Raw genomic sequence first — 56,942 nt, forward strand, 5'->3', positions numbered from 1 at the left:
CACCATCGCCACTCTTGCCAATTGCTTTGCCCGCATCTGCTCGTGAACCTCCATAGCCCATTTTGACCAGCAGTTCCACAACAACCTTTTCGAAGAAGGCAGGCGATACTTTCTTTAGCTTGGCAAGCAGTTCATCAGCCAGTTTGTCACGGAGACTTTCATATGCAGCTTCTAACTGCTCTAATGGTGTCGCTGCCGAAGTCTCTGATAAAGCTTTTTGTTTGCTTGCCTTGTTGCTGCTTCTTGTGTCTTTGGGCCCCTCAAATTCTCGGAATTCAGGATATTGCCTGAGTAACTCTACATTGATGGTTTTGGGCTGTTTTTCAAGAAGATCTCTTCCGCGGTCAGTAATTTGGTAGAATCCTCTGCGCGTTGTTTCCAGCAGCCCTGCCTTTTTCATATAAGTTGCAGCCCAGCCGACGCGATTGACAAAGGTTGGCTGTACACCGCTCGGCAGCATCTCCCTGAGATCGTCCTCTGTGAGGCCCAGTTCCTTTGCCAGAACTTCAACAGCTTCGCTGGTTGATATTTCGGTTTCTTTACGTGCTGCAAACTGGAGAAGTGGCAACATCAAGCTCTGATAATCGGGAACGGCCATCTGTAGAACCGATGTGTAAACAGGGATCCCAACATGTTTCGCTCATAACTCTACGACAAGCCTCTGCTACAAGCCAGCTAGGGTATCTGTCAGGCTCGGAAACCTCTGACAAGAGTTTGGCATGGATGGCTCAGGCGTGATTTGAACACGCGACCAAGGGCTTATGAGTCCCCTGCTCTACCGCTGAGCTACTGAGCCAGGATAGTGCTTAACTAGAATAGCACTCTTGGGCCGGAACTGCGCCTCAGAAAATCCCCTCAGCCCCCTCTCGGGAAGAAGCCCCAGACAAGGCAATGCCTATCGGCAGGCCAGGGCAGCTTCGTAAACCCGTCGGTTGGCCGCGAGAGACTTCTCCAAATCCACCAGTGGGCGAGGGTAGTCCACCCCCAATCGGACTCCAAATTGCTTCTGCTCGGCAGCAGTGAGGCGATAGGGCTCGTGGATTTTATCCCCCGGGATCCCGGCCAATTCCGGCAACCAGTGGCGCAGATAGCCTCCTTTGGGATCATACTCGCGAGATTGCTTGGGGATGTGGAAGTAGCGGAAGCCACGGGCATCATTCCCTACGCCGGCGGTGTAGTTCCAATTGCCGTAGTTGCTGGCCACGTCGTAGTCGATGAGCAACGACTCAAACCACTCAGCGCCCATGCGCCAGTCGATGCCCAGGTTCTTGGTCAAAAAGCTGGCCACATTCTGCCGTCCCCGGTTGGACATAAATCCGGTAGCCGCCAGCTCCCGCATGTTGGCATCCACCAAGGGGTAGCCCGTCTCACCCCGACACCAAGCCTGAAAGCGCGGCCAATCCTGCTGCCAAGGGATGGGGATCCCTTGGATCCCAGAAGGACGGAACAGTTTGGCGCCGTGCTTGGCCAAGATAAACCGAAAATAATCCCGCCACAGCAGCTCAAACACCAGCCAGTAGGTGGACTCATTGCGCACCCGCTCCTGCTCGTAACGCTTGACCTCGGCATAGACGGTGCGAGGGGAGATGCAGCCCAGGGCCAACCAAGCAGAAAGCCGGGAGCTATCGTCGGGATCCAACATGCCGTTGCGGGTTTCTTTATAGAGGCGCAGCCGATCCAGATCCCAAAAGTAGGTTTGCAGGCGGGCATGGGCAGCGGTGCTGCCGCCAAGGTAGGTGAAGCGAGCCCGTGGATCCCTAGCAGGTGAAGATAGCCCCAGCGAGGCCAGGGTGGGCAGAGGGCCGGGATCCAAACCCGACGGCAGGGGGGGGATCGCGGGAATGGGCAAGGGATCCCGGATGGGAGTGCTTTCCTCGACTTGCTTTCGAAAGCGGGTGAACAGCTCCGGCAGTTGGGAGAGGCAAAAGGGGAGATCTTCAGGGTGGTAGAGGGTGTGGCCCCAATCGACCTGCAACGGGATCCCCAGAGGCTGCAAAGCCCGCTCAACCGCTGCCGCCACCTCCTTCTCCTCGGTGCCCACCTCTTCATGGGCGTAGACCGCCTTGACTCCCCACTCCTGTGCCAAGGTGGGGATCACGTGTTCCGGCTGTCCCTGGCGGATCACCAAATCCGAGCCGCGCGACCGCAACTGCTGCCGCAAATCCGCCAAACTCTCCAGCAAAAACTGACCGCGGAAAGGGCCGGTTCTGGGGCGGAGCCCAAGGGAAGTCTCGCCGAACTGGCGGGGATCCAAGCAATACAAGGGGATCAAAGGGGATCCCTGTTGGCATGCCCGCGTCAGCGGCTGGTGATCCAGCAGGCGCAAGTCGGTGCGAAACCACAGCAGTACAGTCATTCTGCAGCTACCCTACACGGATCCCGCGGACTCAGACGTGGACACCCGAACTCCAGTTGGACGCCCCAGCTCAGGGCTGGGAACAAAATGAGGCACATCGGCAGCCGGGATGTGGATGGGGGCCTTGGTGCGCGGATGATAGGTTTGCCGGGCGGGACGATGGCGCAGGGAGAACGTGCCAAAGCGAGCCAGCCGCACGGATCCCCCCTGGGCCAGGCATTGGCTAATGCTGTCCAGCATAGCCTCCAGAGCAGCAGCAGCCATTTCCACGGTCAGGCCATCCACCTGCGCGGCCATCTGGCGGGCCAGCAAACGGCGAGTCAAATGAGGAGGAGAAGCCACCAACCGACCCTCTAGACAACAGAACACAGATAGGGGCTTAGAGCACCTCCAGTTCACTCTCGAAAAACCAATGTCGAGAGCGATCGGGAAACTCCAGAATGTAGCCGACACCGCTGCCATCGACCACACGCCGTGCCAGCACCACAGCCTCTTTGCCCACCAGAGCGCTGAGGTTTTCTTGTCCGCGATCCTGGACAGAGCGAACTTTGACCTTATTTCCAACCTTGATCGCCATAAAACCGCGAAGAGACTTACCACTCAAGATGGTACGGCAAAAGTCCCCTTGCCGAGCTCCTGCCGCACCTCTGCTGGGGTTGACCCCGATGGGATTGCTAGAATGGGGTCAGAGTGCCGTGCCCCAGGGAAGACTGCCTCCGTGATTGCCCTTTCCCTCAAACCCGCCCACTGCTCCTGGAGCGTTATCAGCTTTCCCTCCACCCTCTACACTCAGCCTGTCCTCGATCTCTTGATCTCAAAAGTCCCTCCCGCCTGGAGAGCAGAAGTACGTTTGGGCTTACAGGAAGCGATCATCAATGCCGTCCGCCACGGCAACGGCCTCGACCCCAACAAGAAGGTGATCATCGAGTACGCCAGCTCCGAACCCTTTTACCAATGGCTGGTGCGGGATCAAGGGCCTGGCTTTCGTCCCCAATGCAAGCTCCACCTCTGCCAACACGGCATCTCGGAAACTGAAGAAGAGGACTCCGTCCCGCTGTCGCGATCGGGCCGGGGGATGCTTCTGCTCACCCAAATCTTCGACTTTGTGGAGTGGAATGAAATGGGCAACCAGGTCTATCTGGCCAAGTACATCCACCCCAACTGCCGGGATCCCTGGATAGTCTGACCCTCAATGCCACTCCCAAAACAGCTTGCCCATTTGGGTAATCTGGCAGCCCCGATCGGGGTAGGGAGCTTCAGAAACCGCTAGGGCTGTGGTGGCGAAGGCAAAGCGCGTGGATGCCCAGCGGGATCCCTTAGCGCTCCGCGCCGCTGACGCGACCGGGTCGGGCAGCTCGCTTTCCAAGAGCAACCCCAGGGATCCATATCCATAGCCCAGATTGCGGTGGGGCAGGGGGGCCACCAACTTGCGCCAGGCGCGGTCGGCACCCAAGGGGGGATCCGCAAGGGCCGCCTCCAGAGCCGCCAGAGAAGAAGCCAGGTAGGAATAGCCTTTGCGGTCGGCGTGATACACCTGCGCCGGCAACGGGATCCCCGACGGCGACTGGGGAAGAGCTTCTGCCGCCGGCAACGGCAGGGATCCTCCCTTCCCGCTGACTTCCAGCCGCTCCCCTGCCAACACGGGGATCTCCGGTCGATGGGTGGAGCGGTGAGGACTCCGTCCCGCTGTCGCGACCGGCTGGGGTTCTGACTGCCCCCCTGCGGGAATGGTTGGTTTGGCCCAGGCGGTGGCGGTGCCACGCTTCGTTGCCAGAGAGATTACCTGCCAGCCTTGGGCGCGCGCCCGCTCATCCAGATCAAAATAAGGACTCCGTCCCGCTGTCGCGACCGACTCATCCGGCATCTTGCCGACCCACAGCCAGGCCGGATCCCCGTCGCCGGGCAATAGGGCAAAGGCAAACTCTCCCCGTTCCGGCAACAGACGCTGCCAGTCCAGCGCCACCTGAGATTGCAAGCGCTGCCGCCACTGGCCGGGATCCACCCGCAATCCCAGGGGATTTAGGGGCTGGATCTGCCCCAGGCTCTGCCAAACTGAGGCCAGATTCTCTCCGGAAACCAGCGCCAAGGTCTCATCCGGCAGATGTTGAAGGATCTGCGGGCGAAAGGCTTCTGCTGTCGGCAAGGAGAACCCGGCAGGCGCATGCCAGAGGGCAGCACTTTCGGCCACCAAGCCGCGGAAGTTTACCCCCAACCCCAGCCCTACCGCCTGCAACGTCAGCCCATCTGAAGAAACCGCCTCTGGATTTTGCCAGAAGGCCCAACCCACATGCGCCTCCCGCAAGGGCTGGATGACCTGCTGAAACAGAGGCTGAGCCACCAGAGACAACTGCGGCAACTGCCAAGCATCGATTGCAGCCCGAATGGCAGCAGGCTGCTCCGCCAGCAACACGTATTGCTCGCCGAAAACGGCTGCCGAGAAACCCTGCAGGCCCGGAATCGGGCTAGACACCACCTGAATGCCCTTGTAAGTGTCCACCTGCACCGGCCTCCCGGCCAAGCTCTGCCGTTCCCACAACAGGTTCAGCTCAAATTGAGAGACTGCCGCATCCCGCGTTTCTAGGGCAACCAAGGTGCCCCACTCCGGCAAACTGGCCAAGAGGGTGCTCCTCCCCAGCCAGGGCCGCACCTCCCGCTCGAAATCAAGGGATCCCCCGGCCAGCATGGATCCCAGCCAGCCTGGGCCTTCGGGGGAGAAAAACTTTCGCCATTGCTGACGGGTAGCGCGTCGCTGAGGGGCAGGGGTTGCCGCTTGCCAAAACGCTTGCACCTCGTCCAGGGGAACGGCCAACACCAGCAGCGCTTGCGCAGAGCTGGGGGCAAAGCCCACAATGGGTGGCAGCTCCGGGTGGGCCAGCAACAAAGCTACCGGACTGCGGGTGAGCAGCCACACGACAACCCACACCATCAGGGCGGCCAGAAGACCCAACCCGATTAGGATCCCGCGCAAGAGTTGCCGTCGTCCCATATCTCATCTCTTCACCGAGGGAGACGTAGCGCGTGTACCCAGGCCCTAATGCTTCACATCACTGGCATGAACAGGCCCAGGAAGAAGAGCTGCCCTCAGTCATGCATGATAAAACCTTACCATGGAACAGAGGCTCATCCTGGTGCGCAAGCTGGAGCCCACTGCTGAGCAGGCGGTCAAGCTTAGAGGCACCCTACAAGCCTTTGTGATCCGCACCACCATTCCAAACCAACGTGCAGATCAGCCCTGCCTTGACCAGCCCGGCAGCTATCTAGGCCCATCCGAAAGTCAAACCCATGTCAGAGTTTCAACTGGTTTCTCCCTATCAACCCACCGGAGATCAACCTAAGGCAATTGCCGGTTTGGTGAAGTCAATTTCAGAAGGCCATCGTTTCCAAACCTTGCTGGGGGCAACCGGAACCGGCAAAACATTTACCATCGCCCACACCATCCAGCAAATCGGCAGGCCCACCTTGGTGATGGCCCACAATAAGACGCTGGCGGCACAACTGTGCAATGAGCTACGAGAGCTGTTTCCCAATAATGCCGTCGAATACTTCATCAGCTATTACGACTATTACCAACCGGAAGCCTATGTTCCCAGCACCGATACTTACATCGCCAAATCTTCCTCTATCAACGATGAAATCGATATGCTGCGGCACTCGGCTACCCGCTCCTTGTTTGAACGGCGGGATGTGATTGTGGTGGCCTCGGTGAGCTGCATCTATGGTCTGGGCATGCCAGAAGAATACCTGAAGGCTTCCATCCCCTTCAAAGTCGGCCAGGAGATCAACCAACGGGATGTCTTGCGGGATCTGGCCAGCATCCAGTACGAGCGCAATGACCTGGAGCTGGTGCGAGGGCGATTTCGCCTCAAAGGAGATGTGCTGGAAATTGTGCCGGCGTATGAGGATCGGGTAATTCGCATCGAATTTTTTGGGGATGAGATCGAGGCCATTCGCTTAATCGACCCGGTTACAGGCGAGATTTTGAACAGCCTCAGCGCCCTCAGAGTTTATCCTGCTCGGCACTTTGTGACGCCAGAAGCACAACTGGAGCGGGCAATCCTCAACATCGAGCAAGAACTGGAAGAGCAACTGGCCCTCTTTCGCAAAGAAGGCAAGCTCCTGGAAGCCCAACGCCTAGAGCAGCGCACCCGCTACGACCTAGAAATGCTGCGGGAGGTGGGCTATTGCAATGGGATCGAAAACTACTCCAGACATTTAACGGGACGCAAAGCAGGAGAGCCCCCCGCCTGCTTGGTGGATTATTTCAAGGCCAACGATTGGCTGCTGGTGGTGGATGAATCCCACGTGACCGTGCCCCAAATTCGCGGCATGTACAATGGCGACCGTGCCCGCAAGCAGGTGCTGGTAGATCATGGTTTTCGCCTGCCCAGCGCCCTCGACAATCGCCCCCTCAAAGCCGAAGAGTTTTGGGCCAAAGTTCATCAGTGCATCTTTGTTTCGGCTACTCCCGGCAACTGGGAACTAGAGCAGAGCGAGGCCCAATTTGAAACCCTGGTGGAAGATGGCAAGACCCTGAAGTTCTATGTGCCCGGCAGCGGTCGGGTTGTCGAACAGGTAATTCGGCCCACCGGCGTGGTGGATCCTGAGGTGCATGTGCGCCCCACGGCTGGGCAAGTGGACGATTTGCTGGGAGAAATTTACTTGCGATTGGAACGCTCTCGGCAGGGATCTGCCGAACGGGTGATCGTGACCACCCTCACCAAACGGATGGCAGAAGATCTCACAGAATATCTCCAGGAGCGAGGGATCCGAGTTCGCTATTTGCATTCCGAGATCACCTCGATTGAGCGAATTGAAATCTTACAAGATTTTCGAGAAGGGGCCTTTGACGTGTTGGTAGGAGTTAACTTGCTGCGGGAAGGGTTAGACCTGCCGGAAGTCTCCTTGGTGGCCATTTTGGATGCTGACAAAGAAGGGTTTTTGCGAGCAGAGCGCTCCCTGATTCAGATGATCGGGCGGGCAGCGCGGAATGTCCGTGGAACGGTGGTGATGTACGCCGACACCATGACCGGCAGCATGGCCCGGGCCATTGCCGAAACCCAGCGTCGCCGCGAGATTCAATTGCAATACAACCGCCAACACAACATCGCGCCCAAGCCCATTGTCAAGAAAAACAGCAATGCCATCTTGTCTTTTTTGGCCATCTCCCGCAAACTCAGCAACCCAGATCTGGAAAAAGCCTTTCAAGCTGCGCAGGAGATTCCTCTCTCCGAGATTCCAGAGCTGATCGGCCAACTGGAACTGAAGATGAAAGAGGCCGCCAAAAACCTAGAATTTGAGGAAGCCGCCGAGCTGCGAGATAGAATCAAAAAGCTGCGTCAACGCCTTCTGGGCCATTCTCAGGGCACCTAAAATCCTTGCTCAGATCGGCCAAAATTGAGGTCGGCTTGTGCCACCATGAGCTTGCGGGGCAGCACCAGGGATCCCCAATTGATCGATAGGCGTTCGTATCAAACCGGCCATGCAGGACTCTGTCCCATTTCGGCGAGCAGTTCTCTTGATTGGGCTGGCGGTGGGGATAGGTCTCTGGCTTACCCCTGCCGTCGCCTCTGCCTCCTCAGGGATCCCCTTGGCTCAAGCCCTTGAATTTCGGGATCCCAACTTTTTCCTGACGGATCCCCGCCCCACACCGGAGGGATCCCCTGCCCCAGCCCCCAGCCCAATCGGGATCCCTTTGACCGGCCAAGAGGGCACAGAAGTGCTGGTCGGGAACATACCGGTGTTCCGCCTGCAGACGGCAGAGTACCCCAGCGATGTGCGGGCCGACAACGTTCGGGCGATCATCGAGCGCTTTCTGGAAGAAGGCCAGTTGCCGGAGCCAGAGGTACGGGTGGCCCAGGATGCCAATGGGCAATACATCTTACGCCTGGGGGAAAGAGGCCGCTTTGAGCGCACACAACGGTATTTGTTCACCGTCACCTATGCCGATGCAGCCGCAGAGCGCAGGGTGGCACCGGGTCAGGTGAGCCTGAATGACGTGCGTCTGGTGGCCAACAGTTGGGCGCGGCGGTTGGAGCAAGCGATTGCCGATTACCGCGAAGACCTGCTGGCTCTGCAACGGGCCCAGGATCCGCGCGTGCTGGTTCTGACCCTCCTGGCAGGGATCGCCACCCTGGTGGTGGGGTTCTTTCTCTGGCGGCTGTTCGACCGCAGCCTAACCCGCTTGCAACGCTGGTTGGAGCTTAAGGCCGGAGAGACCTGGGGCACCTGGATCGATGTGGGTGGGATGCTGCTGCGGGGCGTGGGGGTGATCCTCATCGCCGGCATCTCGCTGGATCGCGGTATCAGCTTCATCCCTGCCCTACGACCGTTTCAGCGCTCCTTTTACCTGGGCCTGGGTCGTGTGGTCGCCACGGCTCTGGGCGTTCTCACCCAGCCTCTGCCCAACTCCAGCGTTTCGATTGCCAGCTTGCTGGTCTTCCTCGTCCTCTCCATCTTGGTTTTCACCGGCGCCCACTACGTCAGTGTTGGCTTCAAGCAGCGCTTTTTGGCACGCCTGGGGCTGGATCTGGGCACCCAAGAGTCTTCGGCGGCCATCTTCAAGTACATCCTGACCCTGTTCGGCATCCTTCTGGTCTTGCCCTTCAGCGGCCTTAATCTGGGCTCCTTGGCGGTTATTGCCGGGGCGGTGGGTTTGGGGATCGGCTTTGGTTTGCAAAACCTCTCCAACAACTACATCAGCTACATTGCCATTTTGCTGGAGCGCCCCATCCAAATCGGGGATCTGGTGGAAGTGGACAACCTGCTCGGCACAGTGGAGCGCATTGGCCCACGGGCCACCGTCTTGCGCACCCTGGATCGCATTTTTGTGATTGTGCCCAACTCCCGCTTTACCGAATCGAAGGTGGTGAACTGGAGCTACCGGGATCCCCGCTGTCGCATTCACATTCCGGTGGGCGTGGCCTACGGCTCCGATACCGCCTTGGTTACCGAAGCCCTGCTCAGCGCCGCCAGAGAAAATGCTCGGGTGTTGAGCAGCCCTGCCCCCCAAGTCTGGCTCAAGTCCTTTGGCCCTTCTGCACTTAACTTTGAGCTGCTGGTGTGGATCAACCGTCCTCAAGATCAGTTTGTCTTGATCAGCGAGCTAAACTTCCTGATCGAGGCTGAGTTTCGGCGACGTGGGATCCGCATCCCCTTCCCGCAACAAGATATTCATATCCGCAGCCTAGAGGGATTTGCCCCCCTCAGTCAAAATGGCGGATCCCCTTCTTTGCCCGATACCGACTCCATTCACTCTGCCCTCAAAGAAGCGGCTCAATCGCCGGAAGACCAAAATGGTGTTTCCTAAGCTATTGCCTGCCATTGACACCCTATCGACACCATGTTGCAGCGGTTAGATGAGGTACTGGGAAGCTTTGGCAGCCATCCCCGTTGGGCTGAACTGAAGCAAATGCAAACCCTGCGGCAGCTCTGGCCCGAACTCGTCGGAGAGGCCGTAGCCGCCCAAACCTATCCTCTCAGCCTGCGCCGACAGGTGCTGCAGGTGGCCACCTCTACCCCGGCCTGGGCACAAAACTTAACCTTGCAACGCCAGATCATTCTCAGGAAACTCAACAGCCGGCTACAATCTCCCCTCAGCGATATCCGCTTCAGCTCTGGTGCCTGGCACAAGGGATCCAGCCCGGCTGCCCCCCATCCTGATGCGGAGCTGACCAGCAAGTTTTATGGCGCTCCCCGCCTAGCAGACCAAGATGGACAACGCCCTGGATCCTGTCGCAGCCCCAATCCAAAACAGCCCACCTCCGACCCGAAAGTGGCTTTCGAGCGCTGGGCCAGAGTGGTGAAGCAACAACAAACCCAGGAGAACCTGTTCCCTTGCCCCGCCTGCCGCTGTCCTACCCCTGCCGCCGAATTGGAGCGTTGGTTTGTCTGCGGGTTCTGCCATCGACAATCCTTGCGCCCGCCCAGCTAACTCAGGAAACTCGAATTACGGTTGCTTCAAATGGCAATCAAACGATTCGTCAGGTCGATCCCCAACTTCTTTCTTCCTCTGAGAGAGGTTGTGGATGGTTACGGCAGCGGCAAGGAGCGCTTGGGAAGCGTCTCAACCCAGTTTGAAATGCAACTGCGAACCCTTAATCGTTCATAGCCCGATAGGTGGCTACTGAAGACGGCGATACACGGTTTAAATAGCGGAAGATCCAATACTTAAAAAGTGTATCCAGAAAAACCGGAAAAGTAGCAATAAAGCCGTAGATAAAATCGCGATTCTCCGGTACCCCCAAATGAGCAGCCAAATTACCCAGCAGCACCTCCCAACCGTGGGGAGAGTGATAACCGACAAACACATCGGTAAAGAGAATAATAATGAAAGCCTTGGCACTATCGCTGAGACCGTAGATCAGACGATCCAAAAAAGACTTGAGGACTTCGATTTCCTCACGCCCAACAAAGATAAGCCAGCCAAACACCAGCAGCGAAAGCAAATCAGCAAGGATATTCTTCAAGCCTTCCGAGTTCCTACGGCTATATTTTTTCAGCAGTTCCTCTGCCTTCATGGACAGTTGATCTGCTGATTCCAGATCCCACTCTGGAGATTGATGGTGCAAAGCTCGCTCAAATTCTATTCTTTCCTTGAAAAACTCGAACTCTGTCAGGGCTTTTTCTTGAAATTCGTGGCTCAGAGCCACAATGGCAGGCTCCCGTTGTTGCAAGTGATCTACCAATGGCCCAAACAGAAAGTTTTTCGAGAGGATCTGGGTGAGCAGAGGCAAAATGGCCAACAACAACAGAAAACGAATCGATACCAGTGTGCGAGTGCGAGCCTCGCGATACTCCTGGATCAGTTCCTCTTCGGCCTGGGAACTCAGCTCACGGCGGATTTGGCTGGCTGTGCGCAGAATAGAACGGGGCAGAATCGCAGCTTTGGAAGCGACCGGGGCAGCGCCATTGCCGGAGCCTGCCTTGACAGAGACATCAGGAGAACTGGGTTGGGTTGAGGTAGGTTGTTCTGGCCGTTCGAGAGGCTCAGGTGAAGTGGAAATTGAAGCAGAGATGGGCTGGGATTTTCTGGTCGGGCGTTTGTATCGAGAAGTCACCTGATCGATAAACTGCAGTTTCTCCAAAATGGAAAGATCTCGTCTTTGGCAACCATTCTCGGAGTTTTCGCTGCTGCTTTCAGAAACATTGGCCTCAGCGGCATGGAGTTGTTGAGCTTTATCTTGGGCAGAAGTAGGGCCGCTGCCATTTTGCTCGGGATCCGGCAGGCGAGAAAGGGCGCTGCTGGCTCTGAACTCTGCCAAACGCAGATCGATCTGGCGCAGTTGCCGGCGCAGTTGAATTTGAAAGTAGCGGCTGACATTCTGGCCATGTTGCCCGTTGCTGCCGATGGATCCTCCCTGGAAGTATTGATCCTCGATGGCTTTAATGCGCAGGGCAGCCTCATAAGCTTGGTCAAGGGAGCGCAGGGGGGTATTTGAGATCCATTGGCCCAGCCTGCTCAATACGGATTCTCCCATTGCTCGTTCCCGTGGCACTCCCCATGGGGGCCGATCCACACATTACAGTGATCCGATTGACTAATTATTGTAACGAGTCCTGGGTGCCTAGGCGGGAATCCCAACGGTGGAGAAGTACTTGCAGAGACTGGCCCTGCCTCGACAGAAGTACAGACCGGCACCTTTGGGTCAGAGCAAACTTCAGTATCCCTTAAAGCGCTTGAGGGCAAAGCCACAGATCTGCAGCAGCCGCAGCCCCTCTCGCACATGGTGAATGTTGGAGCGACCATAGGTTCTGGGGAAATAGCGCACGGGGATATCCAGGATCTTCAGGGTGCGCTTGGCGGATCCCAGCAACAGGTCAAAATCTCCAAACGGGTCGAAATCCCCCCACTCTTGGCACAGCTTGGCAATCTGCTGGTAATCCTCCCGCCACAGGGCCTTGGTGCCACAGAGGGAATCTTTGATGCGGATGCCGAGAATGTAGGAGAGGAGAGCGGCAAAAAAACGATTGGCCCATTGGTTTAGCCGAGGCATTGCCTCTGGTTTCAGGGGATAGATAAGGCGACAACCATTGGCAAAATCACATCGCCCGGAAGCCACAGCCCGGAAAAACTTGGGCAGGTCCTCTGCCTGTACGGTCAAATCGGCATCGAGGATGATCAACACATCCCCTGTAGCGGCGGCTAGCCCCTTGCGCACCGCATCCCCCTTGCCCTTGCCCTCCTGCCGTAGAGCCCGGATATTGCGGATCCCTTGGTATTCCGCCTGTACCCGCTGGATCTCGGCCCAAGTCCCGTCGCTGGAATGCCCCTCCACAAAAATGATCTCGGTGCGGGATCCCATCTCGGGCAAATGTTCCACGCAGCGGCGGATGTTGCCCGCTTCATTCCGAGCCGGAATCACCACGGTGCAGGAAGGCTGCTGCTCAGGGGGGGGATCCCAAGCCGGGTCGGGCTGCAGGCGAGCGATCGTGTACTCTGTCAGGCAGAGGGCGTTGATCCCGGGCAATGGGGCAATCACCCGGTTGATCACAGTCGAAAGGAACGGGATCCGCCGCGGCAACAACAGCCGCTTGCCCTGCTGAATGACCTCGTATCCTGCCAAGTGCAGCAGGTTGGCCACATCGGCTGCCGATAACCAGTTGGCTGCCGGCAGAGGCATCCGTTGCTTGAGAGCGGTTGCCAGGCTCAGAATCGGCTCCCAGAGTGGGTTGTGGTGGGAGAGGATCAGGCGGGTGCGTGGGGTACAGAAGCGGCGCAACTGCTGGAGAACCTGCTGGATGTCGGCCAGGTAGCCCAGGGTATTGACGAGCAAGATCACATCAAAAGGCTCCGCCAAGACGGGATCCCCTTTGTCCAGCGTGTGGGCATCTTGCACCCGGAAATGGAGATGGGGAAACTCTGCCTGAGCTTGGGCAACAATGTCCGCATCCCGGTCGATCCCCACCCCGAAGCTGGGCTGCAAGGCATTGAGCAGGGATCCCGTGCCGGAACCAATCTCCAAGATGCGCAAACCGGCAGGGACAAAAAAGCGATGCAGCCGCTCCAGATCCTCGTGGTAGTAGCGGTTTTTTTGCCGCCAATAATACAAGGGGTGGGTCAACGCTGGCAAGGGATCCCTGGGGTATCGCTGGATAGTCTTCGATCATAAGGTGTGATCGTTTGCAACAACGGCTTCAAGCACCTTAGATCTCAATCTGTTGGTCACCCAACCCAGCTGGATCCCCGACAACAGGGGCGAAGCCCTCCAGCGACTGCGTACCGCAGCCACATCTTGCCACCCCAGTCTCTCCCCACCCAGCGATAGCAGTACAGGGAAAAGGGAAGCATTGGCGGGCAAGTGCCAACGAGCGGGGATCTCAGCGACGACGCACTTTATCCCTTTGGCTGACAAAGATGATGGCGCCAAAGAGAGCCCCCAGCACAACTGCACCAGCCACCAAGCTCCAGAGGAAGTTAGCAAGTGAGGGAGTCATAAAAGCGTTTCCTCCTCGTGCAAATAACCATTGCCCAACGGCTTTTCGATTATACCGAGCCCTGTCACCCTTCCAAAGCCTGCCTTTGTCCCTGCCGGGCGCTGTCATTTGGTAGTTTGGTATTCCAGGGGCACCTCCTCTAGGGTTTGGCTCTTGCCGGCAAAGGGGTTATCCGGCGTTAAGAACAGCATACAGTGACATTCCTTGCGCTCCCGCATGGGTACACAGGGGCAATTCCAATAGCCTGCTTTTGCTTCTGCCTCTTTGTCTTCATAAAAACGACAGGGACACAGCGGGGCGCCCAATTGCTCTTTGTGCAGAGCCAAGCCTTCGATCACCGCCGTCGTAATTGATGGATCCGAGCAGAAAAAGGTCTCGGAGCGTTTGGCGTAGGTTTCTGCGAAATGCCGCATCAACTCAAAGCTCTTCTGTGAGGACTTTTTGTAACCACGACTTTCCATGACGATTCCCAAAGGTGGAACTAACCGGCTGTTGCTAGCAATAGGGCTCACAGCTTTTTCCGGCGACACTTCCTGAAGTCGGTACAAACGTATGCGGGGCCGGGATGCTCCTGACTGACTCTACAGACCTCCCACAACGTCGGAAAAAGCTGTATCTTGCTCTTCGTTGTACTGCAGACCTCCAGGCAAGACAAAAAATCACGGCCTTGCTGTTACACATGGCAACATCCAGGCGCCGTAGCAAGAGCCAGCCTTGGCGTACCCTATAGAATACCGTTAATGGGATCCCTCTCCTCAGGGCACGACCAACACCGGGCAGGGGGAGAGATCGATCACGCGGTGGCTCACGGAGTTGTTCTGCCCCTCTCCAGATAGGGTGAGGCCGCGGGATCCCATTACAATTAGGCTAATCTCCAGCTCGTCTGCCACATCACAGATGACAAAAGGCACCTTTCCCTCTCGATACTCACTCTTGACGCTGTTGAGGCCGATTTGATGCAGGCCAGACTCCGTTTGCTTGAGCAGGTTGTGGATGTTTTGCCGAGCTTGTTCCGCCCTCTCCGCGTCCAGCTCCGCGGCATCCAGTACAGAGAGCAAGTACACCTGACTTTTGTAGCGCTGCGCTATGTCTGCCACCAAGGGCAAGGCGTGGCTGGTCTCACGCGAGTTGTCGATGGGAAAGAGCAGCTTGTCGAACATAGTCGCGGATTCCGCGGTCAAGCCCATTCCCTATCCAAGTTGGGGGCTTGCCCTATTCTATCAATTTTACCGGGAGCTCAATGGCCTCATTCCACCCCTGCCCGTTTTCCTGTTGTCAGGGGCTCCACCTGGGCTGCTTCGCCCTAGCTGCAAACGGAGCTCCTCTGCTGTTTGGATGAGTAGCCATTCTATCATCCCGCGAAAGTCCAGCCGCCCTAAGCCATGCTGGGCTGAAGTTTACGCAATTCCTGCCAAAAATCCATTATTTTCAGATTGACCAAACTTGGAAAAGAATAATGAAAAAAGTGTCGCCCCCCAGGGCAAAACCACATTTGATCCCCTGGCTTTAGGTGGTTTCTCCACTTCTCGAGCGAAGCAGGATCCACAATGGGGTCATCCTTGCTGGCGCAAACCAACATCGGCACCGACACTTTCTGGGCTGGAATCGCTATCACCTGAAATAGGGAGTGAGGTATGGGAGAAGTATCCAAATCTTTAGCCAGAGCATAGGAGAGTGAGCGTGCTCGCCACTGTTCTGAAGTAGGTAGAAGGCTCTGGGCTATACGCACCAAGAGTTGTTCCCGACTCCAGCAAAAGATTTTTCGCTGCACATAGAAATGGGCATGCCAAGTGGTAGCAGGCCAACCTCCCACGGCCAGCAAGGTCAGAGACTGTACCCGCTGTGGGTAACGGCAGGCAAAAAGATAAGCGGCCACCCCGCTCAAGCCGTGGCCGATAAGATGAACGGGTCGATCCCAAGCTTTGAGATATTCGTATAGCAGCGTGATTACAGTCTCCAGGCTACAAGGCTCATCCTGGGTTTGGTGGTACTCCCAGTAGGCTATCCGAAAGCATTTCCTCAGGGATCCTAATAAAGGCTGATCAAAGAGCTTGAGACTGGGAGAAATGCCCAGATACAGGGCCTCAAAAGCGAGCGCAGAAGCGGAGCTTAAACTCATATTCGCTATTCCATCTCGACTGTTAAAACCATCAAGGCTGCTAGCCAAACAAAAGATCTACAAAGTCCAGTAGCCAGAAACCAACCGGCAAAGTGCGGTTGAACCATGCAATTGTGAACAGTGCAATTGCCATTGGAAAATGCGGCCCAAAGGATCCGAGCCGATCTGGATAGAGGAGAGGGGACAATACCCCTCTCCTTTCTGCAGATCCCCGAACCAGGGAGCCTCAAACCTCATTCACAGCCCAGGCAAAATCTGGGCCAACACGTCCGCACTGTTCAGGAGCATGTAGGCAAACAGGGCACCGCCAACGCCGCCCACCAGAAACCCTCCCGCCAACTGGCTCCAGCCGGCACGGGTGCGCAAGTTTTCGGGCAAGTCCTCCGATCCTGCCGGTACTCGCACCGGCTGAGGGGATCCCTGCGATTCCGCCATCAGTTGCACTCCCGGCGTCGGATAGGCCACCTCTCCATAGGGGGTGTTCACCACCGCCACCAGCCGCGAGCGCGGAAAAGAGACTCGTCCATAGATCGAAAGACAAACCGTTAGGATCAGCACCAGACCAATGGCCGCCAGCGTACCTGCCGTCAGGGCTTGCTCCGAATTCCGCAGCGGACTCAACTTGTAAAACGGCCCCACCAGGAAGTACCCATGGGCCATGCCGATCTCCAAACCGCGCAGGAAAGGCGACAAGCCCTCCCGGTAGATGGGCAGGTTTTGCAGCAGCAGCAGGGTGAGATCGCCCTGGTTTACCGGCGTGTCCAAGTTGCCCACCTGGGGATCTGTGGCTCGCACCCAGCCCCCGCGCTGGAAGTCAAAGCCGCTGGCCGCCGCCCGCGCCCGGATGGCATGCCAGATGTGCCCCGCCAAAAACAGGATCCCCAAGACAAAGTGGGCTGTAGCCAACCAGGTACGGCTGCTTACAATTCCCCTTTCGTCAGCGGCCAGCCCCAGCGGCCCGTAAAAAGCCGCAGGGTAGGCGATCTCATTGACGCTGACAAAATAGGCCGCCAAGATGCCCATGTAAGCCAGGGCCCCCAGGCTGTAGGAGAGGTAGGCTTCGCCCGAGTAGATCAAGACTTGCTTGGCCCAGGCAAAGGGGCGCGTGGCTATGTGCCACCATCCCCCCAGCACGCAGAGCAGGCCCACGTAGATGTGTCCCCCCACCAGGTCTTCCAGGTTGTCCACGGCGGCCATGCCCTGCTGACCCATCAGCGGCGTCAAGTAGGCGAAGATCCGCAGCGGATTGAGGGTGGGATCCGCAACGATCCGCACGCGGCCCAGGTTGGCATCGTACAGCCCTCCCCAAAAGAGAGCCTTGGCCACCAGCAGCCATGCACCCAGCCCCAGCAGCAGCAGGTGGATGCCGAGGATGGTGGTCATCTTGTCGTCATCTTCCCAGTCGTAGCCGAAAAACTCGGCAAAGGTTTTCCCCTTGCTCAGCACCTCTGGTCCCAAAAGGGCATGGAAGATCCCTCCTGCCCCCAGCACTGCCGAGGCAATTAGGTGCAGAACGCCCACGACAAAAAAGGGATAGGGATCCGTAACCACCCCTTCTGCGTTGACGCCGATGCCCAAGCTGGCCAGATGGGGCAACAAAATCAGCCCCTGGCTGTACATAGGTTGATTTGGATCCCAGTGGGCCACCTCGAACAAGGTCATGCCGCCGGCCCACAGCATGATCAGCCCCGCATGGGCCACGTGGGCCCCCAGCAGCTTTCCGGATAGGTTGAGCAAACGAGCATTCCCTGCCAACCAACTGACCTGAGGGGATCCCTCAGCAGAAGTAGGCGATGAAGATAGAACTGCGCCGGTCATGACAAACTCCCACAGTATCAATGACAAGTTAAGAAGCCGGGTTTGAATTACAGATTGAAGAGCGTTTTTAGTTTAGCCGTCCACTCTTTAATTCGTTTTTCCGTCAGCTCTGGTTGGTTATCTTCGTCCAGAGCAAGGCCGACAAACTCACCGTCAACCACTCCCTTAGACTCGTTGAACTCGTAGCCTTCTGTAGGCCAGGAGCCGACATTTTTGCCGCCACGCTCGGCAATTTTTTCGGCCAGGATCCCCATGGCATCTTGAAAGTTGTCGGGATAGCCCAACTGATCCCCAACTCCAAAGTAGGCTACCGTCTTACCGGAAAAATCGATCTCATCCAAATTTGGGAAAAAACCATCCCAATCAGCCTGAAGCTCCCCAATATTCCAAGTTGGACAGCCGATGATTAAGTAGTCGTACTTCTCAAAGTCCTCAATGTTGGCCTCGGCAATGTCAATTAAATCTACATTGTCTTCGCCCAGCTCTTTTTGAATCATCTCGGCAGCTCTTTCGGTATTTCCGGTTTGAGTGCCGAAAAATAGACCTATTTTTGCCATTGCTCCTACCTCGAAACTGCAAGTGCGAAGCTCAAAATCAGATGGCTAGATAGTCAATGCCTTCAGCGTGCCGTTAGGCCTGCTGTGCAGCGAGCTCTACTCTGCCGGTACGGAAATTGAATCCTCGGGCTTTCAGGGCATGGAAAAGGTGGCCCTGAAGGAAGAAAAAGGCCAGCCAAAAGTGGGCATTGGCCAGCCAAACCCTAGACGTGAGAGCCTCTCCTTGCTCAAAAAAGGGATAGCGATCCAAGCCCACCTGAAGCAGCGGCCCATAGAAAACTTCGGGATAAACCACTGGGTTAACCGCAACAAAATAGGCAGCAATAAACCCCATCAAGGCCAAAGCTCCCAGGCTGTAGGAAAGATAAGCCTCTCCCGACCAGACAAAAATTCGCTCTGCCCAGCCAAAAGGCTTGGTCACGATATGCCAAATGCCCCCCGCCACCAAGAGCAAGCCCAGCCAGAGGTGGCCGCCCACCACGTCTTCCAAAGTGTCCACCCCTGCTATCCAATGGCGTCCTTCCGCACCCAACAGGTGCCCAAACGGATTCCAATTGGGAAGGATGGTGCGCACCTCTCCCACCCCAGGGTCAAACAATCCGCCAAACACTGTTGCCTTAAGCACCAGCAGCCATGCCCCCAGTCCCAGCAGCACCAGGTGGATCCCTAGGATGGTGGTCATCTTGTTTTTGTCCTGCCAGTCATAGCTAAACAGGGGGAAGGCTTTGGCCTCCAGCACCGCCGGCCCCCGCAGGGCATGAAAAATACCGCCAAACCCCAAAAAAGCAGAGCTAATCAGATGTACGGCCCCCACCGCAAAGTAGATACCGGTATCCAGAATTTCCCCGCCGGATCCCACTCCCAGCCCCAAGCTGGCCAAGTGGGGCAACAGGATTAGCCCCTGCTCGTACATCGGCTGGGTCGGGTCAAAATTGGCCAACTCGAATAGGGTCATGATACCGGCCCAGAGAACGATGAGCCCGGCATGGGCCACGTGGGCCCCCAACAGTCGGCCAGAAAGATCGGTCAAACGGGCGTTGCCCGCCCACCAGGGGATCTGCTTTTGCAAGTTAGATTGGCCTTCTTGCGCTGATGTCGTCGCTGTCATATCCGTCTCTCCTGACTTCCCGAGTTCCTTCCAGAAAAAGGCCAGAGACCTCGCCTCAAGCCCGGCCCTGGCCTCCTGGACACATCCTTTCGAGACACGCGACCACTATTGATATTAAATCTCAATAGCGATCCCTGATATACTCTAAACTTATTGAGAAAAACTATCAAGTTCAAGAAGTTAATTTTTATTAACAACCAGAAACGATGGCAAAAAGTCCCAAGGGCTCCCCTCTAGGGAACCAGTTGGGGGAAAGAGCAAATTGTAAGCAATTACAAAAAATCTTGATTTTCTTAAGACTAAGTCTCAACAACTGGATTACAATGGGGCATCATTCAGCCAAGCCAGACAGGGCTGGGAGGAAAGGAGTCAGTGCATATGTCGGGGCATCTCAAGCTTTGGACAGGTATAGGACTTTACATTTTGGTGAGCGGGGCTGCGTGTGGGGAAACTCGAAGGGAGCCTTCTACTGGGAGCACTGGAGGCGATCCGCCAGTTCTGAGCGTGGCTTCGACGAATCCGGAGTGCCGGCCCATCCCTGTGGAAGGGGGTGGGGAGGGAGGAGAGGAAGGGGGAGGTTCTCTGGGCTTAGGCTCCACCCGGCCAGCGGTAGTGCTCGCTCCCGAACAGCAGTTTCAAGATCGCCAAATCCTCGTTGACTTTGCGGATCAGGTGGTGATCCCTGCCTACGAGCAGTTGGCAGCCGATACCCAAGCGCTGTCGCAAGCCATCCAGGCCTTTGTCAAAGATCCTAATCCGCGGACTTTAGAGGCGGCTCGCCAAGCTTGGTCTGTTGCTCGCATCACTTGGGAGGAGAGCGAAGCTTTTGCCTTCGGCCCGGCGGCCTCTTTGGGGCTAGATGCGAACTTGGACGAATGGCCCCTGAATGAGGTGGAGGTGCTGGAAGTTCTAGAAAGTGGGGATCCTCTCGCCCCGGGGATGGTGGCGGACTTAGAGAGTGGGCAAAAGGGATTTCATGCCGTTGCTTTCTTGCTTTTCGGGGTCAATAACGACAAGTCCCTGGAGGACTTTACAGAGCGGGATCGGGAATATTTAGCTGCTGTTAGTTCGGTTTTAGCGGATACGGCGGAAAAATTGCTCAAAGGCTGGACAGAGGGGGTGGAGGGATTACCTCCCTTTCGCGAAGAATGGGTGAGGGCAGGCGAGGGCAGCAATAGCTATCTCACGCTGCAGGCTGCTGCTGAAGAAATAGCCCAAGGTATTCTCGGCATGCTAGACGAGCTGGGCAACGTCAAAATTGGCGAAGCCTTTGCCCGGCAAAATCCTTTTCTCTTGGAAAGTCGCTTTGCCCACCATTCCCTACCCGAGTTTCAGGCCAATGTGCGCAGTGTTCAATATGCCTACTTGGGAGGGTTTAGGGGGAGACAAGGGCGCGGGCTCAGCCAATTTGTCCGCGGCATTGAGCCAGTTTTGGATGACCAAATTCAATTGCAATTCCAAGAGGTGGCGGCGGCCTTACAAGGGATCCCTGCTCCTATGGAAAAAAGCCTTTGTGATGCCAATGCTCGCAGCTCCATCACCGCTGCTATGGAGCAAATCCAGCGCGCCTTCGACGGCTTTTCTCAGGGAGTTGTGCCTCTCTTGCAGCAGTAGATCTCACAAACGCTAGCCGGATGCCCATAGCCTATGCATCGTATCTTACAGATCCTGATGCTGGTGGTGGGATCCTTTTGGGTGGGGAGTGTTTTGGCTCTCCAGACTGGATCCCAGCCATTGCCCCCTCGAGCGGGTGGGGAAACAACCCTTTGGAACCGCACCTCAACAGCCTACGAGCAACCGGCTCCTAACTTGGATCCTCGCTGGGCCAGGCTGCATGCTCTGGGGGACATTGCCTTTGAGGCCAGCTTCGTAACGGCTCCAGCACCCGTTAACCCCGGCTTGGGGCCTTTGTTCAACAACAACTCTTGTGCCGGCTGCCATGTCAAAAATGGCCGTGGTCAATCTGAGAAAGGACAGCGGGTGGTTAGGGTCAGCCAAGCTAGCCTCTCTCAGGTGGATACGGTTGCTGCTCCCAAACCCTCTGGATGGGAAGCCATTGCTCCTTACAGCAATACCCTTCCTGTGCCCGGCATCGGCACGCAAGTTCAAGAAAAGGCCGTTCGGGGCTATCGGCCAGAGGCCAAGGTGGAGTTGCAGTGGGTGGAACAGGCCGGACAGTACGCCGATGGAACCCCCTACAGGCTTCGTTCCCCTGTTGTGAAGCTGCTAACTCTGGAGGGAGCGCCCATTGATCCTGTCCTCATCTCCCTGCGGGTCCCTCAGCCGGTGTTTGGAGCTGGCCTACTGGAGGCAGTTCCTGAGTCTGAGATCCTAGCAGCAGCTGATCCTGACGATGCAGATGGAGATGGCATCTCTGGCCGCCCCAACTACGTCTGGGATCAAGAGCAGCAGCGCTTGGTGCTGGGACGGTTTGGTTGGAAAGCCAATGCCCCCAACCTCAGGCAACAAACTGCTGCTGCCTACGCCAACGATATGGGTGTTACGAATCCTCTCTTTCCTGCCGGGGATGGCGGCCAAGACATTGACGAGGCCACTCTCAAAGCAACAACCGTTTACGTGCAAACCCTGGCAGTTCCTGGCCGCGCCCTTTGGCAAGATCCTACGGTGCAGCGGGGAGAAAAGCTCTTTGCCCAAGCCCAGTGCGCCCAGTGTCATCGGCCAGAGTTGCGCACCGGCACCCACGAGATCGCGGCCCTGGCCAACCAAGTTATCCACTCCTACACCGACCTGCTTCTGCATGACATGGGAGAAGGACTGGCAGACCACCGCTCTGACTTCCAAGCTACAGGCAGGGAATGGCGTACACCGCCGCTGTGGGGTATTGGCCTGTCGCAAACTGTTCTGCCTCATTCCGGCTACTTGCATGATGGCCGTGCTCGCAGCCTTGAGGAGGCTATTCTTTGGCATGGGGGGGAGGCGGAACGATCTCGGGAGATATTCCGGAATATGGCTCGCGAAGATAGAGAGGCCCTAATTTATTTTCTCCGTACTCTCTAGCTACAGCTCTGCCCATTTTCTCAGCAGGTTTGCATAGACTTTGGAGATCAAATCAAAGTGGCGTGTCTTACCCAATTCCTGAAACATCTGCTGCCGCACGGTCTGTAAATCAAATAGGATCTCTCGTTCTTGCGGATCCCTAATCAAACTCTAAATCCAACTGACGGCAGCATAGCGGATCCCGCGATTTACCTGCTCAACACGGTGCAATGTCGAAGCAGGGTAGAGGATCAGGGTACCTGCCGGTAGTTTGTAAGATCGCTCTCCCTCTGGGGTCTCAATTTTCAGTTCGCCACCGTCATAGTCTTCAGAGGCACTCAAAAATAGGGTAAATGAAATATCTGTGCGCATGAGCCGATGCTGGTCGACCATAACATAAGTGCATCGTCAGTATGGGTGCTATAGGACATTCCAGCTTCGTAGCGGCTGATCAAAATGGGCTGAGGAATGAATGAGCTTGGGTCGAGCGGCCATCTGGAACAGAAAATTGGGCTCTAAAGCTGCAAAGACAATCTCCTGAATCTTCTGCTGCTGCAGGGATCCCTCGGGCAGTTGCCTATTGTTTTTGACAAACCTGGCATTCCAACTCGCTGTCAGGGCACCATCCACAAAATCTGCATCTGATAAAAGGCTCAAAGTTTGCTGCAGTTCTGCCGTGTTGAGAACATTGCCAATACACAAAAAAATATTCTGGAAACCCAAAAAATCAGAAGAGGCCAAATCCTCAGTAGCATGAAAGTTATTCCTATGTAAATCTTATCTGGCTTTGATTGCCTCTTTGGAACGAATCGGTAGAAATGGCCAGCGGAAAATCGAGCGCACTTCCCCCCTCTGCAGACCTCAACCGGTTAGAGCGTGCAAGGCTCCTGTTGCCCGCCGCAGAAACCGCAAGAGAAGGTTAAGCTAAGGCTCTGTTGGCCCCTGACCATCAGATTGGCAGGATGGGTGTCATGTTCCAGATCCAACCCCTGACCCCGGAACGGATTGCCCGTATGGCGGCGGGAGAGGTGATCGACTCTCTGGGGGCAGCCTTGCGGGAATTGCTGGAAAATGCCCTCGATGCCCGGGCCACCCGCATTCAAGTGGAGATCTGGCCGACTCGCTGGCAGGTGCGGGTGGGGGATAACGGCCACGGGATCCCGGCTTCGGAACTGGAGCAGGTGGCCCGTCGCCACACCACCAGCAAGTTGGACGGTCGCAGCCTAGGGTTTCGTGGGGAAGCCCTGCACAGCCTGGCCCGCTTGGGATCCCTGGCTATCCAAACCCGCCACGTTTCTGATGCTCACGGCTGGCTGGCTACCTACGACCGACAGGGGGAGCTGATCCACAAGCAGCCGGCAGCCACTGCCTCGGGAACGGTGGTCACGGTTGCGGATTTGTTTGCCGACTGGCCTCTGCGCCGTCGGGCTTTGCCCCAAACTCGCCCGCTCCTAACCCTGGTGCAAAATGCGGCCCTAGCCCATCCTTGGGTCAGTTGGCAGGTGCATCAGGAAGGGCAATTGCTGCTCAGCCTCTGGCCGGGAAAGTCTCTGCAAGATCTGCTGCTGCAGGTGTTGCCGCAGTTGGATCCCACGGATCTGCGCTATCGGCGGATCCAGGATGGGGATAGCGATTGGGAAGTGGTGCTGGGCCTGCCGGATCGCCTGCATCGCCCTCACCCCGATTGGATCCGCGTAGCCGTAAACGGGCGGTTCGTGCAGATGCCCGACTGGCAACGGCTGATCCAGTCGGTTTTTCACCACACGTTGCCCCGGCACCGCCATCCGCTGGTGGTTGTTCACCTGCGCCTACCCCCAGAACAAGTGGATTGGAACCGTCACCCTGCCAAAAGCGAGCTCTACCTGGAGCATCTGACGGCTCGCCAGGATCAGTTGCGCCAACACCTGCACTCCCTCCTGCAACCGGGATCCGAGCAGGCCAGCCGCCGCTCTGTGCATCTGATCCGGGCCAGCGAGGCCAAGGTGGTCTATCGAGTCTCGCCCGATTTTCAGAGCCATCTTCCTCCCTCTGACCGGCCAACTTCTCCCTTGCCTCCCCTCAGGGCGCTGGCCCAACTGCATCGGATCTACATCTTGGCGGAGCATCCCCAGGGGCTATGGCTGGTGGAGCAGCACCTGGCCCACGAGCGAGTTCGCTATGAGTACATCCAGCAGCATTGGCAACTGGTGGCACCGGCGACGCCCGTAACGCTGCAAGGACTATCGCCCCAAGCCCTGGAGCGGTTGGAGCAGTTGGGGCTGGAGCCGGAACCCTTCGGCCCCAATACCCATCTCATTCGACGCCTCCCTTTGGCTTTGGAGTCGGAAGATCCAGAAGAGGTGCAGGGATCCCTGCTAGAGCTCAGCCGTTGTCAAGATGTGCAGGCAGCCCAGGTGGCGGTGGCCTGTCGAGGGGCCTTGCGCAATGGGATCCCGCTGACCTTGGAGCAGATGCAAAAGCTGTTGGAAGCTTGGCAGCGCACCGCCAATCCCCACACTTGCCCTCATGGTCGCCCGGTCTACCTGGCCCTGGCAGAAAAAGATCTGGCCCGTTACTTCCGCCGCCGTTGGGGCCTCTGCGACCGGCCTATCTCCGACTCCAAACTGGGATCCCTATGGGAGCTGGATCCGCTGGGAGACAGGTTTGCCGCCCAGGTGCGCTCTTCTGCGTCGGATCCCACGGACGAGGCCAGTTCTGCCCCACTATAATCGGGGGTGTCCAACTGCTGAAACCCCTGAAACGCCATGGCTTCTTATCTCAAACTCAAAGCCCAAGAAGAGACCTGGCTGCAGCGCCATTCCCGTCTGATCTTGGCGATCCTGGCCGGCCTGGGATCCCTGTTGACGGCCTATCTCACCTACACCAAGCTGACGGAGCAGCCCGCTGCCTTCTGCACGGGGGATGGGGGGTGTGACCTGGTGCTCTCCAGCCGTTGGGCAGAGTTTTTGGGGATCCCGACCGCGGCTGTTGGCCTGTTGGGATTTTTGGGAGTCTTGGCGCTGGCGGTGCTGCCGGATGGGATCCCACTGGTGAAGCGGTGGCGCTGGCCGGCCCTGTTTGGCTTGGTTTCCGCCATGACCGCCTTTGAGATGTACATGCTTTACCTGATGGTGGCGGTGCTGCGGCAATTCTGCATGTATTGCACCACCGCGATCATCTTGGTGGCGGGGCTGGGGCTGGTGACCGTGCTGGGCCACCGCTGGTTGGATTGGGGCAAGCTGGTCTTTGGCTACATTCTCATAGGCTTTCTCACGTTGGTGACCACGATTGGGGTGTACGCCAACCAAGTTCCCCCGCCTAGCCCCCTGGCGGTAGGGTTGGCAGCCCACCTGCGGCAGATCGGCGGCACCATGTACGGGGCCTATTGGTGCCCCCATTGTCAAGATCAGAAAGAGCTGTTCGGGGCAGCTTTCGACCAAGTGCCCTACGTGGAGTGCTCCCCCAACGGCCCCGGCACTCCCCAAGCTCAAGAATGCACAGAAGCGGGGATCACCAGCTATCCCACCTGGATCATCAATGGCCGCACCTACACAGGCGTTCGCTCTCTGGAAGCCTTGGCAGTGGCCTCTGGCTATCCGCTGGAAGAGGGCAGATAAACCTCTGGGGTTGGGGTGAGGATGTGAACTCGGTTGCGCCCCGCCTGCTTGGCCTGGTAGAGCGCGCTATCCGCCTGCTGCAAGGCAGCTTCCGGCTCCAGGCGGTAGTCTTCGCTGAGCACGACCCCACCGATGCTGATGGTAACAGGCAGGCTGCGCTTGGGGGAGATGTCAATGGGCCGTTTGGCGATAGCCTGCCGCAGAGACTCTGCGTAGCGACCACAGCGAGAGGGGCTAAGTCCGGGCGTAAGGCAAACAAATTCTTCCCCACCATAGCGGTAGAGCAGGCTGGAAGGCCGCAGTTGATTTTGCAGCCGCCCGACGATGGCCTGCAGCACACAGTCGCCGATGTAGTGGCCGTAGCTGTCGTTGACCTGCTTGAAATGATCCACATCCATCATCAGCAGGCAGAGATAGCGGTAGCGAGCCTCCCCGCGGGGCCCCACCTGCTTGAGCAAATGGGGCAGCGCCTGATCCAGAGCTCGCCGGTTCAACGCCCCGGTCAAGGGATCCGTCAAAGACAAAGACTCCAACAACTCATTGCGGGCTCGCAATTGCCGGTTGGCCTGGGCCAAAGCTTGGGTGAGCCGCTGGAGACGTAACCCTGCCCGCACCCGCGCCCGCAGCTCCTCAGGATCGACCGGCTTGGTGATGAATTCATCCGCCCCCGCATCCAGCCCCTCTACCCGAGCCTCAACTTCAGAACGGGACGTGAGCAAAATGAAATAGACGAACTGCCCTGCTGCGGATCCCTTGAGACGGCGACAGAACTCTACCCCCGATATCTCAGGCATGACCCAATCGCAGATCACCATGTCGGGCCACTCGTTCTCTTCCAAGCTTTGCAAGGGATCCCAAGCTGCTCGGGCGCTTTCCCAGCTTTCCACGTAGTACTGAGAGCCTTTGAGAGCATCGACAATATAGCGACGGACTACTGGGTCATCATCGACAACCCAAATGCGGGGAGTCCGGGCCGGAACAGAGCTCCAAAAGGTTTCTTCTGCTGAACCAGAAGGGTGGTACGCAGAATCCAAGCCCTCCAGATCAAGGGATGGCATAGCTAAAGAGGAATCGCCCATTGTAGTCGGATCCCAATCTTAGCGCCAACAGCTAGTTGGAACCAGAACCGGGAGCGGCCAAATAAGCATGGTTGGAGACCCGCTCGCGGATCCCAAGGTGCAGTGCTTCCACAAACTGCCGCACCCGAATCGGGTCGATCATGGGAAAGGGATCCGAATAGCCTGTCGGCATGCCTGCAGAACGGGAAGACCGCTTCAGAGAACTGGCCACAATCACGCCATCTGCCCGTCGGATCAGGCTGCCGATGTTTTCGGCAGTAGCCCCCGAGCCGATGAAGAGCGGTACCTGAGGAGCAACTTTGCGGGCCAGCTCCAGCTCCTCGAGCAGGGGTGGCTTGCCGGTGGCCCAACCGGAAAGGATGATGGCATCGGCCAGGCCACGTTCCACCGTGTCGGTGATGGCCGCATCCAGACTGATGGGACCTAGGGGTTGGGCGTGTTTCACCAGCACATCGGCAAAAATCTTGATATTAGCCCCCAGCTCCCGGCGATAGCGCAGCAGGCGGTAGGCATTCCCCTCGATAATGCCTTGGTCGGTCACCATCGCCCCGCAGAGCACATTCACCCGGATGAACTGCGCCCCCACGCAGGCGGCAATTGCCAGAGCACTGCAGCCATCGTTGCGCAAGACGTTGATCCCAACCGGCAGCGAGACCAGGGTTTTCAGCCGCTGGACGATGACGGTCATGGCGCTGACCACCGCTGCGTCCACCCGATCCTTGGCAAAGGGGGCATCGTAAAAGTTCTCGACAAGGATCCCGTCTACCCCTCCTGCAGCCAGGGCAGTAGCTGCCTGTTCTGCCTGAGCGATCACCCATTCCAAGTCCCCCCCCCAACGGGGTGAGGTGGGCAGCGGCAACAAATGAACCACCCCAATGACCGGATGGGGGGTTTTGAAGAGGTGTTGCAGCAGGTTCACCGGCAAGCTTCCTCAGGGATCCCTAACGATCTTACGCCTGGATCTGACCCACAGGGGTATTCTCTGGGGGAAGTGTAACATCAGGGCTGGGGGGAGAAGAGCGGGCTAGGCCTCGGAGCAATTGCGGCACCATACCCGGCCCTTCGTAAACCCAGCCGGTGTAGACCTGCAGCAGGCTGGCTCCCGCTTCCAGTTTCTCCAAGGCGTCGGCCAAGGTGAAGATGCCCCCCACTCCGATGATGGGCAATTTTCCTTGGGTGGAGCGGTGGATGTAGCGGATGACTTGGGTGGAACGCTCCCGCAAGGGGGCACCGCTGATCCCGCCGGCTTCTGCAAGGATTGGCCTAGACTCCGCTGGTGCGAAGGGGATCCCGCGGCCAGGCAGGAAACGGGTTTTCAGGTTATCGCGGCGCAGGGTGGTGTTGGTGGCCACAATCCCGGCCAGTTGATGGTCTTGGGCCAGCTCCAGGATGCTGTCAATGTCGGGCCAGTCCAGATCGGGGGCGATCTTCACCAGGAGGGGTTTTCGCTTCTGATTTTCCCGCTGTAAGGCAGATAGGATGGGCTCCAGTTGCTCAGCAGCTTGCAGGGATCGCAGCCCCGGCGTGTTGGGGGAGCTGACGTTGACCACAAAGTAGTCCCCCAGATCCTGGAGCAGCCGGAAGCTGGCCAGGTAATCGGCAGCCGCTTCTTCTAGGGGGGTGATTTTGGCTTTGCCCAGGTTGATTCCGATGGGGATGGGACGTTGGTGTAGCCGACGCAACCGTTCGGCCAGAGCCGCCGCCCCTTGATTGTTAAAGCCCATGCGATTGAGGGCAGCGCGATCTTGGGGCAGTTGAAACAGGCGAGGTTTGGGGTTGCCCGGTTGGGGCTGAGGAGTGACGGTGCCCACCTCTACAAAACCAAACCCCAGGCTGGGCCAGACGCCCAGAGCCAGGCCATCTTTGTCGAAGCCCGCAGCCAACCCAAGGGGATTGGGAAAGGTAAGGCCCCACAGCGACACCGATAGCCGGGGATCCCGGTAGCAAAACAGTCGCTCCAGAGCCGATAGGATCCCGGTGGCCTGGGTGGCATCGATCCAATGCAAGGCGCGCAGCAGGCCCATCTTGACCGCTTCCGGGTCGGCTCTCAGCCCAGAAAAAAGCAGAGGCCACAACACATCTCGGTACAGGTTCACCGCAAAGACCCTCTACAGGTAAACTGCCCCTTGGCTGTAGCTTGCTTCCGCGTCGCAAAAATCGGTGAGCAACTGATGGACTCCGGGCTCACTGCCAGCTAAGGGATATCCCATTGCAGCACTCAACGGTAACCTCTCTGGGCTTGCTCTTTGCCGGAGATGGAGTCCCTTTGCCGCTCAAGGCTGGCTCCCCAAACTGCCCCCAAGAGTAAGGTTACCAGCAGGTGAATGCGGCCATCCAACATCACCACGTCCAAAAGCCCTGAGGCAAAAAATGCCGTCAAGGCCAGCAGCATCCCCAACAGGACGCTTTCTTGCGAGCGCCGCCAAGCTTGCCATCCCCGCGCCAAAATCCAGCCCCACAGGATCAGATGGCCCAGCAACAGCGGGATCCCACCCTCAGCCGCCAGGTGCAGGTACAAATTGTGGCAATGGCCCAGCAGCTCCGGCGGATCTTGAGCATTGTAAAGAGCGGCAAAGCTTTGCCAGCCCCAACCGGTCAAGGGCCGCTCCTGCACCATCTGCAGGGCGAATTGCCAAGCATCCAGCCGGTTGGCGGTGGAACTAAAGTAGAGCGCTTGAGGATCGAAGGTGTCTGCCAGACGGCTCCAAATCAATCGGGGCACTACGGCCCGCCAGCCCGGCCAATCCCAAGCAGCAGCCAAACCAGCCAACCCTATGCCGACCAAGATCCCGATCCCCCACCAACAGCGCCGTAGGGCCAGCCCTATCACCAGCGCCAGCCCCCCCGCTCCCCAGCCGTTGCGAGAGGCCGTCAGCAGCAACAAGAGGGATCCCAGCCCCAGCACAGCTCCCAGCCCTACTGCCTGTGGCCAGTCTCTATCGGCTCGATCCAGCCACAGCCCTGCCGCCAAACACAGGTGGATCACCAGGTAGATGGCCAGGATATTGGGGGAAGTAAAAGCTGCCGCCGGTCGCTCTCCCCCGGCAACCCCCGTGATCCAAACCGGCCCCAAGAAGAAGTGCCCCTGCCATTCCCACAGCACTTCTCCCCAACCCAAAAGCAGCATCAGCCCGCTGCCCAACACCAACATCTGGGCCAAACGCCGACGGCCTACAGGATGGAACTCCGTCCCGCTACCGCGAGAGGCCAGCGCACCGGCAAAGGCCGGCAGCATCAATAAAAAAGGCCAGTAGTTGAACATCCCCGGCAGGCTCAGTCGCCAATCCTCCCCCCAAAAGGCCACTCCCACCGCAGCCAGGCTCAGGAGAGCCGCCAGTCCAAATAGAGGATCCCGCAGGATCCGGCCACCGCAGCGGGTATAACCCTGAATCGTTCCCACCAAAGCCAACAGCAAGCTGGGGGCCAGATTCACCGGGATCAGCGCCGCTGCCGCCAGCAGCCAGCCCCTCGGCTGAGAGGGCAAGGGATCCGGCGACAGTTGTTGAGACGAAACCGGTGCCGAAGAAGACATCACTCATCCTCGATGGGGATCCCTGGCCTGACCTGCCCCTGGCCGAAGTAGCGCCCAAATTGCAGCTCGTACACCTCATCTTCATCTTGGGTTTCTACCCAGAGCTCCGAGCGGGCATAGCCCACGCACAACAGCCCATACCCCTGCTCCTTCAACTCCCGCGAAATGCCCATGGCTTCCGGCTGGTACAGGGATCCCCGCCGTACCCGCACCGCACAGGTGGTACAGGCGCCGTTGCGACAGGCAAAGGGCAGTTGGATCCCTTGGGCCTCGGCGCTGGCCAAAATGTATTGATCCGCCGGCACCTGGATTAGATAGTGAGTGTCCCGTTGGCGGTCATGGATGTGAACCGGGTAAGAAGGGACAGAAGAGGAAGAACGCATGGGGAAGTGGCCTTTTTGCAGAGATCTTTATTCATGATTCCACAGGATTCTAGCCACTGCCCTGGCAAGCCCGAATTGGCTGGGGATCCCCAGGAGCTGAAGCCGATCTGTTGGTGGGTCTAAAGATAAACAAACAGACCCCGAGTTGGTTGTTGAGATAAGCTACAGGTAGGCCTCCCAAGGAGAGCATCCCATGCTGGAAACCCCCAATGCCAATCTGGCCTCACCGGAAAAACCTTCGCCTTCCCTCTCTGCCGAAACCCTCAACAAGCTGATCGAGAGCAATGCTGAAAGTCGGCCTTGGGGGAGCTTTACAGTGCTGGAAGAGGGCCCTGGCTACAAAATCAAGCGGATCGTGGTTTTGCCCAAGCATCGCCTTAGCCTGCAGTTGCACTACCATCGCAGCGAACACTGGATCGTCGTTGCCGGCACCGCCAAGGTCACCTGCGGAGACGAAGAAAAGCTCATTACGGCCAACCAATCCACCTATGTGCCCCCTTGCACCAAGCATCGTCTGGAAAACCCCGGCGTCATCCCTCTGGTGATTATTGAGGTGCAAAATGGCCAGTACCTGGGCGAAGATGATATCGTCCGCTTCAGCGACGACTACGCCCGCGTCAACGGTGGGCAAAAGTAGCCAATCTCAAATGGCCTAGGCAAGCTTTTGGCTACTGAGGATCGGGATCCTCTAGAACAGCAGCATTGCCAGCAGGGCAACCACCAACAACAGCACAGCCCAGACAGCTTGCCAGAAGGGATGGTAGCTGGTGAGTAGTTGGCCATGGCGGGTTTGGAAGCGGGCCAGATCCAGGTAAGGGGCCACCCCCCGTCGGAACCACCCCACTGCGGATCCCTCTTGGCCGATCAACCCCCCTGCCTGGTACGCCCCGAACAGGAAGTTGCCCAGCGGCCCAAAGCGGGAAGCATAGCGTAGGAAGATCATGCCGGTCTTATCCTGGAACTTGAGATCGGAGCCAAAGCGATAGCCCGGATCCCCTCGCCCGATCACCCGCCCTTCCAACTGCATTGGCAGCCCACGCAGAGGGCTGGCGTAGGGATTGCTCATCGCCTTCAGCACGGTCAACGCCGGCGGGTTTTCCAGACTGGGGTACATCACCGTCATCTTCAGCAGCAGGCCCAAGCCCACCCCCATCAGGGTCAGCCCGGCAAACATTTCATAGAAGCCCACCTGCAAGGCCGGGATCCCGAGCAGCGCCCCCACAATCGCCCCCAGCCACTCGGCGTTCAACAGCAGCACATCCAGGAGGAAGTTCCCGTAGAGCTGTTGCCGGTTGAGCTGCTTGCCCTGGGCAACCACGCTGGCCATATCGAACTCCACCGGCAGATCCAGTTGCTCCGCATAGGTGCCCAGCGCCCGCACCCGTTTGCCCGTGAGGGGATGGGTGGAGTTCAGCTCCATCCACCAGGCCCAAGGGTTAAACAGATCCCACAAAAATACCCTGCCCACCTGGCCGGGATCCGAGGCAACCCGGTAGGCCGTCCCCGCCGTAACAGCCGCCTTGGCATCGTAGATCCCCAAAGCCCGCGTTCCTTCCAGCAGGCGAGCACTGCGCTGTCGGGTTTCCTCATCCCGCTCCCGCTCTCCCTCTTGCACAATGCCGTAGGCAATTTTCACCAAAGCCCGCGAGAGCCCATTGGGGTTGCCGGTGGTTTCGGCAGCAAAGTGGTCGGCAAAGTACTCCCGCACCCGCGACAGATACAGCAACAAGTAGGAGCCGGCCACATAGAAAAAGTAGGCGACCAAGGCCAGGGAGCGGAGGCTGCCCCTTTTGCCGTTGTCGCGCGCATCCCGCATGTAGACGTAAAGAAGGTAGAGAATCTGCACCAGCGTGGAAGCCAGGGTCATGACGGCGAAATCCCAGTGGATCACATGCCCCAGCTCGTGGGCGTAAACTGTAGCCACCTCCTCATCTTCCAAGTAGGTGAACAATCCTTCGCTGACAACAATGCGGGCCGTGTCCGGCAGGCTGCCATAGGTGAAGGCGGTGGGGTTTTGGTCGCGGATCAGCCCCAGCTTCGGCTGCTTCAGCTTGTACTGTCGGCAGACCCGTTCAATGACCTCCGCACTCTCTGGGCTGCGACGCCCGATTTCCGCCAAGCTCACCCACTCGGTGCCATAGAGGCTGTGCTGGATCCAGTCCATCAGCCAGGGAGACAAGAAGAAAATCAAAGCGTTGAAGGCGAGGGTGAGCAGAACGGCAAGGATGAAAAAGCCCAAGGAAAATCCCCCCTCTGAGACGCCCAAGATGGCCAGGAAAAGCACAAACACCATGCCAAACAACAGGCTCAGAGTCACGCCTGCGGCCATTGTCAGGTTGCCGGCAAAGCTGGCCAACATTAGCGAAACCCCCACCTGAGGGGCGCGGTAGCTGCGCTTGGTTTGTCCGGTTTTGAGACCTGAGGTGGCGGGATCCAATTCCGCTAGGGTGCGGCTGGGGTTGAAGCAATAGCGGCTCAGCCAAACGCTCAATAGACGCAGCTCGTGAGGATTCAGGCTTTTCAGAGGCTCCAGCCACAAGGCCGCTTCCACCGATAACATCACCGTCGAGACGGCGCTGGGATTGCGAAACAAGGTGGGCAGGAGGGGCAGAACCTCCTGCTTTTGCCCAGAAGTGAGGCCGTGAAAACCCAAAACCGCCTGGCGGAGCAAACCAGGCGGCTGAGGAAGGTCGGCGGTAAGCAACTGGCGATTGCTGACAAAGCAGTGGCGGCTTAGATCCGGACTCTCCGGGGACTCCGTCCCACTGACGGGTTCGCGAGAGGGTCGCGTAGCGGTAAAGTGCTCTGCACTGCTAACACGACCGGGATCCACCTTGTCTGTCGCCGGCTCCGGATCCAGCCTCACCTGAGTTTTCCAGTCGGCAGCCTGCTGGCCCATGGGGCGGCTGTAGAGGGCCAACCGTTTGACTTGGGGGTAGCGAGTGGGAATCGCCTTCTGGAACCAGGCCGTCAACTCCTCATAGTTGAGAGCAAGGCCGGCAGGGCGGTTGATCATAATGACGAGGGCATAAGCCTTGGGACTCTCCTGGAGCGGTTGGGCTTTGGCCTGTAACCTAAGGCGGGGATTGGCCAGCGCCTGCTCCAGCCACTGCACCACTTCCTGTTCGTTCATGGCCCTCTCCCGGATCTAGTGGGGTGAAGAAGATCAACTATTCATCAACCATTCAACTGTTGCCTCGGTTGCCGACTGCCGATTGGCCTCACGGGAGCTATTCTGGCATTTCCTCCCGTTGACGGGATCCCCATCCTCCTACCAGCCCAGTACAGTTCCCCTTCTGGGAGAGCCTGAGCTTTGGGAATTTTTGGCTACAAAATCGAGCGCTGCCCTTCTGGGCTGATACCAATAATGGTGAGCTGGCAATCCAACACTTTGAAACCGTACTTTTCTGCCACCTTCTGGGTGATGTTAAGAATGGCGTTGTTTTTGAACTCGATCACCTTGTTGGTCTTGACGCACACCAGATGGTGGTGGTGGTGGGGGGCCGGCTGGTTGATCTCGTAATGTTTGTGCCCTTCGGTCAGTTCCAGTTCTCGCAAAATGCCCATGCGGGACATCAGCTTGACGGTGCGGTAAATGGTGGAAAGGCTAATGTTGTGGCCTTCTTCCCGCAACTTTTTGTGCAACTCCTCCGCGCTCAGATGCGTGCCCTCAGGCAAGTTTTGAAACGTTTGCAGGATGATCTCCCGCTGCCGAGTGGCTCGCCAGCCTTTGGCATTGAGCTCTGCCTTGAACGCCTCTTCGGTGTAGACCATGATGCCGCCCCTCCGCTGTTGGGCAACGTCGCCGTAACAGTCAATAAGTTCTGTAATTGATAATAACTTCATTTATGACGACACCACCCGACTTGGTTGCTGAAGACATCGTTCAGGCTCAGTTCAGGCCCAATAGAACAGGGACGCAACTGAGGCGCATGGGCTGCCGGGAGAGCCTCGGGAAGGGTGCGGGAAACCCAATCCCTCATCCATCCGGGATGAGCTAGCCTACAGAGCAGAGCCATGTGGCGGACTGTTTCTGGTGTTCGGGCGCGCCTAGGCTAACATACTCAAGAAAAGGCCCGCGGCATCCTGACAGCGTTGGCAAGCGTAGTGATCGGAGAAGGAAAACGAAAATGCGGTTTGAGCAGCCCAAAACCTATTCCATTTCTCTGGGTGGCTGGGGGTTCTGGCTGGGATCCCTGGCGTTGGCAGCTTTGCTGACCAGTGTCGGGCTGGGGTGGCTGGTCACTGGATTGGTGGCCCTGTTGCTGCTTTTGCTGTCCTTGCCGGTGTTGGTGCTCCTGGCCTTTCGCTGGTGGGCGCGCCGCTGGATCACGACGGATCGCTGCCCGGTGTGTGGGTCAGAATCGCAAGCCATTGAGGGCAGCCATTTCTTTTGCCCCAATTGTGGAGAGCCGCTGTTTGTTGCAGACGGACGTTTTTATCGGCAAACGCCCCCCGGCACCATCGATGTAGAGCCTGTGGAAGAGGGTGGCTGGGAATTGACGAGCTGAGGGATCCGTCCCCTCCACCGTTGGGATGTTCAGAGGGGGCTTCCCGTGAAACGCGCTATGCCTATGGCAGGGGAACCGCGCCGCCATCGCGAACGACATCTGCGGGGCTGGCCCAGCAGACAGCTGGTTTCCAGCTGGGTTGGACTGTTCTCGGCGGCAATTCTGTTGCTGGGTTTGTCTCCCCATTCCCAGGCGACGGAGCAGGGATCCCTGCAACCTCAGGTGGAAACTTATCTGGCTCAGTTGGCCGGTCGGGGGTTTTCGCCCACAGCTCAGGGGGTTTGGCTGCAGATGGAGGATCCTTCGCCTCAGCGGGACAGAATCCTTGTTTTGGGACAGCATCAGGGATCCACACCCTTGCCGGCAGCTTCTTTGACCAAGGTGGCAACGACACTGGCCGCTTTGCAGCACTTTGGCCCGCAGCACCGCTTTGTTACCACCTGGCTGGCCACTGGCCCCTTAACTGCTGAGGGAGTTCTACAGGGGGATCTCTGGGTTCTGGGGGGGGAGGATCCCTTGTTTGTCTGGGAGGAAGCCTTCTCCGTCGGCAACCTGCTCAGTGCTCATGGGATCCGCCAGGTGCGCGGGGATCTGGTGGTGGTGGGCCGCTTTTACATGAACTTTTCCCGGGATGTGGCGCAATCGGGATCCCTGTTGCGGCAGGGGCTGGATGCGCGGCGCTGGCCGCCAGAGGCGGAGGCCCAATTTCAAACCTTACCCCCCGGCACACCCAGACCGCAGGTGGAGATCTTGGGTTCGGTGCGGGTTGCCCAGCAGATCCCGCCCGGCGCTCAGGTTTTGCTCAGACATGAGTCCCCCCCCCTCATTCACCTGGTCAAGCTGATGAACCTCTACAGCAACAACTCCATGGCCGAGATGTTGGCCGATGCGGTGGGGGGTGCTGACCAGGTGGCGCAAATTGCCCGAGCCATCACCGGGATCCCGCCCGAAGAGCTACACCTGATCAATGGTTCCGGGTTGGGGGTGGAAAACCGCATTTCTCCGCGGGCCAATGTAGCTTTGCTTCGAGCGATCCAATCTCTTCTGGAGGAGCAGGGGCTCTCTCTTGCCGATGCTTTTGCCGTCGTTGGCCAAGATGTGGGAGTGTTGGAGCGGCGTCTGTTGCCAGGGATCCTAATTGCCAAGTCGGGCACCTTGAGGAGCGTCAGCACCTTGGCGGGTGTATTGCCAACCGAGCAGGGGGACATCTGGTTTGCCCTGATGAATGGCGGATCCGATCTGGTCGGCTTTCGCACCCAGCAGGGACAATTCCTCAGCCAGCTCCAGTCCCAATGGGGATCCCCTGCCACCTTGCCTGAGCGTTGGATCCCTCGCTCTGGAGATACGGGATCCCGCACAGAGCTGAACCCGCGTCTTTGAAACTGTGCCCAACCGGTTCTCTCTCAGCCCAGAGTGACCTCGGTCGCGTTAGCGGAACGCAGTCCTATGTCCGCCCTCCCAGTTTGGGAATTGAGATCGACTTGGCCCGCTGTCAACAGCCCTCAACCCAGAAACCTCGTCCAGCAATTCCCGATGGGGCGTACAGGGATCGAACCTGTGTAAGGCAAATTATGAGTTTGCTGCCTAAACCGCTCGGCCAACGCCCCTGATTCTTCTACTCTAGCGCTCTTGCCTTCTCCAGAACCGGCTGAAAACAGGATAAGCTGCATGTCGGTGGTTAGGGTCTGACGCCATGGCTGCGCCGCGTTCTTGGCAGGGGCAAATGGCCCTGGGCTTGGGGCTGATTGTTTTGTCCTCGGCTCTCTGTTTCGGTTTCTTGGCCGTTGGGCAGCACTATCTCTACGGGGATGGATCCGCTGTGGATTTCCAGCCTGCCGGGGAGAGTTTGGCCTTGTCTTCCGCCCCCGAGATTGGACTTCCGACGACACCGCCCCTCCCTAACCCCCCCTCTTCCGACAGCAATCTTCCTGAGGGATCCCCACTGCAACTCTGGTTTGTTACTTTTTTAACCGTGTTTGTGGCGGAAATGGGCGACAAAACCCAGTTGGCAACCTTGCTCATGAGTGCCCAATCCCAATCGCCTTGGGCGATCTTTTTCGGTTCCGCCGGTGCCTTGGTGACCGCCAGTTTTTTCAGCGTGGTGCTGGGAGAAGGTCTGGGCCAAGTCATTCCCCCGGGCTGGCTACAATGGTTGGCGGGTGCAGGGTTCCTGATGATCGGGGGCTATGTATTATGGCAGGAGTGGCGGGGGAACAAGCTCCCAGAGGGCTAGCCTCCCTGAGCAGCCGATGCCAACCCGGCAGGACAGAGTGGAGAACAACCGAGGAACGTGTTGATCCAAGACAACGACAGCCAAACTCCATCTTTTTTGCTGCGGCAAATGGCCGGACGGGCCGCCCTAGTGAGCTTTGGCTCGATTCTGCTGGCCGAAATGGGCGATAAAACCCAATTGGCGACCCTGCTCCTCAGTGCCCGCTCGCAAAACGCTGGGGTAATCTTTTTGGGCGCTGCTGCTGCTTTGATCAGCACCAGCCTAATTGGGGTGTGGGCAGGAGCTTGGGTGGCCCGCCTGATCCCACCTCGCTGGATCAAAACCCTGGCAGGCGTGGGGTTTGTTGTGATGGGCCTAGTCTTGTTGTGGGGATCCCTGCCAATAGCCGGTTGAGCAGAAAGCCCCAGAAAAGTTCCAACCAGGCATGTTACGATGGGGAGCGCCTTATTTCAGCACTCCACCACATACCGGATAGCCGGTTAGGAAAACCAGCATGGCCAAAAAACGCAACCTGAAGCGGGAAAAAGCCGAGCGCAACCGCGAATATGCCAAACAGTTCCAAAAAAGTCGTGCTCGCAATGGCCGCCGCTTCCGTTCTGCCCCCCGCGACAACGAGGCCAGCGCTGGCGAAGAACAGCAGTAAGGTTGTTTTTGTCGAGATGCTCTGTCGGTCAATCCTGTGAGCGGAGCTAGTTCAACAAACCTGCTATCGTATGCAGGGGTGGGCCGGAGCGGATAAGCATGAAATATCGACGGATTCTACTGAAGTTGAGTGGTGAAGCCCTGATGGGGGAGCGCCCCTACGGGATCGACCCCGAGGTCTTGAAGTCCATTGCCGGCGAAGTGGCCTCAGTGGTACGGGCCGGTGTGCAGGTGGCGATTGTGGTGGGAGGGGGTAACATCTGGCGCGGGCGCAAAGAGGCGGCTGCCCAAGGGATGGATCAGGCTTCTGCCGACTACGTAGGGATGCTGGCCACCGTCATCAACGCCTTAACCCTGCAGGATGCCATTGAGCGAGCCGGGATCCCCACCCGGGTGCAGACGGCCATCGCCATGCAGGAGGTGGCGGAGCCCTATATTCGTCGCCGCGCCATTCGTCACCTGGAAAAGGGGCGGGTGGTGATTTTTGGGGCAGGATCTGGCAACCCCTTCTTCACCACCGATACCACTGCGGCCTTGCGGGCGGCGGAGATCGATGCCGAGGTGATTTTCAAAGCCACCAAGGTGGACGGAGTTTACGATGCGGATCCCAAGACTCACCCTCAGGCCCGCCGCTACGATGTCCTCAGCTATCAGGATGTGCTGAACCGCGATCTGCGGGTTATGGACAGCACCGCCATCGCCCTCTGCAAGGAAAATCAATTGCCCATCGTGGTCTTTGACCTGACTACCCCTGGCAATATTTATCGAGTGGTGCAGGGAGAACCCATCGGCACTTGGATCGGACAGCGGACGGTCGAGAACAACGGGATCCCCAGCCCAGGAGAGTTGATCCCAAGTTAGGGGGGAAATCGGCCTTGAGAGTCCGGCGACGCCCTAGCCAGGATTGAGTCCGAAGGATAGCCTGGCTCAAGGGTGTGCTCAGGCCGTTTGGAGGGAAAGGCAATGACAGATCAGGTTCAGCATTCGGCCCAAAAGGATCCCGTCTCGCCCAAATGCTCTGCTGCCCAAAGCGCTGTGCCTGCGGCACCCCATGTCGCTAAGCAACGCTTACGCGAACGCTGGGGTCGGCGTCTTTTGCAGAGCTTGATTTTCCTGTTGGTTCTGGTCGGGGGATTGGGCTACTGGCAGTGGCAGACCTGGCTCCAGCCGGTGGGCGGCCCAGAACCGATCCAAGTAACAATCCAGCCGGGCAGCAGCAGCCGTCTGATCGGGCAAAAACTGCGCCAAGCAGGGGTGATTCGCTCAGCTCTGGCTTGGGAGCTGTGGAGCCGCACCTTCGGGCGCGACTGGGTGTTTCAGGCGGGCACCTACGCTTTGGATCCCAACCAGGACATGCTGGCCGTGGCCCAGCAACTGCGGCAGGGAAGGATCCTGCAAAGACGTCTGACCATCCCGGAGGGTTGGCGCATCGAGCAAATGGCAGAGGCTCTGGCCCAGCGCAACTGGCTGGCAGCCGATGCCTTCATTGCCGTGACCCGGGTGATTCCCCCCCTCGATTGGCTGCCCCCCCACTTGAGCTCTCTAGAAGGCTACCTGTTCCCAGACACCTATCTTTTCCCCATCGAACAGGTGGAGGGATCCCTGCCGGATCAAGAAAAGGCCCAAATAGTGGTCAACGCCATGCTGCAGCGATTTGTCGCGGTGGCCCTGCCCCTGTTCCGCCAACATACCCCTTCCCTGTCTCTGCACGAGTGGGTCACCTTGGCCAGCATTGTGGAGCGGGAGGCCGTGGTGCCGGAAGAACGCGCTTTGATTGCAGGTGTCTTCCTGAACCGGCTTAAGAAAGGGATCCCCCTGGGAGCCGATCCGACGGTGGAATATGCCTTGAATATCCGGCAAACCCCAGATCGCCGCCTCACCCTTGCGGAGGTGCGCACCCCCTCTCCCTACAACACCTACCTCAACCCGGGCTTGCCCCCTGGTCCCATCGCCAGTCCGGGCTTGGCCAGCCTAAAAGCCGTTTTGCAGCCTGAGCAAACCGACTATCTCTACTTTGTGGCCCGCTACGATGGCACCCACGTTTTCAGCAAAACCCTAGCAGAGCACGAGGCAGCCCAATTGCAAATTATTCAAGAGCGCCGACAAGCTGCCCAGGAATCCCCCCACAGTCCTCAACCAAGTCCTTAGCCGAGGAGGGCTGACAGCAGTAGGCCGAAAACCTTACAGTAGTCAACATTGGCTACCTAAAGCTGGAAGAGGCTGGTGAGCGCCAAGCCAAAAGTTGCACGAAACTCATGGACGCTTTGCGGTGTGGCGGACATGTTACTGGGCTTCCAAACACAACTCATCCTCAACCACAAGCAAACAACTCTAGCAGCTCAACATGCTGGGGTAGCCCGCCACGCCTACAACTGGGGCCTAGAGGTCTGTCGGCAAGCCCTGGAGAACCAGCAAAAACTCCCCACCGCCATTGACCTGCACAAGCGCCTGGTAGCTGAAGTGAAGCAAGCGCATCCCTGGTACTACCAGGTCTCCAAATGCGCCCCTCAGCAGGCACTCCGCAACCTGGAGCAGGCCCTTAAGCGCTGGCGCAAGGGGCTAGGTCAGTTTCCCCGCTTCAAGCGCAAGGGGGTGCAGGACAGCTTTTACCTAGAAGGCAGCATCCGCATTTCTGGCAACCGCATCAAGGTGCCCATATTTGGTTGGCTGCGCTGTGCAGAGCTGCTTCCGGCGACCACACCCAAGAACGTGGTCATCAGCCTTCGCGCTGGGCGTTGGTACATCTCCTTCAAGTACGAAGCTCCAACACCCCAGGTGGAGAAGACCGGAGAGGTGGTGGGAGTGGACTTAGGTATCCATCACCTGGCCACCTGCTCCGGCGGGGAAGTATTTGCGAATCCCAAGCCCTACCGCAAGGCCAGGCAGCGGCTGGCTAGGCTGCAACGGCGGCTGAGCCGCAAGCAGAAGGGATCCACCAACCGCAAGAAGGCGGTGGTGCAGTTGGGCAAAGCTCACAAGCGGGTGGCAGACATCCGGCAAGACAGTCTGCACAAGCTGACGACTTACCTGGCCAAGAGATACCGGGTGGTGGTGGTAGAGGACTTGCAGGTAAAGAACCTGCTCCAGAACCGCAAGCTGGCGGGATCCCTGTCAGACTGTGGGTTCTACGAGTTGAGGACTCCGTCCCGCTATCGCGAACGGCGACGGCTAGAGTACAAGGCCCGGCTCTACGGCTGTCAGGTGGTGGTGGCGGATAGGTTTTATCCGTCCAGCCAACTGTGTTCAGGGTGTGGGCACCGACAGAAGATGCCACTGCAGGAAAGGGTGTTTTGCTGCCCGTGTTGTGGTCTGGAGCTAGACCGCGACTTGAATGCAGCCCTAAACCTGTTGCGGTGGTACAGAACTACCCCAAGCTCTGGGGGAAGTGACGCCTGTGGAGACTCCTCTGGCGGGGTGGTGGGGGTGAACTCTGCCGCTAGTCATGGGTCGCTGAAGCAGGAAGGAAGCAGAAGCGCGGCAGGCACTGAACACTCTGGCAGTGTTTGTTAGCGTTTCGTAGGTCTTTCGGAGCGGATGGTACACAAACCTTGGTTCAAGCTCCTGCAACCGGATGTAGTAGTAGCCGGTACCGTCCTGCGGCTGCGGGCAGAGGATCTGTGGTCTTGGCAGGTGAGAGGCATCATCTTTGACGTGGACGACACACTGGTGCCCATTCGACAGGCGGAGGTGGATCCCGCTGTGGCTGCTTGGCTGGAGCAGTTGCGTCCGCACTTTCAAATTTGGCTGGTGAGCAACAACCTCAATCGCAGCCGCATCCAACAAATCGGAGAAAGCCTGAACCTGCCCTACATTCACCGCGCTGGGAAACCCTCACGGCGGGCCTTGCGGCGGGCCGTAGCCCAGATGGGCTTGCCGGTAGAAGCAGTGGCTATGGTGGGCGATCGCCTGTTGACGGATATTTTGGCGGGCAATCGACTGGGGTTGGTAACCGTGCTGGTCAACTCCCTCTTGTCCGAAGCAGTCGAAAAGAACCCTGCTACCCTCTGGGGGCCGCGCTTTTAAGAGATTTGAAGATTGGACAACAATAGTTGCTTGTCCCTCACCCCCGACCCCTCTCCCAAGGGGAAGAAGGGAGCTAGGAACCGAGGCAATAGGCCAGTTTGCCGTTATTTCAGATTAGGGTGAGATGCCTGGGCTACTGAAAAGAGCCCTAGGGATCCCTGCATTATTGCTCCGCAACGCTGACGCGAAGACGCGACGACGCGACCAACGTTTTAGGTGTGGGTAGAGTGTCCTAGTTTGAATCGAAATGACCAACTACCTGACCCATCTACTCCAGTTTTTTGTAGAGTGACGGCAGGTGAGCCGGATCCCGCATTGAGGCCCAGTGGGCAGCGGTGTGAGGGCAGTGTGAGATCCAAAGGTCAACCATGCGAACCATCCCTATCGTCAAGTCCGCCATGCAACGGCTAAAGTCCATGCTGCAAAAATCCCTGCGTTCTGCTGCGACTTCCCCCGGCTCCAGATCCTCGCTTGTATCCAATGGACGGAGCCTGATCAAGCTGGGCAGCTTTCTGGCCTTGCCTTTGATATTCTCGACATTGCCCGGTTGGGCTTTAACATTGGTGGCGCGTCCAGATCTGCGCGACCTCAAACGTGCAGCCGTGGTTCGGGTGGTCAACTACAACACCCTGGTTGTCCAGCTTGAAGGAGACTTGAATTTGCGGCTGGTGCAACTGATTGGGATCGATCCCTTGCCTGACCCGATCAACCCCAACTGGACAGAGTTGCGCGGACAAACCCCTTTGGCAGTTTACAATGCCGGCCAATATTTGCAGACTGCTTTGCTGGGACGTGAGGTGTTTTTGGAGTTGGATCCTGCCCTAGCCCCTGCTCCCACCTTGCCTGCCTACGTTTGGCAAGCCAACACCCTCATCAACCAGGAAATGCTGTTTTTGGGGCACGGCCTGTTGTCGCCTCAAACCGATGGCTTGAAGTACGGCCCCATTCTCACCGAAGCTGCCGATGCAGCCAAAAGACAAGGACGCGGCTACTGGACAACCTACGGCCCTCGCTAGAGACCAAGCCAAACGCAGAGCGTTGATAATTATTCTCAACAGCTATCTTCCGCCGGTTGGTGAGAGGTAGGTATTGTGGGCATAGCTGCTCCGAAGGGCAGTGAAACAGCCTGAAGATTCTGAGCTTTCCTCTCCACATCTTGGTTGGTCACCCCTCAGAGCCGAGCTGCCGGGAAAGGGTTGAACCGTTCTCTTGGGATTTCTCCCTTGTTTATGATGATCTCGTGTGGGTTTCCAAGCGTAGTCTGCCCAGCTCCTCAGGGATCCCACTGTGGGGTTTGGAGTTCCCTATGGCGGATGAGTTGCCATTTACCTTAGATCAGCTCCTCATTGTGCGGGCAATTGCCCAGCAGGGTAGCTTTCGCCGTGCTGCCGATAGCCTGTTTGTCTCCCAGCCTGCCGTCAGCTTGCAAGTGCAGAACTTGGAGCGACAGTTGGGAGTGGTGCTGTTCGACCGCAGTGGGCGCAAGGTGGAGTTGACGGATGCCGGGAAAGTGCTGCTGCAGTACAGCGAGCGCATCCTCAAGCTGTGCCGTGAAACCATCGAGGCGCTGGCGGATTTGCAAGAAATGGAGCGGGGGCATCTGGTTTTGGGGGCCAGCCAAACGGTGGGCACCTATGTAATGCCTTCTTTGATCGCGCAATATCACCGCCGCTACCCACAAATTTCCGTGCAGCTCTTGGTGCAATCCACGCGGCGAATTGCCCAGAAGTTGGTGGACGGCCAATTGGACGTGGCCATTGTTGGCGGGGAGATCCCCTTTGAGCTGCAGCGGCACTTGAAGGTGATGGCTCTGGCGGAAGATGAATATGTGTTGGTCGGTGCCCCCGGCTGTGCCATCGACTCTCCTGCGCTTGTGGATCTGCTGGCTTTGCCCTTCATCACCTTGGATCCCCAGTCGTCCACCCGGCAAACCATCGATCGGGTACTGAATCGCCACGGCATCAACCCTGCCCAATTGAATGTGCGGCTGGAGCTCAGCTCGATTGAGGCGATCAAAAATGCCGTCCAGGCGGGGTTGGGGGTGGCCTTTCTGTCCATGGTGGCAGTGGGATCCGATGTGGAACAGGGACGGTTCCAAAAGCTGGTGGTGGAAGGGCTGCAGATACGGCGTACCCTCTGGCTGGCTTTTAACCCAGAGCGCTATCAATCGCAGGCGGCCACCCGTTTTCTCCAGGGGCTGCTGACCCGCCAAGACTGGCTGAAAACCCCCCCGCCCCATTTGCAGTTGATTGGTTGAGCTGCAATGCGTTACGGCCTTTTCCGACTTGATGGGATCTCCGGTAGATTTCCGTGGGTTAAGTGGGATCCCTGTTCAAAGAAATACGAAAGATACATCTGTGTGGGTGCATTTGCTGTAGCCAATGCTGCCTTGGAAAAAGCTGCATCTGCTGAATCTGTCTGAGTCTACTAACCATAAGCCGATGACCACGCAAACGCTGTTGGAACGGCTGCCTTTGGCGCAGCGCTTGGCAGAGTTACAAGCCCGCGTTCAAGGGATCCCGCTGCACAGGGTGGAATTGAAAGGGCTGAGCATCGCAGGGGCAGAGTCCTGTTGGGCTGCCTATCGAGAGTGGGGAAAGGGGATCCCACTGCTGTTTCTGCATGGCTTTATGGCCACTCACGCCAACTGGTGGCCGCTGATGCAAGAGCTGGGAGACGAGTATCGCTGCATTGCCTTAGATTTGCTGGGGTTCGGGCAGTCTGGCCAACCGGCTTTGCGCTACGACATCGCTGCAGAAGTGGAGTTTGTGCGCGGATTTGTCCAAACGCTGGGCCTACCTGCTCCGGTTTTGGTGGGCCATTCCTTTGGGGGATGGGTGGCAGCGGCCTATGCAGTACGGTATCCGCTGAGGGGATTGGTCTTGTTGGCTCCTGCCGGGATCCGCGACGACGGCTTTGTGAGACGCTACAACCATCTGCGGCCCTTGCTTTGGGAAAGCGCTTGGGTAGATTGGTTGCTGCGGGCGATCACCCCCTTGGCCCGCTGGTGGCATTGGGAAGACCAACTGGCCCAGCTCTTGTGGTTGCGCGGATCCCTGCGCCAACAGCCAGTCGCTCGGCAATTTCTTCGACAACGTCTGCGCCCGCAAGCTGCCGTCGATACGGTTGAACGTTATCTCCAACACATTCAGGCCCCCACACTGGTGATCGCCGCCGAACAGGACGACACCATTCCCCTCTGGCACTGCCAAACCTACGCAGAAGGGATCCCTGGGGCTCAGCTCAAGATCTTGCCCGGCGCCAGCCACGCCATCCCTGCCTTGCATGGGGAACAAGTGCTGCCCCTAATTCGGGAATTTCTCGACACAGCCCTTTCCGCCCAATGGGGGCTTTGAGCTGGGGGTGTAGCGTAACGCCTGACTCTAGAATGGACGGAGAGCGTCTGCAAGACTCCGCAGTGTTGCAAAGCAACACCGCCAATCTCCTCACCACTGGAACAAACTCTACCTTGCATCCTTTGAGCGGTTCAATCCAACTGGAACTGATCAACTTGAGCGCATGAAAGCCGTAGTCATGAGTGTGCCCGGCGGGCCAGAGGTTCTGCAGCTTCGAGAAGTACCTGAACCTCAGATTCGCGGTGAGCGGGAGCTGCGCATCCGCTTGAGAGCAGCCGGCGTCAACCCCATCGACACCAAGCTGCGGCGACGGGGCACCTTTTATCCAGAAGAGATGCCGGCCATTTTGGGGTGTGACGGTGCCGGCATTGTGGAAGCTGTGGGATCCGGAGTTAGGCACTTTGCGGTGGGAGACGAGGTGTACTTCTGCCACGGGGGTCTGGGCAAGCAGGCGGGGAATTACGCTGAGCTGATCGTGGTGGACGAGCGTTTTGTGGCCCCCAAGCCCAGAACTCTGAGCTTTGCAGAAGCTGCCGCTGCCCCGCTGGTGCTGATCACCGCCTGGGAAGCGCTGTACGACCGGGGACGTCTCCAGGCCGGCCAAAGTGTGCTCATCCACGGGGGAGCGGGTGGAGTTGGCCATGTGGCCATCCAACTGGCCCGTCTGCGGGGATCCAAAGTGGCCACCACCGTGAGCACCCCGGAAAAGGCAGAGTTTGTCCATTCCCTAGGCGCCAGCTTGCCCATCTTCTACCGGCAGACAGACTTTGTGCGCGCCGTTTTGGACTGGACAGGGGGGGAGGGGGTGGATCTTGCCCTGGATACCTTGGGCGGCGCGGTGTTGGAGCAGACCTTTCCTGCAGTGCGCGTGTACGGAGATATCGTCACCCTGCTGGCTCCGGCTCCGGAGACGGACTGGCGGGTGGCCCGCGACCGCAACCTGCGGGTGGGATTTGAGCTGATGCTCACCCCGATGCTGAAAAACCTCATCAACGCCCAGCAAAATCAGGCGGAAATCCTCAGGCAATGTGCCCGCCTCATCGACCAAGGCCAACTGCGGATCCAGCTCACCCACACCTTTCCTCTGGCCGAAGCGGCTGCCGCCCACCGGTTGCTGGAGCAGGGATCCGTTCTGGGCAAAATTGCCTTAACCATCCCCGAGTAGGCATGCTGGAGAAAGCCCGTTGAGGATCTGCCCATGGTTGCTCCTCTCACCCCCCACCTGCTGGAGAACGAGAGCTTCTACGAAAATGCCCTCTGCTGGCTAGGGCGACCCCAGACGGCCTATCGACTGTTGAGCGAAGCAGTTTTTCCTGCCATCTCCTCTTGGGTGCGGGGGGAGGTAGATAGCCACTCTTTTAACCACTGGCAACTGGAGGATGTGCGCACCTTTCTGTATCCGGTGGTGGCCTTGGGAGACCAAGAAACCCTTGTTCTCTCCAGTGAAGCCCTGCTCCTCTGCGGCATCGGCAACTATTACAACCCCTGTGACTTGGCCATTGTGGTGTTTGTGCAGCAGCCCCAAGAGCTGTTCAGCCAACTGATGCAGCGCATTCGCCGGGCCGAAGCCACTATCAGCCGCGGGCCAGACGTGCGCATGCTCTCGGAACAGGTGAACCTGGCCAAGCGCGGACAAGACTACATCAACACCAAATATCTGGTCTGGCCCTACGCCCTTTCCAGCGCTGCTCAAGATACGCTAATTCAGCAGGGGATCAGCCTCATCCGTCTTTCCCCCCAAGAAGCCGCCTTGCCCTTTAAGGAATAGGTGGAGGACAATCTGCTCTGTCGGCGGAAGATAGGGATCCCCGTCCAAGCCCTTTTTCCATCTCTATCGTTTTTCATGGTCGATACCCACCTGCCCCCCTTGATCCAAGCGATGCTGGATCCCGCCTTCTACCCTCATCCGGTACGGGATCCCGTGCAGCTTGTTCAAACCCACATTTCCTATATTCTGCTGACAGGGGACTATGCCTATAAAGTGAAAAAGCCTTTGGACTTTGGCTTTTTGAACTTCACCACTCTGGAGAAGCGACGCCACTTTTGCCAAGAAGAGTTGCGCATGAACCAGCGCGGCGCTCCCGGCCTCTATCTGCAAGTTTTGCCCATTGTCCAGACCGATGGCCGATTTCAGCTCAACGGCAGCGGCGAGCCTGTAGAATACGCCCTGCAAATGCGGCAATTTCCCCAAGAGCAACTGTTCAGCAACCTGTTTGAGCGGGGAGAGCTGACGCCGGCCTTGATGGAGGAGCTGGGGCGGGTGGTGGCGAGGTTTCACGCCCAAACCGAGACCAACGATTACATCCGCAGCTTTGGCCGGCCAGAACGGGTGCGAGAAGCCTTCGACGAGAATTACGCCCAAACCCAGCGCTACATCGGCGGCCCGCAAACGGCTCAGCAATATCGAGAAACCCAAGCCTACACCGATCGCTTTTTTGCCGAGCAGCAGGAGCTCTTTCAACAAAGAATAGAACAAAACCGCATTCGCGAATGCCACGGAGATTTACACCTGGGCAACATCTGTTTTTGGGAAGGGAAGATCCTGCTTTTTGATTGCATCGAGTTCAACGAAGCCTTCCGCTTTGTGGATGTCATGTACGACGTATCCTATGGGGTGATGGATCTGGATGCCCGCCATCGCCCCGATCTGGGAAACGTCTATTTGAACACTTACCTGGAAGAAACCGGAGATTGGGAAGGGCTGAAGATCTTGCCTATTTATCTCAACCGCCAAGCCTACGTGCGAGCCAAGGTCGCCTCTTTTTTGCTGGAGGATCCCACGGCAACAGAGGAAGCTAAGGCCACGGCCTTCAGTACCGCCGCCCGCTATTACCGTCTTGCCTGGGAATACACCCTCCCCAAGCAGGGGCAATTGTTCCTGATGTCAGGATTGTCGGGATCCGGCAAAAGCACGGTGGCCCGTCACTTGGCCCGTCAGCGGGGGGCCATTCACATTCGCTCCGATGCGGTGCGCAAGCATTTGGCCGGGATCCCTCTGCGGCAACGGGGGGGGCCGGAGGTTTACACCCCGGAGATGACCGATAAAACCTACCGCCGCTTGGTGCAGTTGGGAGTGGAGCTGGCCCAGGAAGGCTACACCGTGATTCTGGATGCCAAGTTCGACCGGCAGGCGCTGCGGGGGATGGCCATTGAGCAGGCCCAACGCCAAGGGATCCCGCTGCACATTCTCCACTGCTACGCCCCTGAACCTGTTTTGCGGGAGCGCCTACAACGCCGTAGCTCAGCTCCTCAGCCCCTCTTGGCCCCAGCCGGCTGCATCGATGGGGATCAGCAGCCCTCTGCCGACATTGCCGATGCCACCGCCGAGATGCTCTCCCAACAGCAGGCCCACTGGCAGGATTTTTCCGAGTCGGAACGGCCTTTTTTAAAGGTTTTGGATACCAGCCAAGATTGGCAATCTCAACTTCAGCAGGTCTAGATCTCGACTCAAACTGCACAAAGTCGAGAGAATTAACATCAGCAAGATGGATTTTGCCGTTTCTGGGTTAGAGAATGGCAGCAGCTTTTTTGGGCAGGGATCCCTTTCCAAAGTAGAGGTCAAAATTGGGTCTAAAGCTCTGTCCTATTGGTACGCAGTTCGCCTCGGCGGGCCATAGACCTGAGAGAGACGGTAGGCTGAGGGGCATGTTGACGTGTCTGTGCAGGCCCACCCTTTTCCCATCCCACTCGACCAGAACTGACCACGTGCAGGAGGATCCCACGGTGAGCGATGTAACTCCAGATGACCTACGCCTGATGCTCCTGTTTGAGGGCTTTCCTCCTGAGAGGCTAGAGCCTCTGGCCGGGCAAATGTCGTTGCGCTCCCACCCAGTCAATCAGGCCATCTTGTTACAAAATGACTGGGGTAACGCCGTTTATTTCATCCTGGAAGGGTGGGTCAAGATTCGCACCCATGATCTCGAAGGCCGGGAGATCACCCTCACCATTCTTGGTCCAGGGGAAATCTTCGGGGAGATGGCTGCTTTGGATGAAGCACCTCGCTCTACCGACGTTGTAGCTCTAACCGCCACCAAAGTCGGTTGTCTGTCGGCCCAACACTTCCTGGCTTTTTTGGCTTCTGATCCTCAGGCCAGCATCCGCCTTGCTCAGCTCATGTCGCGCCGCTTGCGGCAGATCAACCGTCGTCTGCAGTTGCGCGAGGCCAGCAGTACGGCCCGTGTTGCCGATATCCTGCTGTTCTTGGCCGAATCTCGTGGCCGGGTTAGCCGGAGTGGTGTAGAGATCCCCAACTTGCCCCATCGGGAGCTGAGCAGCCTCAGTGGCCTGGCTCGGGAAACGGTCACTCGCGTTCTGTCTAAGCTGGAGCAAGAGGAGCTGATCCGCCGGGATCGCACTCGAGATGTTCTCTGCATCCCCCAGATGGAGGCTTTGGAGAAACTGATTGGCTAAATTGGGGGTGCCACCAGTTGTCGAAAGCCCTCTCGGCATCGTAAGATAGTAAGCCCAGAGCCGGGATAGCTCAGTTGGTAGAGCAGAGGACTGAAAATCCTCGTGTCACCAGTTCAAGTCTGGTTCCTGGCATCTGCTGTGGATGATGGGGCGGGCTTGGGTCAACGACCTGAGCCTTTTTACTATGCCGGTGATCAAGGGCAGAAATGCACAAAGGCCAAGGCGCTGGCAGTATCGTGCCTTAACACTGGAGAAAGCAGATCGTCCGAGTTAACAGCCAGAGAAGTTGCCCGCTAAAGTCGTCTTGACCAGATCTGGCCGTGGGGATAAGGGATCCCTTGATCGCCATTTCAAGGAGCTATGGTGTTCAACCCAAGAAGATTGAAAAAAAGGTTGTCCCTGGGCAGAAGCTGGCCAGGAAATCGGTCTGTGGGTCTGTAGCCACTAGCGGATGTACTGGGCCAAAGCCCGCGAAGAATAGCCCACCCGCAATTTGCGCAGGGCATCTCGCTCGATCTGACGAATCCGCTCCCGCGTCAGGTTGAAGTGATCCCCCACCTCCCGCAGGGTTCTTGCCTGTTGCCCATCTAACCCATAGCGCAACTCCAGCACTTGCCTCTCAATCGGCTTGAGGGTTTGCATGGCAGAACGCACATCCTGCTGCATCGATTGCACGAGGATCCCTTGAAAGGGCTGCTCTTGCCGCTCATCTTGCAGCAAATCTCCAAGGCGGCTTTCTCCTTCCTGGCCGACCGGCACATCCAGCGACAGGGGCAAAGCAGCAGCCTGTTGGATCATGCGCAGTTTCTTGACTTTAATGCCCAAGGCTTCTGCCAGCTCCGCTTCGGTGGGCCGCCTCCCCTGCAGCTTCATCAGCTCGCGGTTGGTGCGCTTGAGCAGGCGCACTTTGTCGACCATGTGTACCGGCAGGCGAATCGTCCGTGCTTGATTGGCAATGCAACGGGTAATGCCTTGGCGAATCCACCAATGAGCATAGGTGCTGAAGCGAAACCCCCGCTCCGCATTGAATTTTTCGGTGGCCCGGATCAACCCGATATTGCCCTCTTGGATCAGATCCAAAAACGGCACCCCCCGATTGAGGTATTTCTTGGCAACGCTGACCACCAGGCGCAGGTTGGCGTTGATCAGCTTGCGTTGAGCTTGCTCCCCTTGTCGGATGCGGGAGCGTAGGGTGGATACGGAAATCTGCAGGGCCTCGGCCAAAGCCTCGTCACTGGGATCCTCCCCCCGCTGTTGCCGCCATTCCTGCCGGGCTTGATCGATGAGGAGCTTTTGCTGAATTTTGCGCGACAGCTCGATTTCCTCAGCGTGATCGATGCGGGGCACGCGACCGATGGTATTCAGGTAGTGATCGACAGCGTCCTCGTTCAACCGGGATCCGCCGGCAACCGGCTCTGGATCAACTTCTGCAAGAGCATCTTGGGGGGCAGACTCAGGGTCGAACCAGAGATCGTCAAACTCCTGAGGCGAAGAGGCAGAGTGTTCAGGATGAGGACGAGAAAAAACCACGGCCAGGTGAGGAGAGAACTTCATCTCCCAGTCTAAAAAGGTTTCTGCTGCTGCTGCGAGCGAAAATCGATCATGACCCTCTTTTTTGTCCGGAGATTTTTCCGTTTAGATGCGGGAACAGCAGGGATCCCATCCGTCAAGTCCTTGTAGGCAAGGGGTTGCCCGGCAAAAAGCGGTAAGCGATTTTCGATCTAGACCTTGAGATAAGATTGTTCCTGAGCCAGTCAGCTCAACGGCTGCCGGGTGGGATCCCAGGAAAAGGGAACCTTGCCAGCTCAGGCTACCATGTGAGGATCCCTCAACTTCCTCAGTCTGGAAAAGAATATTTACGGCTTTCTGCTCCTATGGAGTCTAACGACCGGCACCATCCATCGGCCAACTTGATTGGGGAACGGGTGCGCTGGGTACGGGAGAAGCTGCAACTCACCCAAGATCAACTGGCGGGTCGCTTGGCCAAGTACGGTGTGCAGTTGGACTACGTCAAAATTGGCCAGGTGGAAAAGGGAAAACGGCGCGTCATTGACAAAGAACTGGTGGCCTTTGCCAAGGCGTTGGGGGTATCGGTCACTTGGCTGCTGAGCGGAGATGAATCCCACCTGTAGCGGCCTGCGGGAAAGTACATCCGATACAGGGATCCCGAACAAAAGGACGTGAAGATACTTAAATACCTTGTACTCTCGGACGTGATCTCAGTCATTTTCCGTGTAAACACGGTAGGCTGGACTCATGAATAGATTGGCTTGAGGCCAAACCCCAGCTTTTCCTTGACCATCCGCGGGGGTGGGAAAAGCAGAGAGATACAGCGCCGCGCCGGAAGTACGGGTTTTTCCAAGAAGGATCTGGATCACAGGCTTCTTCACCTAAACTTGATATTGTTGACTTGGCGTTAAGCTCCCGCCGTTTATCTGTTTGTGTGAGGTTTGCCGATGCTCTCTTTCTTCTTCAATTCCAACAAGGCCAACAACCGACAAACCGGAGGCCACCGTGTGCCTGCTGCGAGCAAAACCACAGGCACGCAACGGATCCCTAACTACAACCGCCTTTCTGCCCCCCATGAGGTGCTCAAGCAGGAGAAGCAGAGGAAGCGGGAGCAAGAGTTTACCGAAATGGAGCAAAACATCAATCGCATTCGCTACTTCTACCAAAAAGCAGACATGCCCCTGGAGATGCGGCAAATTCTGACCTACCGTAAGCTGATGGAGCTGGACTACTTTACCCCACAGGCGGCAAAAGAGCTGCTCAAGCAATGGCAGCAGCAGGAAGAGCAAGAACGCCGTCGGGCTTGAGAAAAGGGCAATCGAACCTTGGCAAGTAGGCTTGTTGAGCCAAGAGTTCCCGGTCTACGGGTAAAGGCCGCGATCCTGTAGGGCTTGCGCCACTCGGCCTACCCCCAGGGTGTAGGCAGCCAGTCGCAGCGACACTTGCCGCCGTTCAGCCTCTTGCACCACCCGTTCAAAGGCACGTACCATCAGACCTTCCATCTCTTGATTGACCCGCTCCTCATCCCAGAAGATGTAAGAGAGTCCCTGCACCCACTCCAGATAGCTCACCACTACCCCACCGGCATTGGTCAGAATATCCGGCAATACCTGGATCCCTCGCGATTCCAAAATCCGGTCGGCGGCAAGGGTGGTTGGCCCGTTGGCAGCTTCTGCCACAATCCGGGCTTGAATTTGGTGGGCATTGGCTTCGGTAATTTGATTTTCCAGAGCGGCAGGGATCAACACGTCCGCTTTTTGCACCAGTAGGTCGGCGTTGCTGATGGGCTCAGCCTGTGGAAAGCCCGCCATGCGGCCTCCCCGTTCCTTCATGTAAGCTTTGAGGGCGGGGATATCCAGTCCATTAGGATTGTAAAGGCCCCCAGAACTGCCGGAAACCGCCACAATCTTAGCTCCCGCCTCATGCAGCAAGCTGGCCGCTGCTCCACCCACATTGCCAAAACCTTGGATTAACACCGTTGCCCCTGCCAGGGATCCACCGCGTCGGGCCAAGGCTTCCCGTACGGTGATCATCACCCCCCGTCCGGTGGCCAGTTCTCGCCCCCGAGATCCCCCAATCGAGAGAGGTTTGCCCGTCACTACTCCCGGCACCGCATGCCCGACATTCATAGAATAGGTATCCATCATCCAGGCCATCTCACGGGCAGAAGTTCCCATGTCTGGAGCGGGAATGTCCTCTGCAGGGCCGATATCCTTGATCAGCTCGCTGGTATAACGGCGGGTAATGCGCTCCAGCTCCGAGACCGAATAACGCCTCGGATCGATAGGGATCCCCCCTTTGGCCCCACCGTAGGGAATGCCCATAAGGGCGCATTTCCAGGTCATGAGCATCGCCAAGGCCGAGACCTCTTCAAGGGTGACCGCTGGGTGGTAGCGGATCCCCCCTTTGTAGGGGCCGAGAACGTTGCAATGCTGCACCCGATGGCCCGCCAGCACTTGGATGTGTCCGTTGTCCAGCCGCACGGGGATCGCCACCGTCACCACTTTGCGGGGGGTGCTGAGGATCGCCACCCAGCCGGGATCCAGCTTCAGCTCGCGAGCTGCCCAATCTAGGTAGCTGCAGGCCTGGGCAAGGGGACAGATATGGGCGGGAGAGGGAGGAGCAGAAGAGGCGAGCATGGGACTTGCAGCCATGGCGAAGAGAAGCAAGGGCTGTTTCCACACTATACCGCCGGGAACCGGAGAGGAACGTTCCGTAGCAAGCGTTACAAATAGTTGAGGATCTGCAGCAGAACAAAACAGAGGCCGGCACTGGCCAGGGGCACGGTCAGGTTATCCAACCCCCACCAAGAGAACACCTCCAGCCCCATGGTTATCCCCCCCACCAAGAGGCTGATGGCCAGCAAAGGGGGGGAGAAGCCAAAGTACCCCAGCAGCAGAGCCGCGATCACCAAGCTGCTCACCGCCCACATGGTCAGGGATCCCTCCCAGCTTTTTTGAAGGGATCCCAGTTGGTAGGGGTGTTTGCCCCAAGTTTTGCCCACCAAGCCCGCCAGGGCGTCGGCCCACGTCATCACCAATATGCCGATCACCGCGAAGACCTGTCGCTGGGGACGCCAAAACCAAAACAGCAACAGGCCAATGCTGATGGCGTAGAAACAGGTGCCAAAGCTGCGGCGACCGACCCCATTTAAGCTGGGCAAGATGGCCACTCGGTAGGAGAGCAGCGCCAAGCCGGCGAACACCAGAGAGAATCCCACCCCCAGCCAGCGGGGCACTTGCAAGGCCCAAGCCAACAAAATGATATTGCCCACGCCGATGTGGATGACCTTACGCACCCATTCCCCGTCCACCTGGCGGGAGCGCAACCATTCCGCAAAAGCGAATACGGAGGCCAGCCAGAGAGCATAGCAAGCAAGCTGCTGAGGCAGGCCCATGAAACGGCCTCAGAGGGTTTTCAAGTAGCTGAGCAAATCCGCCATCTCCTGGGGATCCGGCTGGAACTGGGGCATGGGAGGCGTTTTGCCACCGGTCACTTGCTGAATGATAAACCGATCCGAGCGGCGGCTGCTCACCCCCCGCAGACTGGGCCCTACCCGGCCATCCGCTTCTTCCCCATGACAGGCGGCACAGTTGAGGGCAAACAAGGATGCACCATGGCTAACCTGCCCCTGTAAGCTGAGGACGGCTTCGGTATAGGGATCCAGACGAGCCCCGGCACCCAGCCAAGCCCAAGCGAATATCCCCAGCCCCAGGCTGAGGAGGGCAAGACCCAGCCGAGTTTTTTGAGACCAGACACTTGTAAAGAACTGCTGCAAGGATTTGAGGAAGGGTTGTAAACGTCGTTGGGATGGAGGTTGAAGTCGCTTTTGCTCAAACTCAACCCAACTGCCAGTTGACGACTGGCTGCTGCAGGATTGAGGAGTGTCTGAGAGGGAGGGAGGCACAGACAACGCTGAGAGAAACCGTTTCAATCTTTTACATTTCAACCAACACGATAACCCAGGAGCCTTTCCCTGCCAATAATCTGTAAAGGTATTTACTTTTTCTTAATGGTTGGCTGGGCCACGTGAGACTTTGATCCCTCTGAGGGGGAACGGTTGGGAAAGAGCCGCCCCATCACCTCCGCTTGGGCCCAGGGATCCCGGTTGAGGCTGTGGATGGCATTGGCCCATGGAAAGTGCGCCTGCAGGCGGCGGTAGAGAGATAAATTACCATAAATGACGACCGCTGCCACCCGCTCCCGATGCTGTTGCAGCCAATCCAGCACATAGTTGGGCAAGGGATCCCGAAGGAAACCTTGGAAGATGAATCCTGGGGCGTTGTTTAGGGCAGCTTCCAGCCAAGGTAGGGGGGTAAGAGCATCGCTGAGCACAGGAAGCATGCCTAAGGCAGCCGGAACATGCAGGGCGGGAGATTGCAACTGCACATCGGCAGCACCCAAGGGGGGATCCTGCCAGATCCAGTTCAACCATCCGGGCTCTGCGGGCGGGCCGAGGGGCCGGCCTCCTTCCACGCCACCACGGGCCATAGCCGCTTGACAGGGAGCGATATCCTTCTCGGCCAAGAGGGATCCCAGCTGTGCGGCTCTGTGCAGAGCAGAGGTCAGGTGGGAGCGCCTGTTGAACAACTTTCCCAACGCCGTTCGCGTCCGCGGAACGGAGTCCTTGTCCTTGGAGATGGGATCCCCCAGCAGCAAAGGCTTCAGTTGCTCGGCGGGAGAGCCACGGTTGAGGGCCGGATCCGTGGGATCCCTGGCCCCCATCCATCCGCCAACGGTGCTGAAATCCGTTTCCGCCAAGGCCGGCCACACCTGTTGGAGGAGAGCTGAGGCGGCGGGTAGGAGTCGCTGTTTGGCCCGCAGCACCCGCGTCACCGACTGGGCAAGCTGGTCTGTGCTGAGGGATCCCTGTTGCACCGCTTCCAAAACGGCTGCCAAGGATGCCGTTGGATCGGGGGGGGTCAGAATCAGATCGGCACCGGCCTGGAAAGCCCGCACGGCCAATGAGTTGGGAAAGGACTCCGTCCCGCTAACGCGAACGGCCAGCTCTGCCAGAAAGCCTTGATCGAGGCTATCCACGACGATAAGCCCACCAAACCCCCATTCCTGGCGCAACAGTTGGGTTAGCCGCCCCGGCAGCAGGGTGACAGGCCAGCGCTCATCCCACTCCGGCAGCACCACATGAGAAACCAAGATCGCCCCCACCTGCTCCACCAAACCTCGAAAGGGCAGCCAAGGCCCCTCTTGAAGCTGCGCTGGGGTTAGGCTCAGACGGGGACACCAAGGGATATCTGCTGCCTTCGGCCTACGGCCCGCCAA

53 protein-coding genes, 3 tRNA genes and 1 pseudogene (2 of these 57 only partly in view) are annotated in these 56,942 nt (G+C 57.9%); 28 read left to right on the top strand and 29 right to left on the bottom strand.

From position 1 onward, the window contains the following. The 5 genes from NW816_RS00725 to NW816_RS00745 form a co-directional block, all read right to left on the bottom strand. Positions 1-598 carry the 5' portion of a restriction endonuclease gene (locus NW816_RS00725; RefSeq protein ID WP_011432440.1) on the bottom strand. 332 nt of this gene lie to the left of the window's left edge, so 598 of the gene's 930 nt are visible here — the first part of the coding sequence; it begins with the start codon at positions 596-598; the stop codon falls past the left edge of the window. 126 nt (positions 599-724) lie between these two features. Next, positions 725-796, bottom strand: a tRNA-Met gene (locus NW816_RS00730). Positions 797-895: 99 nt separating this feature from the next. Then, a complete protein-coding gene (locus tag NW816_RS00735; RefSeq protein ID WP_414407893.1) occupies positions 896-2,356 on the bottom strand; it encodes a DASH family cryptochrome in 1,461 nt (486 codons plus the stop codon). A 12-nt stretch (positions 2,357-2,368) separates the two neighbouring features. Next, positions 2,369-2,698, bottom strand: coding sequence for an HU family DNA-binding protein (locus NW816_RS00740; protein WP_414407894.1), 330 nt, complete (start codon positions 2,696-2,698; stop codon positions 2,369-2,371). A gap of 37 nt (positions 2,699-2,735) precedes the next feature. Further along, positions 2,736-2,933, bottom strand: a complete 198-nt coding sequence (locus tag NW816_RS00745; RefSeq protein ID WP_041436278.1) for a cytochrome b6f subunit family protein — start codon at positions 2,931-2,933, stop codon at positions 2,736-2,738. A 141-nt stretch (positions 2,934-3,074) separates the two neighbouring features. Here NW816_RS00745 and NW816_RS00750 point away from each other — a divergent pair, with 141 nt between their 5' ends. Further along, positions 3,075-3,542, top strand: a complete 468-nt coding sequence (locus tag NW816_RS00750) for an ATP-binding protein (RefSeq protein WP_414407895.1) — start codon at positions 3,075-3,077, stop codon at positions 3,540-3,542. 3 nt (positions 3,543-3,545) lie between these two features. On the opposite strand, the gene NW816_RS00755 is transcribed toward NW816_RS00750, so the two are convergent. Next, a complete protein-coding gene (locus NW816_RS00755) occupies positions 3,546-5,342 on the bottom strand; it encodes a DUF3352 domain-containing protein (protein ID WP_414407896.1) in 1,797 nt (598 codons plus the stop codon). 296 nt (positions 5,343-5,638) lie between these two features. On the opposite strand from NW816_RS00755, the gene uvrB reads away from it, so the two are divergent. From uvrB to NW816_RS00770, 3 genes are all read left to right on the top strand, one after another. Further along, the gene (gene uvrB, locus NW816_RS00760) at positions 5,639-7,726 is read left to right on the top strand and encodes an excinuclease ABC subunit UvrB (protein WP_414407897.1); all 2,088 of its coding nucleotides are present in this window, start codon (positions 5,639-5,641) and stop codon (positions 7,724-7,726) included. A gap of 109 nt (positions 7,727-7,835) precedes the next feature. Continuing rightward, a complete protein-coding gene (locus tag NW816_RS00765; protein ID WP_414407898.1) occupies positions 7,836-9,662 on the top strand; it encodes a mechanosensitive ion channel family protein in 1,827 nt (608 codons plus the stop codon). A gap of 33 nt (positions 9,663-9,695) precedes the next feature. Beyond that, on the top strand, positions 9,696-10,286 hold the full coding sequence (locus NW816_RS00770; protein WP_414329102.1) for a DUF721 domain-containing protein: 591 nt from the start codon (positions 9,696-9,698) through the stop codon (positions 10,284-10,286). Between the two features lie 163 nt (positions 10,287-10,449). Here NW816_RS00770 and pxcA read toward each other — a convergent pair whose 3' ends face one another. The 9 genes from pxcA to NW816_RS00815 all read right to left on the bottom strand — a co-directional run bounded on the left by pxcA (position 10,450) and on the right by NW816_RS00815 (position 19,391). Beyond that, a complete protein-coding gene (gene pxcA / locus NW816_RS00775; protein ID WP_414407899.1) occupies positions 10,450-11,832 on the bottom strand; it encodes a proton extrusion protein PcxA in 1,383 nt (460 codons plus the stop codon). A 180-nt stretch (positions 11,833-12,012) separates the two neighbouring features. Beyond that, positions 12,013-13,416 carry a glycosyltransferase gene (locus NW816_RS00780; RefSeq protein WP_414407900.1) on the bottom strand — a complete coding sequence of 468 codons (1,404 nt, stop codon included), beginning with the start codon at positions 13,414-13,416 and terminating at the stop codon, positions 12,013-12,015. 256 nt (positions 13,417-13,672) lie between these two features. Beyond that, the gene (locus NW816_RS00785) at positions 13,673-13,789 is read right to left on the bottom strand and encodes a photosystem II reaction center X protein (protein WP_011432450.1); all 117 of its coding nucleotides are present in this window, start codon (positions 13,787-13,789) and stop codon (positions 13,673-13,675) included. 104 nt (positions 13,790-13,893) lie between these two features. After that, positions 13,894-14,250, bottom strand: a complete 357-nt coding sequence (locus NW816_RS00790; RefSeq protein ID WP_011432451.1) for a ferredoxin-thioredoxin reductase catalytic domain-containing protein — start codon at positions 14,248-14,250, stop codon at positions 13,894-13,896. Positions 14,251-14,544: 294 nt separating this feature from the next. After that, the gene (locus NW816_RS00795) at positions 14,545-14,949 is read right to left on the bottom strand and encodes a universal stress protein (protein ID WP_414407901.1); all 405 of its coding nucleotides are present in this window, start codon (positions 14,947-14,949) and stop codon (positions 14,545-14,547) included. A 215-nt stretch (positions 14,950-15,164) separates the two neighbouring features. Next, complete coding sequence (locus NW816_RS00800) at positions 15,165-15,908, bottom strand: alpha/beta fold hydrolase (RefSeq protein ID WP_414407902.1); 744 nt, start codon at positions 15,906-15,908, stop codon at positions 15,165-15,167. Positions 15,909-16,145: 237 nt separating this feature from the next. After that, positions 16,146-17,726: a chlorophyll a/b binding light-harvesting protein gene (locus NW816_RS00805; protein ID WP_414374509.1), complete on the bottom strand. Its 1,581-nt coding sequence runs from the start codon at positions 17,724-17,726 to the stop codon at positions 16,146-16,148. Positions 17,727-17,773: 47 nt separating this feature from the next. Beyond that, entirely contained in the window at positions 17,774-18,283 is a 510-nt protein-coding gene (fldA, locus tag NW816_RS00810) for a flavodoxin FldA (RefSeq protein WP_414407903.1), read from the bottom strand. Between the two features lie 73 nt (positions 18,284-18,356). After that, complete coding sequence (locus NW816_RS00815) at positions 18,357-19,391, bottom strand: chlorophyll a/b binding light-harvesting protein (RefSeq protein ID WP_414381561.1); 1,035 nt, start codon at positions 19,389-19,391, stop codon at positions 18,357-18,359. Between the two features lie 504 nt (positions 19,392-19,895). On the opposite strand from NW816_RS00815, the gene NW816_RS00820 reads away from it, so the two are divergent. Continuing rightward, entirely contained in the window at positions 19,896-21,005 is a 1,110-nt protein-coding gene (locus NW816_RS00820) for an imelysin family protein (protein ID WP_414407904.1), read from the top strand. 33 nt (positions 21,006-21,038) lie between these two features. Beyond that, on the top strand, positions 21,039-22,409 hold the full coding sequence (locus NW816_RS00825; RefSeq protein WP_414407905.1) for a di-heme oxidoredictase family protein: 1,371 nt from the start codon (positions 21,039-21,041) through the stop codon (positions 22,407-22,409). On the opposite strand, the pseudogene NW816_RS00830 reads toward NW816_RS00825, so the two are convergent. Beyond that, positions 22,410-23,096, bottom strand: a pseudogene (locus tag NW816_RS00830) (Fe2+-dependent dioxygenase). A gap of 263 nt (positions 23,097-23,359) precedes the next feature. Between NW816_RS00830 and mutL the strand changes: the two are divergent. Both mutL and NW816_RS00840 read left to right on the top strand, forming a co-directional pair. Next, positions 23,360-25,096 carry a DNA mismatch repair endonuclease MutL gene (mutL, locus tag NW816_RS00835; RefSeq protein WP_414407906.1) on the top strand — a complete coding sequence of 579 codons (1,737 nt, stop codon included), beginning with the start codon at positions 23,360-23,362 and terminating at the stop codon, positions 25,094-25,096. A gap of 36 nt (positions 25,097-25,132) precedes the next feature. Next, the gene (locus NW816_RS00840) at positions 25,133-25,984 is read left to right on the top strand and encodes a vitamin K epoxide reductase family protein (RefSeq protein WP_414407907.1); all 852 of its coding nucleotides are present in this window, start codon (positions 25,133-25,135) and stop codon (positions 25,982-25,984) included. Here the strand turns inward: NW816_RS00840 and NW816_RS00845 are convergent. From NW816_RS00845 to NW816_RS00865, 5 genes are all read right to left on the bottom strand, one after another. Beyond that, positions 25,960-27,042 carry a diguanylate cyclase gene (locus NW816_RS00845; protein WP_414407908.1) on the bottom strand — a complete coding sequence of 361 codons (1,083 nt, stop codon included), beginning with the start codon at positions 27,040-27,042 and terminating at the stop codon, positions 25,960-25,962. The genes NW816_RS00840 and NW816_RS00845 overlap by 25 nt on opposite strands. Positions 27,043-27,094: 52 nt before the next feature. Next, complete coding sequence (btpA, locus tag NW816_RS00850) at positions 27,095-27,982, bottom strand: photosystem I biogenesis protein BtpA (RefSeq protein ID WP_414407909.1); 888 nt, start codon at positions 27,980-27,982, stop codon at positions 27,095-27,097. Positions 27,983-28,013: 31 nt separating this feature from the next. Further along, a complete protein-coding gene (locus NW816_RS00855; protein ID WP_414407910.1) occupies positions 28,014-29,159 on the bottom strand; it encodes a quinone-dependent dihydroorotate dehydrogenase in 1,146 nt (381 codons plus the stop codon). 122 nt (positions 29,160-29,281) lie between these two features. After that, positions 29,282-30,595, bottom strand: coding sequence for an O-antigen ligase family protein (locus NW816_RS00860; protein WP_414407911.1), 1,314 nt, complete (start codon positions 30,593-30,595; stop codon positions 29,282-29,284). Next, positions 30,595-30,978, bottom strand: coding sequence for a 2Fe-2S iron-sulfur cluster-binding protein (locus NW816_RS00865; RefSeq protein ID WP_011433852.1), 384 nt, complete (start codon positions 30,976-30,978; stop codon positions 30,595-30,597). Before NW816_RS00865 ends, NW816_RS00860 begins: the two co-directional genes overlap by 1 nt. Before the next feature lie 193 nt (positions 30,979-31,171). Here NW816_RS00865 and NW816_RS00870 point away from each other — a divergent pair, with 193 nt between their 5' ends. Further along, positions 31,172-31,615 (top strand): phosphomannose isomerase type II C-terminal cupin domain, encoded by a 444-nt coding sequence (locus NW816_RS00870; RefSeq protein ID WP_011433853.1) that lies wholly within the window; start codon positions 31,172-31,174, stop codon positions 31,613-31,615. A gap of 51 nt (positions 31,616-31,666) precedes the next feature. On the opposite strand, the gene NW816_RS00875 is transcribed toward NW816_RS00870, so the two are convergent. Both NW816_RS00875 and NW816_RS00880 read right to left on the bottom strand, forming a co-directional pair. Further along, the gene (locus NW816_RS00875; RefSeq protein WP_414407912.1) at positions 31,667-34,111 is read right to left on the bottom strand and encodes a M48 family metalloprotease; all 2,445 of its coding nucleotides are present in this window, start codon (positions 34,109-34,111) and stop codon (positions 31,667-31,669) included. Between the two features lie 194 nt (positions 34,112-34,305). Then, positions 34,306-34,752, bottom strand: coding sequence for a Fur family transcriptional regulator (locus tag NW816_RS00880; protein ID WP_011433855.1), 447 nt, complete (start codon positions 34,750-34,752; stop codon positions 34,306-34,308). A gap of 356 nt (positions 34,753-35,108) precedes the next feature. On the opposite strand from NW816_RS00880, the gene NW816_RS00885 reads away from it, so the two are divergent. Then, complete coding sequence (locus NW816_RS00885; protein ID WP_414381531.1) at positions 35,109-35,489, top strand: hypothetical protein; 381 nt, start codon at positions 35,109-35,111, stop codon at positions 35,487-35,489. Positions 35,490-35,534: 45 nt separating this feature from the next. After that, a complete protein-coding gene (locus NW816_RS00890) occupies positions 35,535-36,869 on the top strand; it encodes a D-alanyl-D-alanine carboxypeptidase (protein WP_414407913.1) in 1,335 nt (444 codons plus the stop codon). A gap of 154 nt (positions 36,870-37,023) precedes the next feature. Here the strand turns inward: NW816_RS00890 and NW816_RS00895 are convergent. Further along, a tRNA-Ile gene (locus NW816_RS00895) sits at positions 37,024-37,096 on the bottom strand. Between the two features lie 86 nt (positions 37,097-37,182). On the opposite strand from NW816_RS00895, the gene NW816_RS00900 reads away from it, so the two are divergent. From NW816_RS00900 to NW816_RS00970, 15 genes are all read left to right on the top strand, one after another. Then, entirely contained in the window at positions 37,183-37,722 is a 540-nt protein-coding gene (locus NW816_RS00900; protein WP_414407914.1) for a TMEM165/GDT1 family protein, read from the top strand. Between the two features lie 57 nt (positions 37,723-37,779). Further along, complete coding sequence (locus NW816_RS00905) at positions 37,780-38,115, top strand: TMEM165/GDT1 family protein (protein ID WP_414344835.1); 336 nt, start codon at positions 37,780-37,782, stop codon at positions 38,113-38,115. Positions 38,116-38,215: 100 nt separating this feature from the next. Beyond that, positions 38,216-38,365 (top strand): hypothetical protein, encoded by a 150-nt coding sequence (locus tag NW816_RS00910; protein WP_011433860.1) that lies wholly within the window; start codon positions 38,216-38,218, stop codon positions 38,363-38,365. Between the two features lie 98 nt (positions 38,366-38,463). Continuing rightward, entirely contained in the window at positions 38,464-39,225 is a 762-nt protein-coding gene (pyrH, locus tag NW816_RS00915; RefSeq protein WP_011433861.1) for a UMP kinase, read from the top strand. Between the two features lie 102 nt (positions 39,226-39,327). Then, positions 39,328-40,512 carry an endolytic transglycosylase MltG gene (gene mltG / locus NW816_RS00920; protein ID WP_414407915.1) on the top strand — a complete coding sequence of 395 codons (1,185 nt, stop codon included), beginning with the start codon at positions 39,328-39,330 and terminating at the stop codon, positions 40,510-40,512. 132 nt (positions 40,513-40,644) lie between these two features. After that, positions 40,645-41,874: an RNA-guided endonuclease InsQ/TnpB family protein gene (locus NW816_RS00925; RefSeq protein ID WP_414407960.1), complete on the top strand. Its 1,230-nt coding sequence runs from the start codon at positions 40,645-40,647 to the stop codon at positions 41,872-41,874. Positions 41,875-41,898: 24 nt separating this feature from the next. Continuing rightward, positions 41,899-42,387: a YqeG family HAD IIIA-type phosphatase gene (locus NW816_RS00930; protein ID WP_414407916.1), complete on the top strand. Its 489-nt coding sequence runs from the start codon at positions 41,899-41,901 to the stop codon at positions 42,385-42,387. Between the two features lie 368 nt (positions 42,388-42,755). Further along, on the top strand, positions 42,756-43,403 hold the full coding sequence (locus NW816_RS00935) for a thermonuclease family protein (protein ID WP_414381517.1): 648 nt from the start codon (positions 42,756-42,758) through the stop codon (positions 43,401-43,403). Between the two features lie 290 nt (positions 43,404-43,693). Then, complete coding sequence (locus NW816_RS00940; RefSeq protein WP_414374217.1) at positions 43,694-44,644, top strand: LysR substrate-binding domain-containing protein; 951 nt, start codon at positions 43,694-43,696, stop codon at positions 44,642-44,644. Positions 44,645-44,828: 184 nt separating this feature from the next. Then, on the top strand, positions 44,829-45,743 hold the full coding sequence (locus NW816_RS00945) for an alpha/beta fold hydrolase (protein WP_414407917.1): 915 nt from the start codon (positions 44,829-44,831) through the stop codon (positions 45,741-45,743). A 163-nt stretch (positions 45,744-45,906) separates the two neighbouring features. Beyond that, positions 45,907-46,908: a zinc-dependent alcohol dehydrogenase family protein gene (locus NW816_RS00950; protein WP_414407918.1), complete on the top strand. Its 1,002-nt coding sequence runs from the start codon at positions 45,907-45,909 to the stop codon at positions 46,906-46,908. 33 nt (positions 46,909-46,941) lie between these two features. Beyond that, complete coding sequence (locus NW816_RS00955) at positions 46,942-47,511, top strand: hypothetical protein (RefSeq protein ID WP_414406577.1); 570 nt, start codon at positions 46,942-46,944, stop codon at positions 47,509-47,511. A gap of 75 nt (positions 47,512-47,586) precedes the next feature. Next, on the top strand, positions 47,587-49,182 hold the full coding sequence (locus NW816_RS00960; protein ID WP_414407961.1) for an AAA family ATPase: 1,596 nt from the start codon (positions 47,587-47,589) through the stop codon (positions 49,180-49,182). Positions 49,183-49,499: 317 nt separating this feature from the next. After that, positions 49,500-50,153, top strand: coding sequence for a Crp/Fnr family transcriptional regulator (locus NW816_RS00965; RefSeq protein ID WP_414374219.1), 654 nt, complete (start codon positions 49,500-49,502; stop codon positions 50,151-50,153). A 59-nt stretch (positions 50,154-50,212) separates the two neighbouring features. Then, a tRNA-Phe gene (locus NW816_RS00970) sits at positions 50,213-50,285 on the top strand. Positions 50,286-50,597: 312 nt separating this feature from the next. Here NW816_RS00970 and NW816_RS00975 read toward each other — a convergent pair. Then, positions 50,598-51,707: an RpoD/SigA family RNA polymerase sigma factor gene (locus NW816_RS00975; RefSeq protein ID WP_414407919.1), complete on the bottom strand. Its 1,110-nt coding sequence runs from the start codon at positions 51,705-51,707 to the stop codon at positions 50,598-50,600. Between the two features lie 320 nt (positions 51,708-52,027). Here NW816_RS00975 and NW816_RS00980 point away from each other — a divergent pair, with 320 nt between their 5' ends. Both NW816_RS00980 and NW816_RS00985 read left to right on the top strand, forming a co-directional pair. Next, complete coding sequence (locus NW816_RS00980) at positions 52,028-52,285, top strand: helix-turn-helix domain-containing protein (protein ID WP_041436246.1); 258 nt, start codon at positions 52,028-52,030, stop codon at positions 52,283-52,285. Between the two features lie 324 nt (positions 52,286-52,609). Beyond that, complete coding sequence (locus NW816_RS00985) at positions 52,610-52,969, top strand: hypothetical protein (protein WP_414407920.1); 360 nt, start codon at positions 52,610-52,612, stop codon at positions 52,967-52,969. Between the two features lie 54 nt (positions 52,970-53,023). Here the strand turns inward: NW816_RS00985 and NW816_RS00990 are convergent, their stop codons facing one another. The 4 genes from NW816_RS00990 to NW816_RS01005 form a co-directional block, all read right to left on the bottom strand. After that, positions 53,024-54,316, bottom strand: a complete 1,293-nt coding sequence (locus NW816_RS00990) for a Glu/Leu/Phe/Val family dehydrogenase (protein ID WP_414407921.1) — start codon at positions 54,314-54,316, stop codon at positions 53,024-53,026. A gap of 71 nt (positions 54,317-54,387) precedes the next feature. Beyond that, positions 54,388-55,059: a diacylglycerol/polyprenol kinase family protein gene (locus NW816_RS00995; RefSeq protein ID WP_414407922.1), complete on the bottom strand. Its 672-nt coding sequence runs from the start codon at positions 55,057-55,059 to the stop codon at positions 54,388-54,390. Between the two features lie 9 nt (positions 55,060-55,068). After that, positions 55,069-55,440, bottom strand: coding sequence for a c-type cytochrome (locus NW816_RS01000; RefSeq protein WP_414357447.1), 372 nt, complete (start codon positions 55,438-55,440; stop codon positions 55,069-55,071). 221 nt (positions 55,441-55,661) lie between these two features. After that, positions 55,662-56,942, bottom strand: the 3' portion of a protein-coding gene (locus NW816_RS01005; protein WP_414407923.1) for a glycoside hydrolase family 3 N-terminal domain-containing protein. The gene runs 555 nt beyond the window's last position; only the last 1,281 of its 1,836 coding nucleotides appear in the window; its start codon lies beyond the right edge, outside the window; it ends in the stop codon at positions 55,662-55,664.

Origin of the sequence: Synechococcus sp. W55.1, assembly GCF_047461655.1 — a bacterium.
Classification (GTDB): domain Bacteria; phylum Cyanobacteriota; class Cyanobacteriia; order Thermostichales; family Thermostichaceae; genus Thermostichus.

What these genes read in the sequence shown, in the direction of transcription:
- NW816_RS00735 (WP_414407893.1), bottom strand. Translation starts at nt 2,356, where the DNA reads ATGACTGTACTGCTGTGGTTTCGCACCGACTTGCGCCTGCTGGATCAC.
- NW816_RS00745 (WP_041436278.1), bottom strand. Translation starts at nt 2,933, where the DNA reads ATGGCGATCAAGGTTGGAAATAAGGTCAAAGTTCGCTCTGTCCAGGAT.
- NW816_RS00755 (WP_414407896.1), bottom strand. Translation starts at nt 5,342, where the DNA reads ATGGGACGACGGCAACTCTTGCGCGGGATCCTAATCGGGTTGGGTCTT.
- uvrB (WP_414407897.1), top strand. Translation starts at nt 5,639, where the DNA reads ATGTCAGAGTTTCAACTGGTTTCTCCCTATCAACCCACCGGAGATCAA.
- NW816_RS00765 (WP_414407898.1), top strand. Translation starts at nt 7,836, where the DNA reads ATGCAGGACTCTGTCCCATTTCGGCGAGCAGTTCTCTTGATTGGGCTG.
- NW816_RS00770 (WP_414329102.1), top strand. Translation starts at nt 9,696, where the DNA reads ATGTTGCAGCGGTTAGATGAGGTACTGGGAAGCTTTGGCAGCCATCCC.
- pxcA (WP_414407899.1), bottom strand. Translation starts at nt 11,832, where the DNA reads ATGGGAGAATCCGTATTGAGCAGGCTGGGCCAATGGATCTCAAATACC.
- NW816_RS00785 (WP_011432450.1), bottom strand. Translation starts at nt 13,789, where the DNA reads ATGACTCCCTCACTTGCTAACTTCCTCTGGAGCTTGGTGGCTGGTGCA.
- NW816_RS00790 (WP_011432451.1), bottom strand. Translation starts at nt 14,250, where the DNA reads ATGGAAAGTCGTGGTTACAAAAAGTCCTCACAGAAGAGCTTTGAGTTG.
- NW816_RS00795 (WP_414407901.1), bottom strand. Translation starts at nt 14,949, where the DNA reads ATGTTCGACAAGCTGCTCTTTCCCATCGACAACTCGCGTGAGACCAGC.
- NW816_RS00800 (WP_414407902.1), bottom strand. Translation starts at nt 15,908, where the DNA reads ATGAGTTTAAGCTCCGCTTCTGCGCTCGCTTTTGAGGCCCTGTATCTG.
- NW816_RS00805 (WP_414374509.1), bottom strand. Translation starts at nt 17,726, where the DNA reads ATGACCGGCGCAGTTCTATCTTCATCGCCTACTTCTGCTGAGGGATCC.
- fldA (WP_414407903.1), bottom strand. Translation starts at nt 18,283, where the DNA reads ATGGCAAAAATAGGTCTATTTTTCGGCACTCAAACCGGAAATACCGAA.
- NW816_RS00815 (WP_414381561.1), bottom strand. Translation starts at nt 19,391, where the DNA reads ATGACAGCGACGACATCAGCGCAAGAAGGCCAATCTAACTTGCAAAAG.
- NW816_RS00825 (WP_414407905.1), top strand. Translation starts at nt 21,039, where the DNA reads ATGCATCGTATCTTACAGATCCTGATGCTGGTGGTGGGATCCTTTTGG.
- mutL (WP_414407906.1), top strand. Translation starts at nt 23,360, where the DNA reads ATGTTCCAGATCCAACCCCTGACCCCGGAACGGATTGCCCGTATGGCG.
- NW816_RS00840 (WP_414407907.1), top strand. Translation starts at nt 25,133, where the DNA reads ATGGCTTCTTATCTCAAACTCAAAGCCCAAGAAGAGACCTGGCTGCAG.
- NW816_RS00845 (WP_414407908.1), bottom strand. Translation starts at nt 27,042, where the DNA reads ATGCCATCCCTTGATCTGGAGGGCTTGGATTCTGCGTACCACCCTTCT.
- NW816_RS00860 (WP_414407911.1), bottom strand. Translation starts at nt 30,595, where the DNA reads ATGTCTTCTTCGGCACCGGTTTCGTCTCAACAACTGTCGCCGGATCCC.
- NW816_RS00865 (WP_011433852.1), bottom strand. Translation starts at nt 30,978, where the DNA reads ATGCGTTCTTCCTCTTCTGTCCCTTCTTACCCGGTTCACATCCATGAC.
- NW816_RS00870 (WP_011433853.1), top strand. Translation starts at nt 31,172, where the DNA reads ATGCTGGAAACCCCCAATGCCAATCTGGCCTCACCGGAAAAACCTTCG.
- NW816_RS00875 (WP_414407912.1), bottom strand. Translation starts at nt 34,111, where the DNA reads ATGAACGAACAGGAAGTGGTGCAGTGGCTGGAGCAGGCGCTGGCCAAT.
- NW816_RS00880 (WP_011433855.1), bottom strand. Translation starts at nt 34,752, where the DNA reads ATGGTCTACACCGAAGAGGCGTTCAAGGCAGAGCTCAATGCCAAAGGC.
- NW816_RS00885 (WP_414381531.1), top strand. Translation starts at nt 35,109, where the DNA reads ATGCGGTTTGAGCAGCCCAAAACCTATTCCATTTCTCTGGGTGGCTGG.
- NW816_RS00900 (WP_414407914.1), top strand. Translation starts at nt 37,183, where the DNA reads ATGGCTGCGCCGCGTTCTTGGCAGGGGCAAATGGCCCTGGGCTTGGGG.
- NW816_RS00910 (WP_011433860.1), top strand. Translation starts at nt 38,216, where the DNA reads ATGGCCAAAAAACGCAACCTGAAGCGGGAAAAAGCCGAGCGCAACCGC.
- pyrH (WP_011433861.1), top strand. Translation starts at nt 38,464, where the DNA reads ATGAAATATCGACGGATTCTACTGAAGTTGAGTGGTGAAGCCCTGATG.
- mltG (WP_414407915.1), top strand. Translation starts at nt 39,328, where the DNA reads ATGACAGATCAGGTTCAGCATTCGGCCCAAAAGGATCCCGTCTCGCCC.
- NW816_RS00925 (WP_414407960.1), top strand. Translation starts at nt 40,645, where the DNA reads ATGTTACTGGGCTTCCAAACACAACTCATCCTCAACCACAAGCAAACA.
- NW816_RS00930 (WP_414407916.1), top strand. Translation starts at nt 41,899, where the DNA reads ATGGTACACAAACCTTGGTTCAAGCTCCTGCAACCGGATGTAGTAGTA.
- NW816_RS00935 (WP_414381517.1), top strand. Translation starts at nt 42,756, where the DNA reads ATGCGAACCATCCCTATCGTCAAGTCCGCCATGCAACGGCTAAAGTCC.
- NW816_RS00940 (WP_414374217.1), top strand. Translation starts at nt 43,694, where the DNA reads ATGGCGGATGAGTTGCCATTTACCTTAGATCAGCTCCTCATTGTGCGG.
- NW816_RS00945 (WP_414407917.1), top strand. Translation starts at nt 44,829, where the DNA reads ATGACCACGCAAACGCTGTTGGAACGGCTGCCTTTGGCGCAGCGCTTG.
- NW816_RS00950 (WP_414407918.1), top strand. Translation starts at nt 45,907, where the DNA reads ATGAAAGCCGTAGTCATGAGTGTGCCCGGCGGGCCAGAGGTTCTGCAG.
- NW816_RS00955 (WP_414406577.1), top strand. Translation starts at nt 46,942, where the DNA reads ATGGTTGCTCCTCTCACCCCCCACCTGCTGGAGAACGAGAGCTTCTAC.
- NW816_RS00960 (WP_414407961.1), top strand. Translation starts at nt 47,587, where the DNA reads ATGGTCGATACCCACCTGCCCCCCTTGATCCAAGCGATGCTGGATCCC.
- NW816_RS00965 (WP_414374219.1), top strand. Translation starts at nt 49,500, where the DNA reads ATGCTCCTGTTTGAGGGCTTTCCTCCTGAGAGGCTAGAGCCTCTGGCC.
- NW816_RS00975 (WP_414407919.1), bottom strand. Translation starts at nt 51,707, where the DNA reads ATGAAGTTCTCTCCTCACCTGGCCGTGGTTTTTTCTCGTCCTCATCCT.
- NW816_RS00980 (WP_041436246.1), top strand. Translation starts at nt 52,028, where the DNA reads ATGGAGTCTAACGACCGGCACCATCCATCGGCCAACTTGATTGGGGAA.
- NW816_RS00985 (WP_414407920.1), top strand. Translation starts at nt 52,610, where the DNA reads ATGCTCTCTTTCTTCTTCAATTCCAACAAGGCCAACAACCGACAAACC.
- NW816_RS00990 (WP_414407921.1), bottom strand. Translation starts at nt 54,316, where the DNA reads ATGGCTGCAAGTCCCATGCTCGCCTCTTCTGCTCCTCCCTCTCCCGCC.
- NW816_RS00995 (WP_414407922.1), bottom strand. Translation starts at nt 55,059, where the DNA reads ATGGGCCTGCCTCAGCAGCTTGCTTGCTATGCTCTCTGGCTGGCCTCC.